Annotated in this window: 55 protein-coding genes (2 of these 55 running past the window's edge); 34 read left to right on the top strand and 21 right to left on the bottom strand. The window is 64.5% G+C overall.

Going from position 1 to position 55,485, the window contains the following annotated elements; genetic code table 11:
* On the top strand, positions 1-669 hold the 3' portion of the coding sequence (locus ACYQ2U_RS10135) for an EAL and HDOD domain-containing protein (RefSeq protein WP_459950246.1). 567 nt of this gene lie to the left of the window's left edge; 669 of the gene's 1,236 nt are visible here — the last part of the coding sequence; the start codon falls outside the window, past its left edge; it ends in the stop codon at positions 667-669.
* Between the two features lie 12 nt (positions 670-681).
* Here ACYQ2U_RS10135 and ACYQ2U_RS10130 read toward each other — a convergent pair whose 3' ends face one another.
* Positions 682-1,284 carry a helix-turn-helix domain-containing protein gene (locus ACYQ2U_RS10130; protein ID WP_459950245.1) on the bottom strand — a complete coding sequence of 201 codons (603 nt, stop codon included), beginning with the start codon at positions 1,282-1,284 and terminating at the stop codon, positions 682-684.
* A gap of 191 nt (positions 1,285-1,475) precedes the next feature.
* Here ACYQ2U_RS10130 and purU point away from each other — a divergent pair, with 191 nt between their 5' ends.
* From purU to ACYQ2U_RS10060, 14 genes are all read left to right on the top strand, one after another.
* A complete protein-coding gene (gene purU, locus ACYQ2U_RS10125; RefSeq protein ID WP_459950244.1) occupies positions 1,476-2,336 on the top strand; it encodes a formyltetrahydrofolate deformylase in 861 nt (286 codons plus the stop codon).
* A gap of 31 nt (positions 2,337-2,367) precedes the next feature.
* Positions 2,368-3,609, top strand: coding sequence for an FAD-dependent oxidoreductase (locus ACYQ2U_RS10120; protein WP_459950243.1), 1,242 nt, complete (start codon positions 2,368-2,370; stop codon positions 3,607-3,609).
* Positions 3,610-3,623: 14 nt separating this feature from the next.
* A complete protein-coding gene (locus ACYQ2U_RS10115; RefSeq protein ID WP_459950242.1) occupies positions 3,624-3,884 on the top strand; it encodes a sarcosine oxidase subunit delta in 261 nt (86 codons plus the stop codon).
* Complete coding sequence (locus tag ACYQ2U_RS10110) at positions 3,881-6,769, top strand: FAD-dependent oxidoreductase (protein WP_459950241.1); 2,889 nt, start codon at positions 3,881-3,883, stop codon at positions 6,767-6,769. Before ACYQ2U_RS10115 ends, ACYQ2U_RS10110 begins: the two co-directional genes overlap by 4 nt.
* Entirely contained in the window at positions 6,766-7,368 is a 603-nt protein-coding gene (locus ACYQ2U_RS10105) for a methylglutamate dehydrogenase (protein ID WP_459950240.1), read from the top strand. Before ACYQ2U_RS10110 ends, ACYQ2U_RS10105 begins: the two co-directional genes overlap by 4 nt.
* 48 nt (positions 7,369-7,416) lie before the next feature.
* Positions 7,417-8,751, top strand: coding sequence for a type III glutamate--ammonia ligase (gene glnT, locus ACYQ2U_RS10100; RefSeq protein WP_459950239.1), 1,335 nt, complete (start codon positions 7,417-7,419; stop codon positions 8,749-8,751).
* A gap of 57 nt (positions 8,752-8,808) precedes the next feature.
* Positions 8,809-9,717: a class II glutamine amidotransferase domain-containing protein gene (locus tag ACYQ2U_RS10095; protein WP_459950238.1), complete on the top strand. Its 909-nt coding sequence runs from the start codon at positions 8,809-8,811 to the stop codon at positions 9,715-9,717.
* Complete coding sequence (locus ACYQ2U_RS10090) at positions 9,705-10,403, top strand: GltB/FmdC/FwdC-like GXGXG domain-containing protein (RefSeq protein ID WP_459950237.1); 699 nt, start codon at positions 9,705-9,707, stop codon at positions 10,401-10,403. The genes ACYQ2U_RS10095 and ACYQ2U_RS10090 overlap by 13 nt, the downstream gene beginning before the upstream one ends.
* Positions 10,404-10,418: 15 nt before the next feature.
* Complete coding sequence (locus ACYQ2U_RS10085) at positions 10,419-11,765, top strand: FMN-binding glutamate synthase family protein (RefSeq protein ID WP_459950236.1); 1,347 nt, start codon at positions 10,419-10,421, stop codon at positions 11,763-11,765.
* Positions 11,766-11,849: 84 nt separating this feature from the next.
* The gene (gene folD / locus ACYQ2U_RS10080) at positions 11,850-12,749 is read left to right on the top strand and encodes a bifunctional methylenetetrahydrofolate dehydrogenase/methenyltetrahydrofolate cyclohydrolase FolD (RefSeq protein WP_459950235.1); all 900 of its coding nucleotides are present in this window, start codon (positions 11,850-11,852) and stop codon (positions 12,747-12,749) included.
* A 127-nt stretch (positions 12,750-12,876) separates the two neighbouring features.
* Positions 12,877-14,673 (top strand): methyl-accepting chemotaxis protein, encoded by a 1,797-nt coding sequence (locus tag ACYQ2U_RS10075; RefSeq protein WP_459950234.1) that lies wholly within the window; start codon positions 12,877-12,879, stop codon positions 14,671-14,673.
* Positions 14,674-14,915: 242 nt separating this feature from the next.
* Positions 14,916-15,254 carry a P-II family nitrogen regulator gene (glnK, locus tag ACYQ2U_RS10070; protein WP_459950233.1) on the top strand — a complete coding sequence of 113 codons (339 nt, stop codon included), beginning with the start codon at positions 14,916-14,918 and terminating at the stop codon, positions 15,252-15,254.
* A 15-nt stretch (positions 15,255-15,269) separates the two neighbouring features.
* Positions 15,270-16,763 (top strand): ammonium transporter, encoded by a 1,494-nt coding sequence (locus ACYQ2U_RS10065; RefSeq protein ID WP_459950232.1) that lies wholly within the window; start codon positions 15,270-15,272, stop codon positions 16,761-16,763.
* 146 nt (positions 16,764-16,909) lie between these two features.
* Entirely contained in the window at positions 16,910-17,818 is a 909-nt protein-coding gene (locus ACYQ2U_RS10060) for a bestrophin family protein (RefSeq protein WP_459950231.1), read from the top strand.
* A 26-nt stretch (positions 17,819-17,844) separates the two neighbouring features.
* On the opposite strand, the gene ACYQ2U_RS10055 is transcribed toward ACYQ2U_RS10060, so the two are convergent.
* Positions 17,845-19,017: a GGDEF domain-containing protein gene (locus tag ACYQ2U_RS10055; protein ID WP_459950230.1), complete on the bottom strand. Its 1,173-nt coding sequence runs from the start codon at positions 19,015-19,017 to the stop codon at positions 17,845-17,847.
* 166 nt (positions 19,018-19,183) lie between these two features.
* Between ACYQ2U_RS10055 and ACYQ2U_RS10050 the strand changes: the two genes are divergently transcribed.
* Complete coding sequence (locus ACYQ2U_RS10050) at positions 19,184-19,429, top strand: DUF2789 domain-containing protein (protein ID WP_459950229.1); 246 nt, start codon at positions 19,184-19,186, stop codon at positions 19,427-19,429.
* Between the two features lie 56 nt (positions 19,430-19,485).
* Here the strand turns inward: ACYQ2U_RS10050 and ACYQ2U_RS10045 are convergent, their stop codons facing one another.
* Genes ACYQ2U_RS10045 through ACYQ2U_RS10030 form a run of 4 tightly spaced genes read right to left on the bottom strand, consistent with a single transcriptional unit; the run spans position 19,486 to position 22,810 of the window.
* Positions 19,486-20,697, bottom strand: a complete 1,212-nt coding sequence (locus ACYQ2U_RS10045; RefSeq protein ID WP_459950228.1) for an ABC transporter permease — start codon at positions 20,695-20,697, stop codon at positions 19,486-19,488.
* A gap of 5 nt (positions 20,698-20,702) precedes the next feature.
* A complete protein-coding gene (locus ACYQ2U_RS10040; RefSeq protein ID WP_459950564.1) occupies positions 20,703-21,377 on the bottom strand; it encodes an ABC transporter ATP-binding protein in 675 nt (224 codons plus the stop codon).
* A 34-nt stretch (positions 21,378-21,411) separates the two neighbouring features.
* The gene (locus ACYQ2U_RS10035) at positions 21,412-22,575 is read right to left on the bottom strand and encodes an efflux RND transporter periplasmic adaptor subunit (protein ID WP_459950227.1); all 1,164 of its coding nucleotides are present in this window, start codon (positions 22,573-22,575) and stop codon (positions 21,412-21,414) included.
* A 25-nt stretch (positions 22,576-22,600) separates the two neighbouring features.
* Positions 22,601-22,810: a YdcH family protein gene (locus tag ACYQ2U_RS10030; protein WP_459950226.1), complete on the bottom strand. Its 210-nt coding sequence runs from the start codon at positions 22,808-22,810 to the stop codon at positions 22,601-22,603.
* A 261-nt stretch (positions 22,811-23,071) separates the two neighbouring features.
* Between ACYQ2U_RS10030 and phaC the strand changes: the two genes are divergently transcribed.
* The 4 genes from phaC to phaR all read left to right on the top strand — a co-directional run bounded on the left by phaC (position 23,072) and on the right by phaR (position 27,050).
* Positions 23,072-24,760: a class I poly(R)-hydroxyalkanoic acid synthase gene (gene phaC, locus ACYQ2U_RS10025; protein WP_459950225.1), complete on the top strand. Its 1,689-nt coding sequence runs from the start codon at positions 23,072-23,074 to the stop codon at positions 24,758-24,760.
* A gap of 87 nt (positions 24,761-24,847) precedes the next feature.
* Positions 24,848-25,588 carry an acetoacetyl-CoA reductase gene (phbB, locus tag ACYQ2U_RS10020; RefSeq protein WP_459950224.1) on the top strand — a complete coding sequence of 247 codons (741 nt, stop codon included), beginning with the start codon at positions 24,848-24,850 and terminating at the stop codon, positions 25,586-25,588.
* A 70-nt stretch (positions 25,589-25,658) separates the two neighbouring features.
* Positions 25,659-26,405, top strand: a complete 747-nt coding sequence (gene phbB, locus ACYQ2U_RS10015) for an acetoacetyl-CoA reductase (RefSeq protein ID WP_459950223.1) — start codon at positions 25,659-25,661, stop codon at positions 26,403-26,405.
* Positions 26,406-26,504: 99 nt separating this feature from the next.
* Positions 26,505-27,050: a polyhydroxyalkanoate synthesis repressor PhaR gene (phaR, locus tag ACYQ2U_RS10010; RefSeq protein ID WP_459950222.1), complete on the top strand. Its 546-nt coding sequence runs from the start codon at positions 26,505-26,507 to the stop codon at positions 27,048-27,050.
* Between the two features lie 63 nt (positions 27,051-27,113).
* On the opposite strand, the gene ureG is transcribed toward phaR, so the two are convergent.
* The 7 genes from ureG to ACYQ2U_RS09975 all read right to left on the bottom strand — a co-directional run bounded on the left by ureG (position 27,114) and on the right by ACYQ2U_RS09975 (position 32,331).
* The gene (gene ureG, locus ACYQ2U_RS10005) at positions 27,114-27,746 is read right to left on the bottom strand and encodes an urease accessory protein UreG (RefSeq protein ID WP_459950221.1); all 633 of its coding nucleotides are present in this window, start codon (positions 27,744-27,746) and stop codon (positions 27,114-27,116) included.
* Entirely contained in the window at positions 27,743-28,420 is a 678-nt protein-coding gene (locus ACYQ2U_RS10000; RefSeq protein WP_459950220.1) for an urease accessory protein UreF, read from the bottom strand. The genes ureG and ACYQ2U_RS10000 overlap by 4 nt, the downstream gene beginning before the upstream one ends.
* The gene (gene ureE / locus ACYQ2U_RS09995) at positions 28,417-28,935 is read right to left on the bottom strand and encodes an urease accessory protein UreE (protein ID WP_459950219.1); all 519 of its coding nucleotides are present in this window, start codon (positions 28,933-28,935) and stop codon (positions 28,417-28,419) included. Before ureE ends, ACYQ2U_RS10000 begins: the two co-directional genes overlap by 4 nt.
* 2 nt (positions 28,936-28,937) lie before the next feature.
* A complete protein-coding gene (gene ureC, locus ACYQ2U_RS09990) occupies positions 28,938-30,644 on the bottom strand; it encodes an urease subunit alpha (RefSeq protein ID WP_459950218.1) in 1,707 nt (568 codons plus the stop codon).
* A 78-nt stretch (positions 30,645-30,722) separates the two neighbouring features.
* The gene (locus ACYQ2U_RS09985) at positions 30,723-31,046 is read right to left on the bottom strand and encodes an urease subunit beta (protein WP_459950217.1); all 324 of its coding nucleotides are present in this window, start codon (positions 31,044-31,046) and stop codon (positions 30,723-30,725) included.
* 12 nt (positions 31,047-31,058) lie between these two features.
* Positions 31,059-31,361, bottom strand: a complete 303-nt coding sequence (locus ACYQ2U_RS09980) for an urease subunit gamma (protein WP_459950216.1) — start codon at positions 31,359-31,361, stop codon at positions 31,059-31,061.
* 106 nt (positions 31,362-31,467) lie between these two features.
* Positions 31,468-32,331: an urease accessory protein UreD gene (locus ACYQ2U_RS09975; RefSeq protein ID WP_459950215.1), complete on the bottom strand. Its 864-nt coding sequence runs from the start codon at positions 32,329-32,331 to the stop codon at positions 31,468-31,470.
* A gap of 356 nt (positions 32,332-32,687) precedes the next feature.
* Here ACYQ2U_RS09975 and ACYQ2U_RS09970 point away from each other — a divergent pair, with 356 nt between their 5' ends.
* The 4 genes from ACYQ2U_RS09970 to ACYQ2U_RS09955 all read left to right on the top strand — a co-directional run bounded on the left by ACYQ2U_RS09970 (position 32,688) and on the right by ACYQ2U_RS09955 (position 36,007).
* Positions 32,688-33,737, top strand: a complete 1,050-nt coding sequence (locus ACYQ2U_RS09970) for an ABC transporter substrate-binding protein (protein ID WP_459950214.1) — start codon at positions 32,688-32,690, stop codon at positions 33,735-33,737.
* Positions 33,738-33,790: 53 nt separating this feature from the next.
* Positions 33,791-34,570: an ABC transporter ATP-binding protein gene (locus ACYQ2U_RS09965; RefSeq protein ID WP_459950213.1), complete on the top strand. Its 780-nt coding sequence runs from the start codon at positions 33,791-33,793 to the stop codon at positions 34,568-34,570.
* Positions 34,571-34,579: 9 nt separating this feature from the next.
* Entirely contained in the window at positions 34,580-35,356 is a 777-nt protein-coding gene (locus ACYQ2U_RS09960) for an ABC transporter permease (protein WP_459950212.1), read from the top strand.
* 99 nt (positions 35,357-35,455) lie between these two features.
* Positions 35,456-36,007, top strand: a complete 552-nt coding sequence (locus tag ACYQ2U_RS09955; protein WP_459950211.1) for an NADPH-dependent FMN reductase — start codon at positions 35,456-35,458, stop codon at positions 36,005-36,007.
* 181 nt (positions 36,008-36,188) lie between these two features.
* On the opposite strand, the gene ACYQ2U_RS09950 is transcribed toward ACYQ2U_RS09955, so the two are convergent.
* The 8 genes from ACYQ2U_RS09950 to ACYQ2U_RS09915 form a co-directional block, all read right to left on the bottom strand.
* Complete coding sequence (locus tag ACYQ2U_RS09950) at positions 36,189-36,668, bottom strand: nucleoside deaminase (RefSeq protein WP_459950210.1); 480 nt, start codon at positions 36,666-36,668, stop codon at positions 36,189-36,191.
* A gap of 9 nt (positions 36,669-36,677) precedes the next feature.
* Entirely contained in the window at positions 36,678-38,087 is a 1,410-nt protein-coding gene (locus tag ACYQ2U_RS09945) for an 8-oxoguanine deaminase (RefSeq protein WP_459950209.1), read from the bottom strand.
* A gap of 10 nt (positions 38,088-38,097) precedes the next feature.
* Positions 38,098-39,114 carry a Rieske 2Fe-2S domain-containing protein gene (locus ACYQ2U_RS09940; protein WP_459950208.1) on the bottom strand — a complete coding sequence of 339 codons (1,017 nt, stop codon included), beginning with the start codon at positions 39,112-39,114 and terminating at the stop codon, positions 38,098-38,100.
* A 2-nt stretch (positions 39,115-39,116) separates the two neighbouring features.
* Positions 39,117-40,133 (bottom strand): adenosine deaminase, encoded by a 1,017-nt coding sequence (locus ACYQ2U_RS09935; RefSeq protein ID WP_459950207.1) that lies wholly within the window; start codon positions 40,131-40,133, stop codon positions 39,117-39,119.
* Positions 40,134-40,323: 190 nt separating this feature from the next.
* Positions 40,324-41,406, bottom strand: a complete 1,083-nt coding sequence (locus tag ACYQ2U_RS09930; protein WP_459950206.1) for a BMP family ABC transporter substrate-binding protein — start codon at positions 41,404-41,406, stop codon at positions 40,324-40,326.
* A gap of 61 nt (positions 41,407-41,467) precedes the next feature.
* The gene (locus ACYQ2U_RS09925) at positions 41,468-42,298 is read right to left on the bottom strand and encodes a hypothetical protein (RefSeq protein ID WP_459950205.1); all 831 of its coding nucleotides are present in this window, start codon (positions 42,296-42,298) and stop codon (positions 41,468-41,470) included.
* A gap of 394 nt (positions 42,299-42,692) precedes the next feature.
* Positions 42,693-43,619, bottom strand: coding sequence for an allantoinase PuuE (gene puuE, locus ACYQ2U_RS09920; RefSeq protein ID WP_459950204.1), 927 nt, complete (start codon positions 43,617-43,619; stop codon positions 42,693-42,695).
* Positions 43,620-43,635: 16 nt separating this feature from the next.
* Positions 43,636-44,382, bottom strand: coding sequence for a GntR family transcriptional regulator (locus ACYQ2U_RS09915; RefSeq protein WP_459950203.1), 747 nt, complete (start codon positions 44,380-44,382; stop codon positions 43,636-43,638).
* Between the two features lie 339 nt (positions 44,383-44,721).
* Here ACYQ2U_RS09915 and xdhA point away from each other — a divergent pair, with 339 nt between their 5' ends.
* The 10 genes in view from xdhA to ACYQ2U_RS09865 are tightly spaced (at most 49 nt apart) and all read left to right on the top strand, a layout consistent with a single transcriptional unit that may run on beyond the window.
* The gene (xdhA, locus tag ACYQ2U_RS09910; protein WP_459950202.1) at positions 44,722-46,185 is read left to right on the top strand and encodes a xanthine dehydrogenase small subunit; all 1,464 of its coding nucleotides are present in this window, start codon (positions 44,722-44,724) and stop codon (positions 46,183-46,185) included.
* Positions 46,182-48,512 carry a xanthine dehydrogenase molybdopterin binding subunit gene (gene xdhB / locus ACYQ2U_RS09905; RefSeq protein ID WP_459950201.1) on the top strand — a complete coding sequence of 777 codons (2,331 nt, stop codon included), beginning with the start codon at positions 46,182-46,184 and terminating at the stop codon, positions 48,510-48,512. Before xdhA ends, xdhB begins: the two co-directional genes overlap by 4 nt.
* Positions 48,509-49,555 (top strand): xanthine dehydrogenase accessory protein XdhC, encoded by a 1,047-nt coding sequence (gene xdhC, locus ACYQ2U_RS09900; RefSeq protein ID WP_459950200.1) that lies wholly within the window; start codon positions 48,509-48,511, stop codon positions 49,553-49,555. Before xdhB ends, xdhC begins: the two co-directional genes overlap by 4 nt.
* Entirely contained in the window at positions 49,552-51,144 is a 1,593-nt protein-coding gene (locus ACYQ2U_RS09895; protein WP_459950199.1) for an ABC transporter ATP-binding protein, read from the top strand. The genes xdhC and ACYQ2U_RS09895 overlap by 4 nt, the downstream gene beginning before the upstream one ends.
* Positions 51,131-52,219: an ABC transporter permease gene (locus ACYQ2U_RS09890; RefSeq protein ID WP_459950198.1), complete on the top strand. Its 1,089-nt coding sequence runs from the start codon at positions 51,131-51,133 to the stop codon at positions 52,217-52,219. Before ACYQ2U_RS09895 ends, ACYQ2U_RS09890 begins: the two co-directional genes overlap by 14 nt.
* Positions 52,216-53,142, top strand: a complete 927-nt coding sequence (locus tag ACYQ2U_RS09885) for an ABC transporter permease (RefSeq protein WP_459950197.1) — start codon at positions 52,216-52,218, stop codon at positions 53,140-53,142. The genes ACYQ2U_RS09890 and ACYQ2U_RS09885 overlap by 4 nt, the downstream gene beginning before the upstream one ends.
* Entirely contained in the window at positions 53,142-54,461 is a 1,320-nt protein-coding gene (gene guaD, locus ACYQ2U_RS09880; protein WP_459950196.1) for a guanine deaminase, read from the top strand. Before ACYQ2U_RS09885 ends, guaD begins: the two co-directional genes overlap by 1 nt.
* Before the next feature lie 10 nt (positions 54,462-54,471).
* On the top strand, positions 54,472-54,993 hold the full coding sequence (gene uraD / locus ACYQ2U_RS09875; RefSeq protein WP_459950195.1) for a 2-oxo-4-hydroxy-4-carboxy-5-ureidoimidazoline decarboxylase: 522 nt from the start codon (positions 54,472-54,474) through the stop codon (positions 54,991-54,993).
* 49 nt (positions 54,994-55,042) lie between these two features.
* Positions 55,043-55,396 (top strand): hydroxyisourate hydrolase, encoded by a 354-nt coding sequence (gene uraH / locus ACYQ2U_RS09870; protein ID WP_459950194.1) that lies wholly within the window; start codon positions 55,043-55,045, stop codon positions 55,394-55,396.
* A 43-nt stretch (positions 55,397-55,439) separates the two neighbouring features.
* Positions 55,440-55,485 carry the beginning of a urate hydroxylase PuuD gene (locus ACYQ2U_RS09865; protein ID WP_459950193.1) on the top strand. It continues 1,139 nt past the right edge of the window, so the window shows 46 of its 1,185 coding nt (coding positions 1-46); it begins with the start codon at positions 55,440-55,442; the stop codon falls past the right edge of the window.

Below are 55,485 nucleotides of genomic sequence, written 5' to 3'. Positions count from 1 at the left end.
GGCTATTACTTTGCCCGTCCGCAGGTGCTGCTGGGCAAATCCGTGCCACATTCAGACATCCTCCTCCTCAAGTTGTTGAAGCTGGTTTTTGCCGATAGCGAACTGCCGGAACTGGAAAACGTCTTCAAGCAGGACCCCAAGCTCACCTACAACCTGCTGCGCCTGGTGAATTCGGTGGCCATGGGCCTGCGCATGCCCATTTCCTCGGTGGCCCAGGCCATCGTGATGCTGGGCCGGCGCCAGTTGCAAAGCTGGCTGGTGCTGCTGTCCTTCGCCCACAAGGCCCAGGGCAAGTTTCCCAATCCCCTGGTCACCCTGGCGGCCTGCCGGGGCAAGTCCATGGAATTCCTGGCCCGGGAAAACGGCAAGTCCGCGGAGATCCAGGACCAGGCCTACATGACCGGCATGATGTCCTTGATGGAAGTGCTGCTGGAGATTCCCCTGGCCCAGGTGGCCCAGGAGTTGAACCTTTCCGCCGAGATCAGCGAGGCCATCCTGCACCGCGAGGGTTATCTGGGCCGTCTGCTGTTGCTCAACGAGGCCGTGGAGAAGTACGAGTCCGCCAGGATCAATCCCCTGCTGGCGGAGCTGTCCCTGAGCCTGGACCAACTGGCCGCCGTCGAGGTCCAGGCCATGGCCTGGGCCAACAACATCGGCAAGCCCGTTTAACGCCGGGGGCGTTCAGGCCTGGGGTGTTGCCGAGGCGTAGATCAGCACCGAGAGGAACTTGATCGGGCACTCGGCCAGCTTTTCCGGGCCGTGGGGCACGTCGCCGCGGAAAGTGAGTGAATCGCCCGGTCGCAGCGCGTAGGTGTTCTGGCCGTGGCGGTATTCCATCTGGCCTTCCAGCATGTAGATGAACTCCGTGCCCGGATGCTCGAAGGTGGGGAACACTTCCGACTCGTGGTCGATGGTGATCAGGAAGGGTTCGAACTGCTTGGTCGGCCCCTGATCGTAGGACAGCAGGTGATAAGTGTGGCCGCGCTTGGTGCCGCGCCGGACCACCTCCATGCCTTCGCCGTCCTTCACCAATTGGGCACCGCCGCCGGGCACGTCGTAATGGCGGAACAGGGTGGCCAGCGACACGCCCAGGGCGTGGGCCAGGCGCGACAGGGTTTCCAGGCTGGTGGCCGTCTGCGCGTTTTCAATCTTGGACAGCATGCCGCGACTGATGTCGGCCCGGTCCGCCACCTCGGCGATGGTGAGGCCGTGCTGTTGCCGCAATTCCCTGATGGTGTTGCCCAGGTAGCGCTCCAAGCTGCCCTGTTCGTCCTGTCCTGCCATGGGATTCCCCTGATTTCAACGACTTGCGGATTATCGCATATCCGGTGGTTTCCTTTTGTGAAAAAAACATTGACACAGGGAAACTGCGCGATGCACAATACTCACAAATGTTTCGTTGTGTGAATCTCTTGGGGTACCAAGAGCACCGCGCGAAACCCTGGAAAAACCTACAGAGAGCCTCGTCGTCGATCATGTCTCCTTCCCGTCGCTACACCTTGTCCCTTTCCTGTCCCGACCGCGTCGGCATCGTCGCCGCCGTCAGTTCCTTCATGGCAGAACACAAGGGCTGGATCACCGAGGCCAGCCACCACGCCGATGAAATCGCCCAGCGCTTCTTCATGCGTCAGGAGTTGCTGGCGGACTCCCTGTCCGTGGACCTGGACACCCTGAAGGCTAAATTCGCCCCCATCGCCGCCGAGTTCCAGATGGACTGGCGTATCAGCGACAGCGCCCGCAAAAAACGGGTGGTGGTGATGGTGAGCAAGCAGGAACATTGCCTTTACGACCTGCTGGCCCGCTGGCAGAGCAAGGAACTGGACATCGAGATTCCCTGTGTCATCTCCAATCACGACACCTTCAAAGGGTTCGTCGAATGGCATGGCATCCCCTTCCATCACGTGCCCGTGACCCCGGAAAACAAAGCCGAGGCCTACGCCAAGGTGATGTCCCTGTTCGAGGAAGCCCAGGGTGACGTGATGGTGCTGGCCCGCTACATGCAAATCCTCTCGCCCCAGATGTGCGAGAAGTATCCGGGCCAGATCATCAACATCCACCACAGCTTCCTGCCCAGCTTCGTCGGCGCCAAGCCCTACCACCAGGCCTACGCCCGGGGCGTCAAGCTGATCGGCGCCACCTGTCACTACGTCACCTCGGAGTTGGATCAGGGGCCTATCATCGAACAGGACGTGATCCGCATCGACCACTCCGACGCGCCGGAAGACATGGTGCGCTACGGCAAGGACATCGAGAAGACCGTGCTTGCCCGTGGCCTGCGCTACCACCTGGAAGACCGCGTGATTACCCACGGCAACAAGACCGTGGTGTTCCGTTAAGCGCCCCGCCGAACACCCATAGGAGCAAGCAATGCCCTGGAGACTTCTCAAGTTCGCCTTGTCCAAGGAACACCCGGAACCCCGGATGTTCACCGCTCACGACAAGCTCAAGCCTACCTACGACGCGGTGATCATCGGTGCCGGCGGTCATGGCCTGTCTTCCGCTTATTACCTGGCGCGGGACCACGGCATCCGTAACGTGGCGGTGCTGGAAAAGGGTTACATCGGCGGCGGCAACACCGGCCGCAACACCACCATCATCCGTTCCAACTACCTGACGCCGGAAGGCGTGCAGTTCTACGATGAGTCCGTGCGCCTTTGGCAGGACCTGTCCCAGGACTTCGACCTCAACCTGTTCTACGCCAACCGGGGCCACTTCACCCTGGCCCACACCGACGCGGCCATGCGCACCAGCCGCTGGCGGGCCGAGGTGAACAAGCACTACGGCGTGGCCTCGGAAGTGGTGGGTCCCGACTTCGTCAAGAAGCTGGTGCCTCAGATCGACCTTTCCTGCGGCGGTCACGCCCCCATCATGGGCGCCCTGTATCACGCGCCTGGCTCCGTGGCCCGTCACGATGCCGTGGCCTGGGGCTACGGACGTGGCGCCGACATGCGCGGCGTCGAGATCCATCAGCAGACCGAAGTGCTGTCCATCGACGTCCAGGGCGGCAAGGTGAAGGGCGTGCAAACCAGCCGTGGCTACATCGCCACCAACAAGGTGCTCTGCGCCGTGGCCGGGTCCACTCCGCGCATCCTCAAGATGGTGGATATCGACACACCTCTTTACATCCACCCGCTGCAAGCCATGGTCAGTGAGCCGGTCAAGCCCTGGCTCGACCCCATCCTGGTCTCCGGCAGTCTGCACATCTACATCAGCCAGTCCGCCCGGGGCGAGCTGGTGATGGGCGCCTCCCTCGATCCCTACGAAGTGCAATCCACCCGTTCCACCCTGGATTTCCCCGAGGGCCTCAGCGCCCACATGCTGGACATGTTCCCCTTCCTTTCCAACGTCAAGGTCATGCGCCAATGGGCCGGCATGGCCGACATGACCCCGGACTTCGCACCGATCATGGGCAAGACCCCGGTGGAAGGCTTCTACCTGGACGCCGGCTGGGGCACCTGGGGCTTCAAGGCCACGCCCGTCTGCGGCAAGACCATGTCCTACACCCTGGCCAACGACCAGAACCATCCCCTCATCACCGGCTTCAGTCTCGACCGTTTCCGCAACTACGCGCTGACGGGTGAAAAGGGCGCCGCGTCCGTGGGTCACTGAGGAGATCGCCGACCATGAAGATCATGACCTGTCCCATCAACGGTCCCCGTCCCGTCTCCGAGTTTTTCTACTGGGGCGCGGTGAAGGAAATGCCCGATCCCGCTACCTGTAGCGACGACCAGTGGGCCGCCTACGTTTTCAACAAGAGCGGTGCTCCCGGCGTGAAAAAGGAATGGTGGTGCCACACCGCCAGCAACACCTGGTTCATCGCCGAGCGGGACACCGAAAAGGACATCGTGTTGCGTACCTATCTCTACGGGGAGGGCGAGCAATGAGCCGTCTTCCCGCACACAGCGGCGAGTGGATCGACCGCAGCAAGCCCGTGGCCTTCACCTTCGAGGGCAAGTCCTTCACGGGCTACGCCGGCGACACCATTTCCAGCGCCCTCTACGGCGCCGGACAGAAGGTCATGGCCCGCAGCTTCAAGTACCACCGGCCGCGTTCGGTGCTGTCCTTGGCTAACCACGACGCCAACCTGATCATGCAGAACGACGCGGGGGCCTACTCGACGCCCAACGTCCGCGCCGATGCCGTCGCCGTGGCGGAAGGCATGGTGCTGTCCGCGGTGAATACCTTCGGCGGCCTGGCCGGCGACAAGGCCAGCGTGCTGGGCAAGTTCTCCCGTTTCCTGCCGGTGGGCTTCTACTACAAGGCCTTCCACAGCAAGCGTCTGTTCCCCCTCTGGGAGCGCATGTTCCGTCGCCTGACCGGCCTGGGCAAGGTGGATTTCGCCACGCCCCATCTGCGCACGCCCAAGCAATACGACTTTTGCGATGTACTGGTGATCGGTGCCGGTGCTTCCGGCCTGTCCGCTGCCTTGGCGGCGGCGGAGCAGGGCGCCAACGTGGTGGTGGTGGATGAAAACGCCCGAGCCGGCGGCAGCCTCAGCTATCAACCTGGTACGGATTGCGATCTGCTGGCCAAGGTGGTGTGCCACGCCAACATCCGCCTGCTTACCGGCACCTATGCCGCCGGTTGCTACGCCGACCATTGGGTCCCACTGGTGGACGGCGACAAGATGACCAAGATGCGGGCCAAGGCCGTGGTGGTCGCCGCCGGTGCTTTCGAGCAGCCCGCCGTGTTCCGCAACAACGACCTGCCCGGCATCATGTTGGCCGGTGCCGCCCAGCGCCTGATCCACCGCTACCGCATCAAGCCCATGGGCCGCGCCGTGGTGCTGGCGGCCAATGCCGACGGCTACCGGGCTGCCCTCGACCTGGCCGCCCAGGGCGTGACGGTGGCCGCCTTGGTGGACTTGCGTGCCTCCCATCAAGCCGGTGAATTGGAAGTGGCGGTGAAGGCCAAGGGCATCCAGGTCTTCAGCGGCGCCTGCATCCAAGAAGCCCTGCCGGCCGGCGACGGCCAAGGCGTGGCCGCGGTGCGCGTGGCGACCTTCAGCGACGGCGTGGCAGGCAGCAGCCAGCAGGACATCCCCTGCGACGGCGTGGTGGTCAGCGTCGGCTACGCGCCCGCCGCCAATCTTCTCTATCAGGCCGGCACCCGCATGCGCTTCGACCGGGACATCCAGCAGTTCGTCCCCGAGGTGCTGCCCTACGGCGTCTTTGCCTGCGGTCGGGTCAATGGCGTGCACACCTTCGCCAACCGCCTGCTGGACGGTCAGCGGGCCGGTGCCGCCGCCGCCGCCCATGCCGGTTTCGGCCAGGGGCCCAATCTGGTGGTGCCGGCGGAGAGCGAATCTCCCAGCCACGCCTGGCCCATTGTCGATCATCCCGAGGGCAAGAACTTCGTCGATTTCGACGAAGACCTGCAACTCAAGGATTTCAAGAACGCCGTGCAGGAAGGCTTCGACAACATCGAGTTGCTCAAGCGCTACTCCACCAACGGCATGGGCCCCAGCCAGGGCAAGCACTCCAACATGAACGGCCTGCGCATCCTGGCCCGCCTTACCGGCAAGGAACCGCAACAGGTGGGCACCACCACGGCGCGGCCCTTCTACCATCCGGTACCCATGTCGCACCTGGCTGGTCGTGGCTTCAGCCCCGAGCGCCTGACCCCCATGCACAGCCGCCACGAAAAGCTGGGGGCGGTGTGGATGTCCGCCGGCGTCTGGCAACGGCCCGAGTACTACGCCCAGGCCGGCGTCGCCCGTATCGACAGCATCCGCGCCGAGGCCATGAACGTGCGCCAGGGCGTGGGCATCATCGACGTGGGTACCCTGGGCAAATTGGAAGTCATCGGCCCCGACGCCGCCGAATTCCTGGAGCGGGTGTACATCTCCAAGTACGCCGGCCTCAAGGTGGGCATGACCCGTTACGCGGTGATGTGCGACGAATCCGGCGTGGTGATCGACGACGGCGTGGTGGCGCGGCTGGCCGACGACCACTTCTACTTCACCACCACCACTTCCGGCGCCGCCACCATCTACCGCGAGCTGTCCCGTCTCAACACGATGTGGAAGCTCAACTGCGGCATCGTCAATCACACCGGCGCCTTCGCCGCGGTGAATGTGGCTGGTCCCAAGGCCCGCCAGGTACTGGCCGGCCTGACCGACATCGACCTGTCCGGCAGCGCCTTCCCTTACCTGGGCTTGCGGGAAGGCACCGTGGCCGGCATTCCCGCCCGGCTGATGCGGGTCGGCTTCGTCGGCGAGTGGGGCTATGAAATCCACGTCCCCGCCAACCTGGGCGGTGCCCTCTGGGATGCCCTCATGGACGCCGGCAAGGCCGAGGGTATCCGTCCCTTCGGCGTCGAGGCCCAGCGTCTGCTGCGGCTGGAGAAGGGCCACATCATCATCGGCCAAGACACCGACGGCCTGACCACCCCCAGCGAAGCCGGTCTGGATTGGGCGGTGAAGATGGACAAGCCCTTCTTCGTCGGTCAGCGCAGCTTGCAGATCGTCGCCAAGAAGCCCCTGCGCCAGACCCTGGTGGGCTTCATGCTCCCCGCCGGTTTCACCGGCACGGCGCCCAAGGAATGCCACCTGGTGATCCAGGGCGGCCAGATCGCCGGCCGCATCACCAGCATCGCCTGGAGCCCCAGCCTGCAACGGCACATCGGCCTGGCCTTCGTCGCGCCGGCCCTGGCCGCCGTGGGTACGCCCCTGCAATTCCGCCTCAGCGGCGGCGATATGGTGGATGCCAAGGTGGTACCGACGCCCTTCTACGATCCCGACAACCTCAAGCAGAAGGAGGGCGCATGATGGCCGCCGCTTTCACTCCCCTGGCCGTGTCCCCCCTGGCGGACGATCTGGCGACAGCCCGCTTCGTCGGCGCCGACAAGGCCGCCCTGCTGGCCGTGGCCGACCTCTCCCAGCAGCCCCGCTTCGGCTGCAAGGGACCGGGGGCGGCCCAGTGGCTGGCCGCCCAGGGCGTGCCCATCCCCGCCGTGCCCAACAGCGCCTGCCCGCTGGGCAATCAAGGCCATGTGCTGCGCCTCGGTGTCACCGAGTTCCTCATCGAAGGCGATGCCGCGCTGGTGGCGACCTTGAGTGCCGCTCCCCGTGCCGCCGGCGTCTATCCGGTGTTGCGCCAGGACGCCTGCCTGTTGCTGTCGGGCAGCGCCCTGCCAAAGCTGTTGCTGCAAACCTGCAATGTGAACTTCGCCGCCCTCGACCTGAATCTCTCGCCGGTGGTGCTCACGTCCATGGTGGGCGTGGGCGTCACCGTCCTGCCCGACAACAAAAACGGCAGCCCTTGCTATCGCGTCTGGTGCGACGGCAGTTACGGCCGCTACCTGTGGCAGACCCTCTGCGCCATTGCCGAAGAACTGGGCGGCGGCGCGGTGGCGGACGTTGCCTAGGCCCAATCCTTTTAACCTGACCCCAATTACCCAAACCCGGAGGCTTCCATGACTGCTGATGAAGCGAAAAAGCTGCTCAAAGACAACGACGTGAAATACGTCCTCGCCCAGTTCGTGGACATCCACGGCACGGCCAAGACCAAGGCCGTGCCCGCCGACCACCTGGACGACGTGCTCACCGCCGGCGCCGGCTTTGCCGGTTTCGCCGTGTGGGGCCTGGGCATCGAGCCCAACGGTCCCGACTTCATGGCCGTGGGCGACCTGGATACCGTCTCCCTGGTGCCCTGGCAGCCCGGCTATGCGCGCATCGCCTGCGACGGCCACGTGCATGGCAAGCCCTGGGATTACGACACCCGCGTCGTGCTGAAGAAGCAGATCGCCCGCCTCAAGGACAAGGGCTACACCTTCTACACCGGCCTGGAGCCCGAGTTCTCCCTGCTGAAGAAGGACGCCAACGGCAAGATCATGCCCTGCGATCCCACCGACACCCTGACCAAGCCCTGCTACGACTACAAGGGCCTGTCCCGGGTACGCGGCTACCTGGAAGACCTGGTGGACTCCATGAAGGCCGTCGGTGTGGACGTCTATCAGATCGACCACGAGGACGCCAATGGCCAGTTCGAGATCAACTACACCTTCGCCGATTGCCTGACCTCCGCCGACCATTACGTGTTCTTCAAAATGGCCGCCTCGGAGATCGCCAACGACCACGGCCTGATTTGCTCCTTCATGCCCAAGCCCTTCGCCAACCGGCCCGGCAACGGCATGCACATGCACATGTCCCTCGGTCCCGCCAACGGCAAGGGCAACCTGTTCGAGGACAAGAGCGACCCCAACGGTCTCAAGCTGTCCAAGCTGGCCTACCAGTTCCTCGGCGGCATCCTCAAGCACGCTCCGGCCCTGGCCGCCATCTGCGCGCCCACAGTGAATTCCTACAAGCGCCTGGTAGTGGGGCGTTCCCTCACCGGCGCCACCTGGGCCCCGGCCTACATCAGCTACGGCGACAACAACCGCTCCACCATGGTCCGCATTCCCGGCGGTCGCCTGGAGCTGCGTCTGCCCGACGGTGCCAGCAACCCCTACCTGGCCACGGCGGCCGTCATCGCCGCCGGCCTGGACGGCATCGAGAACAACATCGATCCCGGTGCGCCCAAGAACGAAAACCTCTACGACTACTCGCCAGAGCGGCTCAAGGAGGAGGGCATCCAGATCCTGCCCCAGAACCTGCACGAAGCCTTGCTGGCCCTGGAGAGGGACGAGGTGCTGCGGGCAGCCCTGGGCCCCGTCGCTGACGAGTTCCTCAAGCTCAAGCACATGGAGTGGGTGGAGTACATGCGCCATGTGTCCGATTGGGAAATCAACTCCTATCTCGAATTTTTCTGAACCCTGGATTCCCGCCCGTGCGGGAGTGACTGAATTTGTTTTTGTGAGGTAAGCACCATGTGTGGAATTGTTGGATTACTGGTGAAAAAGCCCGCCCTGCGGGAAAAATTGGGCGAGCTGATGGTGCCCATGCTGATCGGCATGACCGAGCGCGGCCCCGACTCCGCCGGTCTGGCCGTGTTCACCGACAGCCTGAGCGATAGCAGCCGCAAGATCAGCGTCTATTCCGGCCTGACGGAAGACGGCGCCGACTTCAACTGGCAGGCCCTGGGCCACGGCATCAAGACCCATCTGGGGGTCGAGGCCGCCGTGGAGGCCAAGGGCAACCATGCGGTGATCACCGTCAAGGGCGCGGCCGAGCCGGTCAAGCACTGGATCAAGGAACAGCATCCCAAGCTGCACCTGCTCTCCACCGGTCGCAGCATCGACCTGTACAAGGACATCGGTACCCCCGCCGAAGTGGCCGATCGCTACGACTTCAAAAACCTGAAGGGCAGCCACCTGGTGGGCCATACCCGGATGGCCACCGAGTCCGCCGTGACGCCCGACCGGGCCCACCCCTTCACCGCCGGCGAGGACTTCTGCCTGGTGCACAACGGCTCCCTGTCCAACCCCAACGGCATTCGCCGCATGCTGGAACCCCGGGGCATCAGCTTCGAGACCGACAACGACACCGAAGCCGCCTGCCGTTTCCTGGAATGGCGTCTGCGCGAAGGCGATGAGCTGGAAGTGGCCCTGCAAAAGGGTTTCGAGGAACTGGACGGTTTCTACACCTTCCTCATGGGCACGCCGGACCGGCTGGCCCTGATCCGCGACCCCTTCGCCTGCAAGCCGGCGGTGGTGGCCGAGACCGACGACTACGTGGCCATCGCCTCCGAGTTCCGTTCCCTAGCCCACCTGCCCGGCGTGAAGCACGCCAATGTGTTCGAGCCCGCTCCCGAGGAGATGTACGTATGGAAAGCCTGACCTTCGATCTGGCGCAGCAACCCCTGCGCGACCTGAACCAGTACCTGCACCGTGAAGCCAAGACGGCCAGCGTCAAGAAGGTGGTGGTGACCAATCCCGACGGCGCCCACAACATTGCCGTGGGCCTGGATGCTCCCGTGGAAGTGGAAGTGATCGGCCACGCCGGTTACTACGCCGGCGGCATGAACAAGACCGCCACCGTGGTCATCAACGGTAGCGCCGGCACCGGCGTGGCCGAGAACATGATGTCCGGCAAGGTGCACGTCAAGGGCTTCGCCTCCAACGGCGCCGGCGCCTCCGCCCATGGCGGCCTGCTGGTGATCGACGGCGACGCCGGCCTGCGTTGCGGCATTTCGCTGAAGGGCGGCGACATCGTGGTGGGCGGTTCCGTCGGCAGCTTCTCCGCCTTCATGGCCCAGGCCGGGCGCATGGTGATCTGCGGCGACGCGGGTGATGCCCTGGGTGACTCCCTCTACGAGGCCGTGCTCTACGTCAAGGGCAACATCAAGTCCCTCGGCGCCGATGCCCAGATCGAGCCCCTGGGTGAGAGCGACATCGCCGCCCTGAAGGAACTGCTGAGCGCCGCCGGCCCCGAGTTCGCCAAGCTCGATCCCAAGTCGTTCAAGCGCGTGGCCTCCGCCCGCAGCCTGTACCACTGGAACGCCGACGCCAACCAAGAATACTGATTGAGGACTTTCATCATGACTACCAAGCACATCGCCAAGGAAGAGTCCTACGGCTACGACCGCAAGACCCTGGACTACATCCGCAACGCGGCGGCCCACGGTCTGTACGAAATTCGCGGCATGGGCGCCAAGCGCAAGCTGCCCAACTTCGACGACCTGGTGTTCCTCGGTGCCTCCCTCTCCCGCTATCCCCTCGAAGGCTACCGCGAGAAGTGCGTGACCAAGACCATCCTCGGCACCCGCTTCGCGAAGAAGCCCATCGAGCTGGAAATTCCCATCACCATCGCCGGCATGAGCTTCGGCTCCCTGTCCGCCAACGTGAAGGAAGCCCTGGGCCGCGCCGCGACGGAAGTGGGCACATCCACCACCACCGGCGACGGCGGCATGACGCCCGAAGAGCGTCTGTCCTCCAAGACCCTGGTTTATCAGTGCCTGCCCTCCCGCTACGGCTTCAACCCCGACGACGTGCGCAAGGCCGACGCGATTGAAGTGGTGATCGGCCAGGGCGCCAAGCCCGGCGGCGGCGGCATGCTGCTGGGGCAGAAGGTGTCTGCCCGCGTGGCCGGCATGCGTACCCTGCCGGAAGGCATCGACCAGCGTTCCGCCTGCCGTCACCCGGACTGGACCGGTCCCGATGACTTGGCGATCAAGATCCAGGAACTGCGGGAAATGACCGACTGGGAAAAGCCCATCTACGTCAAAGTGGGCGCCACCCGTACCTTCAACGACGTCAAGCTGGCGGTGCACGCTGGCGCCGACGTGGTGGTGGTGGATGGCATGCAAGGCGGTACCGCCGCCACCCAGACCTGCTTCATCGAACACATTGGCATCCCCACTCTGGCTGCGGTGCGCCAGGCGGTGAATGCGCTTGAAGACCTGGACATGAAGGGCAAGGTGCAGCTGATCGTTTCCGGCGGCGTGCGTACCGGTCCCGACGTGGCCAAGGCCCTGGCCATGGGCGCGGATGCCGTGGCCATCGGTCAAGGCGTGTTGATCGGCCTCGGTTGTAACGGCGAGACCTACTTCAAGGATGGTGCTCACCACGACGCCACGGCCGACTACGCTGCCCTGGGTACGGCCCCCGGCTTCTGCCACCACTGCCACACCGGCAAGTGCCCCGTGGGCATCACCACCCAGGACGCCATCCTGGAACAACGCCTGCAACCGGAGATCGGCGCCAAGCATCTGAAGAACTATCTGAAGACGCTGAACATGGAACTGACCACCATCGCCCGCGCCTGCGGCAAGCAGAACGTGCATCACCTGGAGCGGGAAGACCTGGTGGCGCTGACGGTGGAAGCCGCAGCCATGGCCGGTCTGCCTCTCGCCGGCACCAGCTGGGTTCCCGGTCAGGGCTATTGATGATGTGCCGCCGCTCTCGGCCCCGTGACACGGGGCCGGGGCGGCGATTTTCTTTGGTTACAGCAAGTGGGATAGCGGTGCGAGATGACGGCGCAAATCATTGACGGCAAGGCCCTGGCCAAGTCTCTGCGGGTACAGTTCCGCGAGCGGGTGGCCCAGCTCAAGACCCAGGGGGTGACCCCCGGCCTGGCCGTGATCCTGGTGGGTGAGAATCCGGCCTCCAAGGTCTATGTGGGCAACAAGGTGAAGGCCTGCGAGGAATGCGGCGTCCAGTCCTTCCATCACGCCGTCCCCGCCGATACCCCCGAAAAGGACGTGCTGGCCCTGATCGCCCGCCTCAACGCGGACCCCACGGTGCACGGCATCCTGGTGCAACTGCCCCTGCCGCCCCATATCGATGTGCGCCGGGTGCTGGAGGCCATCGCCGTGGACAAGGACGTGGACGGCTTTCACCTCTACAACGTGGGCGGCCTGGTGGTGGGCAACACCATCTTCCCGCCCTGTACCCCCTACGGTGTGCAACTGCTGCTGGAAACCACGGGTATTGATGTGGCCGGCAAGAACGCGGTGATCGTCGGCGCCTCCAACATCGTCGGCAAGCCCATGGCCCTGATGCTGTTGCAGAAGGAGGCGACGGTCACCGTCTGCCACGCCAAGACCCGCGACCTGGCCCAGCACTCCATCCTCGCCGACATCCTGATCGTGGCGGCGGGCAAGCCGGGGCTGATCGTGCCGCAGATGGTCAAGCAGGGGGCCATCGTCATCGACGTGGGCATCAACCGCCTGGCGGACAACCGCATCGTCGGCGACGTGGATTTCGAGGGGGTGAAGGAAAAGGCTAGCTGGATCACCCCGGTGCCCGGCGGCGTCGGCCCCATGACCGTCACCATGTTGATCGAGAACACCCTGCGCTCGGCGGAATTGCGCCTGGGCCGGGGCCAGGGTATCGGTCACGAAGGTTGGGATGCCGCTGTCGCGACGTGAGTGTGCTGGCGACAGGGCGTGAAGCAATGCGAGGGGAGGCGAAGATTTCCCCCGTCAAAAGTTAGGCAACTGATCGATCGTTAAGAAGTTCCACCACCGTGCATGGCCGTTACCTTCATGAAAGAGGATGTCTATGCTCGACTGGTTCAGAAAACCGCAGTTTCAGCGCGAGGAAATCGAGGCTGAAGGAATCTTGCCGCCCGTGGCACCGCCGCCGCCGCGCCGTTTCGGCTGGCGCCTGGCGGCCTTGGGCCAGCGCCTGGTCTATCTGGCCGGCCATGCCCTGAACGCCGAGAAGGCATTCTCGGCGAGCCTGGTGGAGGTGGAAGCCCGTACCGGCGCCATGTCCACCGAGATCGCCGACACCAAGGCCCACATGCTGGCCGCCATCGGCGATGCCGAGACCCTGCGCCAGCGAGCCATCGACGACATGAGCGCCGCCAGCGGCGAGTTGAGCCAGGGCCTGGACAGCCTGCAACAAAGCCTGGACGGCAAGGTGGGCAGCATCGGCGAGGTGGTGTCGGTGCTGGAACGCATCGGCAAGGAACTCGAACTGCTCGCCCTCAACGCCGCCATCCAGGCCGCCGGGGCAGGGGAGGCGGGGCGTTCCTTCATCGTCGTTTCCGACCACATCCGCAAGCTGGCGCAGGACACGGTGGCCAATTCGAAGCGGGCTTCCCAGTTGTTGGACTTCGGCGAGCTGTCGGCGCGCCTGGGGCATTTCCGCGCCGCCAGCTTGCAACGGGTGGAGGACGCGAACCAGGTCACTGTCGCTGCCTTCGGCACCATCGGCAATGCCTTCAGCGACATCCGCCGCGCCCTCGACAATCTCGACGAGCATGGCCGGGTGGTGGGCGCCATGCACCAGGCCAACCAATCCATTTTCGACCGCCAGCGACTGAAGATCGAATGGATGGCCGAGGCCAGCCAGCAATTGGCAACGGTGGCCGAGAACGACGACGATGGCGTTGATCGGACGCTGGAACGACTGGCCCAGGCCGAGGGTCTCCAGACCGATCCCCGCTACGACCGCCTTGCCGACATCCGCCGCCGGGGCGTGCTGCGGGTGGCCATCGAACCGGCCTTCAAGGGCCTGTCCTTCCGTATGAAGCCCGGCGAGCCGCTGCGCGGCCTGGACGTGGACTACGCCACCGCCTTCGCCCGCCACCTGGGCGTCAAGGTGGAGTTCGTCGAACATCCCTGGGACCAGTGCACCGAATTGCTCCATGCCGGCCAGCGCCGGGGCAACGCCGAGGCCGACCTGGTCTGGAGCGCCCTGCCGCCCAACGCCGCTTGGCGCGGCGTGGCTTTTTCCGACACCTACACCTGGCTGCGCTACGTGCTGGCCCGGCGCAAGGGCGACAGCCGCATCGACGGGGTGAAAAGCCTCGAAGGCAAGGTGCTGGGCTGCATCAACGACCCCGCCGCCCTGGCCACCCTGGAGGCGGCGGGCCTGCGCTGGGGCAAGCACGGCAAGGCCGAGCCGGGCACGGTGCGGCTCGCCAACCTGATCAGCTACTCGGACCAGAGCGTGATCCACGATGCCCTGGCCGACGGCATCGTCGACGCCTTCGCCGTGGACCAGCCCATCTTTGCCTGGGCCTGCTACGGCCAGGACAGCCCCTGGCGCGGTCGCATCGAAATCCTGCCCGACAACCTGGCGGCGGCGCCCTGGTACTACGCCGTGGGCGTGGCCGACAGCCCGGCCTCGGCCGGCTTGCTGGCGGAAGTGAATCGCTTCCTGGCCGCCTTCAAGGCAGGCCGCGAGCGTCAGGAAATCGAACGGCGCTGGCAGTTCGAGCCGGTGCAGGGCAATGGCAGTTACCGCGACGAGCCGGGCAATCTGCGCGGCGAGGCCGAACTGGCCGAAGCCTGGCAGCGACTTCAAGCCACCTTTTCCGACGGCGTTGCAGAAAAATATTAACTACCAATAGGAATTTTTATTGACCAATGGGAAATATATATGCACAATACTAAACAAAGATTCTTTTTATGAATCTCTCATGAACCCGCACCCGGAATCGTCGGCAAACGGCGGTCGGGATGGTGCGGGTCGTGCGGACGGTCGCCATGGCCGTCCTTGTCTGACGATCTGGTCTCCTGCTTGCCGCGCCGGCATTGCCCGCGCCCGTGATGTGAATTCGCATTACCAACCAAGGAGCCAACATGAAGCTTGTCACTGCCATCATCAAGCCGTTCAAGCTTGACGAAGTGCGGGAAGCCCTGGCCGCCGTCGGCGTGCAGGGCATCACCGTTACCGAGGTCAAGGGATTCGGTCGCCAGAAGGGCCACACCGAGCTGTATCGGGGCGCGGAATACGTGGTCGACTTCCTGCCCAAGGTCAAACTCGAAGCCGCCGTCAGCGACGAACTGCTCGACCAGGTCCTCGAGGCCATCGAGAAGGCCGCCAGCACCGGCAAGATCGGTGACGGCAAGATCTTCGTCTTCGACGTGGAACAGGTCATCCGCATCCGCACCGGCGAGTCCGGCAACGACGCTCTCTAAGCAAAGGAACCCGACATGAAGCGCTTGATTGCACTCCTGGCCCTGTTCGGGGCCTTTACCCTGGCCACGCCCGCGCTGGCCGACGACAAGCCCGCAGCCCCCGTGGCCGCCAGCACCGAGGCAGCGGCACCCGCCGCCGCGCCGGCCGCGGCCCCTGCGGCTGCTCCCGCGGCTGCCCCGGCCGAAGCCGCGCCGGCGCCCGTGCCCAACAAGGGCGACACCACCTGGATGATCGTCGCCACCCTGCTGGTGATCATGATGGCGGTGCCCGGCCTGCCCCTGTTCTACGGCGGCATGGTGCGCTCCAAGAACATGCTCTCCGTGGCCATGCAGGTGTTCGTCACCTTCTCGCTGCTGGGCGTGCTCTGGTGCATCTACGGCTACAGCCTGGCCTTCACCGAGGGCAATGCCTTCTTCGGCGGCTTCGACAAGCTGTTCCTCAAGGGGGTGACGCCGGATAGCGTGACCGGCACCTTCAGCAAGGGCGTGGTCGTGCCGGAACTGATCTACATCGCCTTCCAGATGACCTTCGCCGCGATTACGCCCACCCTGATCATCGGCTCCTTCGCCGAACGGGTGAAGTTCTCCGCCGTGCTGGTCTTCATGGTGCTGTGGTTCACCTTCAGCTACCTGCCCCTGGCCCACATGGTCTGGTTCTGGGCCGGTCCCGACGCCTACACCGACGCTGCTGCTGCTGATGCCGCCACCGCCACCGCAGGCTTCCTGTTCCAGAAGGGTGCCATCGACTTCGCCGGCGGTACCGTGGTGCACATCAACGCCGCCGTTGCCGGCCTGGTGGGTGCCTATATGGTGGGCAAGCGCGTGGGCTTCGGCAAGGAAGCCATGGCGCCCCATAGCCTGACCATGACCATGATCGGCGCTTCCCTGCTGTGGGTGGGCTGGTTCGGCTTCAACGTGGGTTCCAACATGGAAGCCAACGGTTCCGCCAGCCTGGCCTTCCTCACCACCTTCCTCGCCACCTGCGCCGCCACCGTGTCCTGGACCATCGGCGAGTGGATCTTCAAGGGCAAGCCCTCCATGCTGGGTGCCGCTTCCGGCGCCATCGCCGGCCTGGTGGCCATCACCCCGGCCTGCGGCTTCGTCGGCCCGATGGGTGCCCTGGTGATCGGCCTCGCTGCCGGCGCGCTGTGCCTGTGGGGTGTCAACGGCCTGAAGAAGCTGCTGGGCGCCGACGATAGCCTGGACGTGTTCGGTGTGCACGGCGTGGGCGGCATCCTGGGTGCCATCCTCACCGGCGTCTTCGCTTCCCCCGACTTGGGCGGTGCCGGCGTCTACGACTACGTGGCCAACAAGGTGGGCGATTTCGACATGACCGCCCAAGTGATCAGCCAATTGTGGGGCGTGGGTACGGCCATCGTCTGGTCCGGCGTGGTTTCCGTGATCTCCTACTTCATCGTGGACAAGACCATCGGCCTGCGCGTCAGCGAGGAAGAGGAGCGGGAAGGTCTCGACACCACCGCCCACGGCGAGTCCGCCTATCACCTGTAAGTTTCTTTTGTAGTGGTGTTACCAGTTTGCGGGCGCTTCGGCGCCCGCTTTTTTCTTGGCTGGCCCGACGGCCTCATCCTTCAAACATGGAGGATCGCCGGCGCCGGTAACATGGCCGCGTCTGTCACGCGCCACCTCCATCCATCATGATCGTTCGTCCCCGTCTGCCCTGGCTGCGCATGCTGTTCGTCCGGCGAGGCTCCATCGTCAACAAGGTCTTGCCGCAGCAGGGCTTCATCTTCCTGCTGTCGTGCGTCGTGGTGTTTTTTCGCGACGACCTGGCTCGGCTGCACCTGAACCTCACCTCGGCGCCGTTCTCCCTGATGGGCGTCGCCCTGGCCATCTTTCTCGGTTTTCGCATCAACGCCAGCTACGACCGCTATTGGGAAGCCCGCAAGCTGTGGGGCGCGCTCCTGATCGACACGCGCAACCTGGCCCGGCAGGCGCTGACTTTTGCGCCGCAAACGACGTCGGTACGCAACCTGGTTCTCGGCCTGGGGGCCTTCGCCGCCGCCATGCGCAACCACCTGCGCGGCCAGGCCGCCGAGCGGGATCTGGCGCCCCTGTTGCCCGCGCCGGTACTGGCGTCGGTGCAGGACAAACAGAACGTGCCCCTGGCACTGCTACTTTGGCTGGGGCAGGAAATCCGTAAGCTGAGGGACGCGGGACTGGACCCCGTCCTCGCCCATCACATGGAGGAAACCCTGGACCGGCTATCCCAGTGCTGGGGCGGCTGCGAGCGCATCGCCGCGACGCCCTTGCCCTTCGCCTACACGGTCATCCTCCATCGCAGCGCCTATCTGTACTGCATCCTGCTGCCCTTCGGCCTGGAACAGACGGTGGGCATCATGATGCCCCTGGTGGTGGCCTTTGTTTCCTACACCTTCTTCACCCTGGAAGAGCTGAGCCACGAAATCGAGGAACCCTTCGGCCTCCAGGACAACGACCTGCCTCTCGACGCCCTGGTGACGGGCATCGAAGCGAGTTTGCGCGAGTTGCTGGGAGAAACCCCGCCGCCGCCCCGCCAGCCGGACCAGAATTGCGTCCTGAGCTGACTGCTGCGTCCTCGCGGCGGGGGATGTTAGGTGGTTGCTTCGTCGGTACAGACTATGCGGTTGCGTCCCGCCCGTTTGGCGGCGTACATGCGGGCGTCGGCGGTTTCCACCAGGGTCTTGTCGTCGCGGCAGGCGTCGGCCAGGCGTTCGGCGATGCCGATGCTGGCCGTGACCGGGGTGCCGTCGGGGCGCAGGCCGAGGCCGGTGGCGATGGCACGGTGGAGGGCGATTTCAGCCTGATGCCGATCGGTGTCGGGCATGACCAGAAGAAATTCCTCGCCGCCCCAGCGCACCAGCACGTCGCCGTGTCGCAGCGATTGCCACAGCGCCAGGCCGACGCCGGACAGGAGGCGGTCGCCGGCCTCATGGCCGAAGACGTCGTTGACCTGCTTGAAGTGGTCGATGTCGATGAAGGCGGCCGTCAAGGCTTGTCCCTGGCGGACGGCCTGGGCGAACTGTTGCTGGAGCAGTTCCTCGCCGCTGCCCCGGGAGAAACAGCCGGTCAAGCGGTCCCGGGCGGCTTCGCGCACCAGCACGATCATGAAGGCCAGTTGGGAAATGCCGGCCAGGGTGGAAACCGCCGTGATCAGTAGAAGCAGCCAGAAGGACGCGGCGAAGGTGGGCCAGGACAGGACCTGCAAGTTGAGATAGGCGGCCAGGATCTGGCTGAGCAGCATCGGCGTGGCGAAGATGGCGCTTTCCAGCAGGGTGAGGGGGAAGATCGAGAGGCCGGCCAGCATGACGAAGGGCAGGTAGGCGTAGCCGACGGCGAAGGCTTCGCCCAGCCCTTGCAGCTTGAACTGGGCCATGTGCAGGTAGCTGTAGATGAAAAAGGCGGTGGGGATCGCCAGCAGCAGCACCAGGGCGCGATAGGCGTCGAACAATCTGTATTGCTGGAAAGGGATGAGGAAAAGGCCGGCGAAGGCCACGGTGGCGGCGATGCGGCAATACATGAGGCCGTGCCAGATCTCCGCCGGGAAGGCCAGGATGTCCAGCACCAGCCAGAGGGGAGTGAGGAGGGCAAACAGGGCGGCCACCAGCTTGACCCGGGAGATGATCATGGCGGCGCGGCGGCTGTCGAGCAGGGAAAGATGGTCCCCGGGCGTCAGCAACCAGGCGATTTCCTGCCGGCTCAAGGCGATCAGGATCGAGGACCAGGCTTGGGCGCGCAGTCGTCCGAGGAATGTTTCTGGCTTCATGGAGGCGTCTATCCCTTCGTCGAGAGGGGGCATGTTAGTCAAAATTTCTCCCTTGCTCCGGTCCTCTTTTTCGCGGTGAGGATTCTTCACGGCCCGTGAATTGTGCTGTCATGGACAGTCCACGACGGCTGGTATAGGCTCGTGCCAATTCGGAAAGGAGAGGGATATGGAATATTCGCAACACTCCATGAATCAGTTGTTCGCCCAACTGGGTTTGCCTTCGGACGATACCTCCATCGACGCCTTCATCGCCGCCCACGCGCCCCTGCCCGACGACATCGCCCTGGCGGACGGGCCCTTCTGGTCGCCGGCCCAGGCCGCGTTTTTGCAAGTGGAAATCCTGGAGGATGCCGACTGGGCGGCGGTGGTTGACCTCTTGAACCTGCGCTTGCGGGGACAAGCCAAGGGCTGAGGCTGTTTCTGCCGCCAACGCGGCTTTGGTTCCTGACCTGAGCGGTTGCGGGCGGGCTATTTGCGCGCCGAGAGGGCCAGCACCGGGTCCAGCCGCGCCGCCTGGCGGGCCGGTGCCACGGAAAACAGCACGGCGGTGACGATGGCGGTGAAGGGCGCCGCGATCACGGCCCACCAGGGCGCCGTGACGGGAATGCTGGGCACCGCCTGGGCGACCAGGAGCTGCCCCAGCTTGCCCAAGGCCAGGCCGGCCACGGCCCCCGCCAGGGCCAGCAGCAGCGCCTCGGTGAAGAACAGCAGGCGGATCTGGCCGCCGGTGGCGCCCAGGGCCTTGAGCAGGCCGATCTCGCGCTTGCGCTGGGTCACCGAAATCAACATCACGTTCATGATCAGGATGCCCGCCACCGACAGGCTGATGGCGGCGATGCCGCCCACGGCCAGGGTCAGGGCGCCGAGGATGCGGTCGAAGGTGGACAGCACCGCGTCCTGGGTGATGACGGTGACGTCCCGTTCTCCCTCGTGGCGCAGGCGGATGATTTCCTCCACGTCCTGCTGGGCCTGGGGGACCGCGCTGCGGGACTTGGCCTCGATCATGACGCGGAACAGGGATTCGCTGTTGAACAGGGCCTGGGCCGCGGCCAGGGGCACCACCACCACCTCGTCGGTATTGAAGCCGAGGGACTGGCCCTGGGGGGCGATGACGCCGATCACGCGGAAACGCCGGTCGCCGATGCGCAGCCATTCGCCCACGGCCTGGCTGCCGGCGAACAGTTCGCGCCGCACCTTGGCACCGATCACGCACACCGGTTGGCTGTGGTGGGGATCGCCCTCGGGCAGGAACACGCCCTGGCCCATGTCCATCTGGCGTACGCTGATGAATTCCGCCGTGGTGCCGAGGATGGGGGCCTCCCGGGTGCGGGCGTTCCAATGCACGTCGCCGGCGCCGACGATCAGCGGGGCGATGCGGCGCACCGCCGGGCTGCGGGCCAGGGCCAGGGCGTCGTCGGTGGTGAGCAGGCGCGGCGTCTTGCCGATGATGAAGCCGGGAATGCCGCCGGCGGTTTCGGCCCGGCCCGGCAGGACGATCACCAGGTTGGCGCCCAGGCCCGCGAACTGGTTGAGCACATAGCGCCGCGCCCCTTCGCCGATGGAGGTGACCACCACCACCGCGGCGACGCCGATGCCCATGGCGAGCAGGATCAGCAGGGTCCGGTTGCGGTTGCCCCGCACCACCTGCCAGGCGAAGTCGAGGAGGTCGGCGGCACGCATGGCGGTCAGCCGCGTTCGTCGGACACCAATTGGCCGTCCACCATGCGCAGGCGGCGATGGGCACGGGCGCCCAGTTCCACGTCGTGGGTGACCATGATCAGGGTGCCGCCGGCGTCGTGTAGGCCTTCCAGCAGGGCCATGACCTCCTGGCCGGTGTGGCGGTCCAGGTTGCCCGTGGGTTCGTCGGCCAGGATCACGGGCGCCGCCATGGCCATGGCCCGGGCGATAGCCACCCGCTGGCACTGGCCGCCGGAAAGCTGGTCGGGACGATGGCCGGCGCGGGCTTCGAGACCGTATTGGTCGAGCAGCACGGCCAGACGTCGCTGCCGCTCGGCGGGGTCGATGCCGGCCAGCACCATGGGCAGGGCGATGTTCTCGGCGGCGGTGAGGCGGGGCACCAGGTGGAAGAACTGAAAGACGAAGCCAATCTTTTCCCGCCGTACCCGGGCCAGTTCGTCATCGGACAGGCCGGTGACATCGCGGCTGTCCAGTCGGTAGTCGCCGCTATTGGGCCGGTCCAACAGGCCGAGGATGTTGAGCAGGCTGGACTTGCCGGAACCGGAAGGCCCCATGATGGAAACGTATTCGCCGGCGCGGATGGTGAGGTCGATGCCGCGCAGGGCGTGTACCGTCTCGTCCCCCACCCGGTAGCTGCGCTGGATGCCGTGGAGTTCGATCATGGCGGGGCCGTCGCCCGCGATGGCGCTTGCCATCTCAGGGCTGCTTGGCATCCACCACCGCCCGGGCGCCGGCCTTGACGCCCTCCCGGTCAAGGGAGGTCACCACCCGCTCGCCCTGGCCGAGGCCGCTTTTGATTTCGGTGTATTCCCAGTTGGCGAGGCCCGGCTCGATCTTGCGCTCCTCCAATACCCCTTCGCCGGTCAGCACCAAAACCTTGTTGCCCGGCATCAGCGCGGCGGTGGGAATGCGCAAGGCTTCGGCGCGGGTTTCCGTCACTACCTCGATGTCGGCGGAGTAGCCCACCAGCAACTGGCCTTCCTTCTGCACGGCGGCGGGGTCGTCGAATTCCACTTCCACTTCCACGGTGCGGGCCTGTTTTTCCAGGGCCAGCACGTAGGGGGCGATGCGCCGCACCTTGCCGTCGAAATGCTTGCCGCGCCAGGCGTCCAGGGTGATGCGGCCCTTCATGCCCACCGCCAGCTTGGCGGCATCCACCTCGTCGATGGGGGCGGAGACGTAGAGGCAACTGTCGTCGATCAGGTCTACCGCCGGCAGGGTGGGGATGCCCGGCGGCGAAGGTGTCAGGTATTCGCCCAGTTCACCGTTGATCTCGGCGACGATGCCGGCAAACGGCGCCCGCAGCACGGTGCGGGCGGTATCGGCACGGGAAGCGGCGATGCGGGCCTCGGCCTCCTTGACGCCGGCCTTGGCCGAGTCGCAGGTGGCCTGGCTGGAACGGGACTGGGCCTCGGCGCGGACCACGCGTTCCTCGGAGACGAAGCCCTTGTCCCGCAGGCTGCGCGCCTGGCGGGCCTCGGATTGGGCGGCCAGGGCCAGTTGGCAAGTTTCCACCACCCGGGACTTGGCCGTTTCCAGTTGCTCCCGGGACAGGCGCTCCCGGGCCAGCAGGTCGTCGTTCCACAGTTCCAGCAAGAGTTCGCCGGTCTTGACCCGTTGTCCTTTTTTCACCGGCAGGCTGGCAATGCGGCCGGCGGCCGGCGGCGCCACCTTGGCCCGGCGGCAGGCGGTGACGGAGCCGGCCCGGGTATTGGCCACGGTGGTTTCCACCGGACCGGCAGCCACGGCGGCTACCAGCACGGCCACGGGCTTGGGCCGGGTCAGCAGCTTGAAGCCGCCCGCCAGCAGGGCGATGATCAGCAGCCCGGGCAGCAGGCGTTTCAACAGGAGGTTTTTCATGGCAGGAAGGGACCGTCCGCGACGGTCAAGCCAGATCGTCGGGGGCCAGCAGGCGTTCCACCAGGCTGATGCGGTCCTTGAGCTGGAGCTTGCGCTTCTTCAGGCGGCGCAGCATCAGTTCATCCTGGGCAGGGGCTTCCACCAGCCGGGAGATGGCGTCGTCGAGGTCCCGATGCTCCACTCGCAGTTCGTGGAGGCGGGCGCGGAGGGTTTCCGGGGTGTCGTGAAGGTCCATGGCGCCATGTTATGACGGCGCGGCGCCCCTTGGCAACGATATTCCCTTGCCCGTTCATGGGATTGGGATGGGCGCGTTTATTTCACTTTGACTTCATTTCTGGTTTAAATGAATTTCCTTGACAGGGTTTTTTGTGCATTGCAAAATTCCCCGCACTCGGCTTGCACTGGGTAATGCCGAGGCCAGACAGGACGCCCCATGCCGGATTCTTCTGCCCCATTCCCTCCCGCCGCCGATTTTGCTGCCGCAATGCAGCAGTTCATGCAGCAGATGCAATCCGCTTTTCCCGGGCTGGGGACGCAACCCTTCGCGGCCGGGGCGGCGCCCCAGGGCATGCCTTTCCCGCCCATCCCGGCGGAACTCAGCGGTTTGCAACGGGATTGGCTGGGCCATCACGCCCACCTGTGGCAAACCTTTGTTGAGCGTTCCCGGGCCGAGGCGGCCAAGGACGGCGCCCAGGCGGTGCCGCCGGTGGAGCCCGTCGCCGACAAGCGTTTCGCCCATCCGGCCTGGGAAGGCAGTCCGATCTACGACTATCTGCGCCGAGCCTATCTGCTCAATGCCGACTATCTGCGCCAGATGGCGGAAAAGCTGCCGGTGGACGACGAGAAAAAACGTCAGCGCCTGCGCTACCTGGTGGGCCAGTGCGTGGACGCCCTGGCGCCCTCCAATTACGCCGCCACCAATCCGGAAGTGATCCAGACTGCCCTGGAAACCGGCGGTGAAAGCATTCGCCAGGGCATCCAGAACCTGCTGGCAGACCTGGACAAGGGCCGCATCTCCATGACCGACGATGCCGCCTTCAGCGTGGGCGGCAACCTGGCGACCACGCCCGGAGCGGTGGTGTTCGAGAACGAGGTCTTCCAACTGCTCCAGTACTCGCCCCTGACCGACAAGGTGGGGCAGCGGCCCCTGCTGATCGTGCCACCCTGCATCAACAAGTACTACATCCTGGATTTGCAGGCGAAAAACTCCTTCGTCCGCTACGCGGTGGAACAGGGCAATACGGTGTTCCTGGTGTCCTGGCGCAATGTACGCGCCGAGCAAGGCCATTTCACTTGGGACGACTACGTCGAGGACGGCGTGCTCAAGGCCGTGGCCGTGACCCAGGCCATCGCCAAGGTCAAGCAGATCAATGTCCTGGGCTTTTGCGTCGGTGGCACGCTGCTGACCACGGCCCTGGCCGTGGCCCGGGGACGGGGGCAGGACCCAGTCAAGTCCCTGACCCTGCTCACCACTTTCCTCGATTTCGCCGATCCGGGCGAAATCGGCATGTTCGTGGACGAAACCAGCGTCCAGGCCCGGGAGGCGACTCTGGGTAAGGGCGGCGTCTTCCCCGGCAAGGAACTGTCCTCGGTGTTTTCCAGCCTGCGGCCCAACGACCTGATCTGGCAGTACGTGGTGGGCAACTACCTCAAGGGCGGCAAGCCGATGGCCTTCGACCTGCTCTACTGGAACTGCGACCCCACCAATCTGCCCGGTCCCTTCTTCGCCTGGTATCTGCGCAACACCTACCTGGAAAACAACCTCAAGGTGCCTGGCAAAACGCCGGTCTGCGGGGTCAAGGTGGATTTCGGCAAGGTAGACATGCCGGCCTTCATCCTCGCCGCCCGCGAGGACCATATCGTGCCCTGGCGCTCTGCCTACGATTCCGCCAAGTGCCTGGGCGGCGAGACGGTGTTCGTCCTCGGCGCCTCGGGCCACATCGCCGGCGTGATCAACCCGCCCGCCGGCGGCAAGCGCAGCCATTGGCTTGGCGGCACGCGGGACGACGCGGCGGACCGCTGGCTGGACTCCGCCACGGAAGTCAAGGGCAGCTGGTGGCCGGCCTGGTCCGAGTGGCTGGCCGGCTTTGCCGGCCGCAAGATGGCCGCCCGGGGCCGCCTGGGCAATGATCAGTTTCCTCCCCTGGAGCCCGCTCCGGGCCGATACGTCAAGGAAAGAGCATAATGACGACAGGTGCATTCAAATGTGCTGATGCTGTCACGGTCGCCTTGGATGCATCGTATCGGCTGACAAAAACTGAGGAGATGAATCATGCAAAGAGTTGCACTGGTCACAGGAGGTATGGGAGGACTCGGCGAGGCGATCTGCATCAAGCTGGCGGCGCTGGGATACAAGGTGGTGACCACTCACAGCCCCGGCAATACCAAGGCTCAGGATTGGCTGCGCACCATGAATGACATGGGCTATGGTTTCAAGGCCTATCCCTGTGACGTGGCCGACTACGCTTCGTGCGAGGCCTGCGTCAAGCAGATCGAGCAGGACCTTGGCCCGGTGGACGTGCTGGTGAACAACGCCGGCATCACCCGGGACATGACGTTCAAGAAAATGACCAAGGCGGATTGGGATGCGGTGATCAGCACCAACCTGGATTCCGTGTTCAACATGGCCAAGCAGGTGGTGGACGGCATGACCGAACGCGGTTGGGGACGGGTGATCAACATCTCTTCCGTCAATGGCCAGAAGGGTGCCTTCGGCCAGACCAACTATTCCGCCGCCAAGGCCGGCATGCACGGCTTCACCAAGGCCCTGGCGCTGGAAGTGGCGAAGAAGGGCGTGACCGTGAACACCATTTCCCCGGGGTATATCGGGACCAAGATGGTCACCGCCATTCCCAAGGAAGTGCTCGATTCCAAGATCCTGCCCCAGATCCCCATGAGCCGGCTGGGCAAGCCCGAGGAAATCGCCGGTCTGGTGGCCTATCTGTCCTCCGACGAAGCGGCTTTCGTCACCGGGGCCAACATCTCCATCAACGGCGGCCAGCATATGTTCTGACCGCCACGCGGGCCGCCTGTCTTGTGGGGGCGGCCCGCGGCGTTTTCACCACAATCAAAGGGAGTTAACAATGAGTCAGAAAGTCGCGTTGGTCACGGGGGCCCTGGGTGGTCTGGGCACCGCCATCAGCCAAGCCTTGGCAAAAGAGGGTTGCAAGGTGGTTGCCGCCTATCACCCCGAATTCGACAAGCCCGACGAATGGAAGGCCGAACAGGAAGCTGCCGGGTTCAAGGATTTCATCCTGGTGGCCGGCGACGTGTCCGACTTCGCTTCCTGTGAAAAGCTCGTGGCCGAGGCCGAAGCCAAGGCCGGCGGCACCATCGACATCCTTGTTAACAACGCCGGCATCACCCGCGACAAGATGTTCGCCAAGATGGAACAGGGCCAGTGGGAGGCCGTGATCGACACCAACCTTTCCAGCCTGTTCAACATGACCAAGCAGGTCTCCGCCAAGATGGTGGAAAAGGGCTGGGGTCGCATCATCAACATTTCTTCCGTCAACGGCGTCAAGGGCCAGGCCGGCCAGACCAACTACTCCGCCGCCAAGGCCGGCGTGATCGGCTTCACCAAGGCCCTGGCCCAGGAACTGGCTGCCAAGGGCGTGACCGTGAACGCCATCGCACCCGGCTACGTGGCGACCAAGATGGTCATGGCGATCAAGCCCGAAATCCTCGCCACCATTGTCGATTCCGTGCCCATGAAGCGCCTGGCCAAGCCCGAGGAAATCGGCGGCGCCGTGGTCTATCTGGCTTCCGAAATCGCCGGCTTCGTCACCGGCGCCACGCTGAACATCAACGGCGGCCTGTACTACCAGTAATCCCCGCCGTCGCCGCGCTCCGCCACGGCGGGGCGCGCGGCGACGACATGACAACCATACCGGCCAGCGGCACAAGGGCCGGCACCGAGGAGCAGGGCAGTGTCCGATTTACGCTTGATCAAGAAGTATCCCAATCGTCGTCTCTACGATACGCAGACCAGCAGCTACATCACCCTGGCGGACGTTAAGGAGCTGGTCCTGAAGCAGGAGGAGTTTCAGGTGGTGGATGCCAAGTCGGGCGAGGACCTGACCCGCAGCATCCTGCTCCAGATCATCCTGGAGGAAGAGGCCTGCGGCACGCCCATGTTCAGCTCCGACATCCTGGCCCAGATGATCCGTTTCTACGGCAACGCCATGCAGGGCATGATGGGCAAGTACCTGGAAACCAACGTCAAGGCCTTCACCGAGATGCAGGCCAAGCTCCAGGACCAGGCCCGTACCATTTACGGCGACAACCCCGCCGCCAACAAGGAGTTGTGGAGCCAGTTCCTCAGCTTCCAGGGGCCCGCCATGCAGAACATGATGGGCACCTACGTCGAACAGTCGCGCAAGATGTTCCAGCAGATGCAGGACAACATGCAGGAGCAGTCGCGCAAGATGTTCACCGGTTTTCCTTTCCCCGGCACCGGCAGCGAGAAGAAGTAATCCGCCACGCTGGACCAAGGGGCCGAAGCCCCGCCCAGGGCGACCAGGGCCGTCAGGCAGGGACTAGGCCAGCATCAGTCCCTGCTGTTCGATGAAGCGGATGATCTTGTCCAATCCTTCTTCTGTCTTCATGTTGGAGAACAGGAAGGGACGTTCCCCCCGCATCTTGCGGGCATCCCGGTCCATGACTTCCAACGACGCACCCACATAAGGGGCCAGATCGATCTTGTTGATCACCAACAGGTCGCTCTTGGTGATGCCCGGTCCGCCCTTGCGCGGGATCTTGTCTCCGGCGGAGACGTCGATCACATACAGCGTCAGGTCCGACAACTCGGGACTGAAGGTGGCTGCCAGATTGTCGCCGCCACTTTCAATGAAGACGATCTGTAGGCCGGGAAAGCGGGCGTTGAGCCGGTCCACCGCCTCCAGATTGATGCTGGCATCCTCGCGGATGGCCGTGTGGGGGCAGCCGCCGGTTTCCACGCCGATGATGCGCTCCGGCGGCAATGCCGCATGCTTGACCAGGAATTGGGCGTCTTCTTCCGTATAAATATCGTTGGTGACGGCGGCGATGTTGTACTTGTCGCGCAGGGCACGGCACAGCGCCAGGGTCAGGGCGGTTTTGCCGGAACCGACGGGGCCGCCGATGCCGACGCGCAGGGCCGGGCGGGTGCTGGGGGAAGTGGAAGTCGTCATGAGCGAAAGAGTCGTGAATATTGGGTTTCATGTCGGGCGCAGGCAATGGCGAACCCGGGGGCGAAGTTGCTGCACGCCGCCGGGTCCATCGTCAGCGCCTGTTGCGCCAGGGAAGGAATGAGCCGACCCAGGTGGGCCAGCAGGCGCTGACCGGCGGTCTGGCCGAGGGGGACGGTTTTCAAGGCAGCCATGACCTGGTTTTCGGCCCAGGCCCAGAGATAGGCGGTGACGGCCTCCGCCGTGGGGATCGCCCAGGCTGCTGCGGCGCCGCTCCAGACCAGGGGGAAGCTCACCTCTTGCTGTTGCGGCATGGGGGCCATGAAGTCGAGGGGAAAGTCCGGCAGATCTGCCAGCAGGCGTTTCAGGGAATGGCCCATTTGCAGGGTTTCCGCCCGCAGTTCGGCGCTTTCCCGGCTGGCGATGAAATCTGCATCCAAGGCGGCCAGACGGGCATTGTCGCCCGCCTGCCAGGCTGCCATGAAAGCTGCCAGCCAGGGGGCCTCAAAGCGGGCCAGATTCCATTGCAGCAAGTCTTCGATCCAGACCCGGGCATCGGCCTCATCGCGGATGGCGCCTTGTTCCACCGCCCACTCCAGCCCCTGGGAATAGGTGTAGGCACCGACCGGCAGAGTCGGGCTGGAAAGTTGCAGCAGGCGGGTCAGGGCGAGGCTCATGGGCGCGAACCGTGGCCCTGGAAGTGATCGTGGATACGGGGGCCACGGCCTTCGCCATCGGCGCTATGACCGTGGGGATGACTATGGCCGCCATGGGCACCATAGGCGCCGTTTTCCGGCTCGAAGGGACCGTCGATTTCCATCACCGGCAAACCCAGGCCGCGCACCATGTCTCCCAGCACGTGGTCCTTGAGAAAGCGGATCCGGCCCGGTGCCAGGGCCACGGCCACATGGCGATTCCCCAGGTGGTAGGCGGCCTTGGCTAGCAGCAGCGGGTCGTCGCTGAGGCCCTCCATCAGGGGTTCGGCGGCGGCGCTCACCGCCACCACGCGGCCATCGTTGGCCAGCAGCTTGTCCCCCTGGCGGAGGACGGTTCCCCGCGCCAGGAAAAGGCCGCATTCCTCGCCGCTGACCAGACGGGTGCGCAAGCGGCTTTTGCAGCGGGTGTCAAAGGGCAGCCGCAGTTCTTCGCTGGCGGCGGCGTCGGACGAGGCGAATTGTTCAATGACCAGCATGTTCAAAACAGAAAGTAACGTTGTGCCAGGGGCAACACGCTGGCGGGTTCGCAGACCAGCAGCTCCCCGTCGGCGCGTACTTGATAGGTTTCGGGATGCACGTCGATCTTGGGCATGGCGCCGTTGTGGACCATGTCTTTCTTGCCCACTTGACGGCAGTTCTTGACGGCTTCCAAGGGCTTGCGCAATCCCAGGCCGGCGACCGCCGGATTGTCCAGGGCGGCTTGGGAGACAAAGGTCAGCGAGGTGCGCAGGCCGCCAGCGAAGGCGCCGAACATGGGACGGTAGTGAACCGGTTGAGGCGTGGGGATGGAGGCATTGGGGTCGCCCATGGCCGCCGCCGCGATCATGCCGCCCTTGAGGATCAGACTGGGTTTGACGCCGAAGAAGGCGGGGCGCCACAGCACCAGATCGGCCAGCTTGCCGGGTTCCACCGAGCCCACGACATGGGCAATGCCATGGGAGAGGGCAGGGTTGATGGTGTATTTGGCGATGTAGCGCTTGACACGGAAATTATCGCTACCGGCCTTGTCCTCCGCCAGGCTGCCGCGCTGTACCTTCATCTTGTGGGCGGCTTGCCAGGTGCGGATGATGACTTCGCCGACCCGGCCCATGGCCTGGGAGTCGGAACTCATCATGGAGAACGCCCCCATGTCGTGGAGGATGTCTTCCGCCGCGATGGTTTCGCGCCGGATGCGCGATTCGGCGAAGGCGATGTCTTCGGCAATGGCTGGGTCCAAGTGGTGGCAAACCATCAGCATGTCCAGATGCTCATCGATGGTGTTCACCGTGTACGGCATGGTGGGGTTGGTGGAGGAAGGCAGTACGTTGGGCATCATCGCAGCGCGGATGATGTCCGGCGCATGACCGCCGCCCGCCCCTTCGGTATGGAAGGTATGGATGGTGCGCCCCTTGAACGCCGCCAGGGTGGATTCGACAAAGCCGGATTCGTTGAGGGTGTCGGTGTGAATCGCCACCTGGACGTCCAGCTCATCGGCCACCGTCAGGCAGTTATCGATGGCCGCCGGAGTGGTGCCCCAATCCTCGTGCAGCTTGAGACCGATGGCACCGGCCTGGACCTGCTCCCGTAGCGGTGCCGGTAACGATGCGTTGCCCTTGCCGAGAAATCCCAGGTTCATGGGGAAGGCATCGGCGGCCGACAGCATGGAATGGATATGCCAGGGCCCCGGCGTACAGGTGGTGGCGAAGGTGCCGGTAGCCGGGCCGGTGCCGCCACCGATCATGGTGGTGACGCCCGACATCAGCGCATCGTCGATCTGCTGTGGACAGATGAAGTGGATGTGGGTGTCGATACCGCCTGCCGTGACGATCATGCCTTCACCGGCAATGACCTCCGTGCCCGCGCCGACGGGAATGGTGACGCCGGGTTGCACGTCCGGATTGCCCGCCTTGCCGATGGTCTGAATGCGGCCGTGCTTGATGCCAATGTCGGCTTTGACGATGCCCAGCACCGCGTCCACGATCAGGGCATTGGTAATCACCGTATCCGCTACTTCGGCCGATACCTGCTGGCTTTGGCCCATGCCATCGCGGATCACCTTGCCGCCGCCGAATTTCACTTCCTCGCCATAGATCGTGTAATCCTTCTCCACCTCGATCCATAACTCGGTATCCGCCAGTCGCAGGCGGTCTCCCACCGTGGGGCCGAACATCTCGGCATAGGCTTGTCGGGAAATTTTCGTGCTCACGTTGCCTCCGAAAAATTGCGTTGCGGGGTGCCCCGATACGGTCCCCGTGCGGGGCAGGGAACAGGGCGCACCTTGTCTTTACTTGCTCGGGCTTGTCGTCAGACTGCCCATGACCTTGCCTTGAAAGCCATACACGCGTCGTAGTCCGGCGTAATCCACCAATTGCACGGTGCGGGATTGTCCCGGTTCGAATCGCACGGCCGTTCCGGCGGCGATATCCAGCCGCATGCCCCGGGCGGTAGCCCGGTCAAAGGCCAGCGCTTCATTGGTCTCGGCAAAGTGGTAATGGGAGCCCACCTGGATCGGCCGGTCGCCGGTGTTGGCTACCTCCAGCGTCAGGGTGCGGCGGCCGACATTGAGTTCGATGTCGCCGGGGGCGGCTTGCAGTTCACCTGGAATCATGACGGGCTCCGATCAGATAATGGGGTGATGGACCGTGACCAGCTTGGTGCCGTCCGGAAAGGTGGCTTCCACCTGGATCTCGGGAATCATTTCCGCCACGCCCGGCATGACTTGGTCGCGGCTCAGCAAGGTCGTGCCATAGCTCATCAATTCGGCGACGGTCTTGCCATCCCGGGCGCCTTCCAGAATCCCGGCCGTTATCAGGGCCACCGCTTCGGGATAGTTGAGTTTGAGACCGCGGCCAAGGCGTCTTTCCGCCAGCAATGCGGCGGTAAAGATGAGCAACTTGTCCTTTTCGCGGGGGGAGAGTTCCATGGTCGATCCTCAGTTCAAACAAAGGGGCGGGTAAATAAAGGGCGGCCTTGCCGTTGGTCAAGGCTGGCTATTGTCCGTGCGGCGGTCAGAGCGGGCCATCGCATTTTTACGTATTCCAAATCCGCGGGGGCTGGGCTTCCTTACCGGCAACTGTCGGCCGTAGTTGCTGCCACAGGGCCGTCAGCCATAGTCGTGCGCTTTCGGCGGAATGGCCCAGGTAGCGCGCCACCAGCAGGGAAGGGAGACGGGTAACCCCGGTTTGTGCATCGCTTTCCCTGGGCGACAGGGCGCGGCAGCGGTCGATCAGCTCGGCATCCAGATCAAGACCGGCAGCCAACAGGGTTGCGCAAACGCTGCGGCCTGCCATGCCGACGGGGGAGTCCAACAGCGGATCGCCGCCGGAAATGCGCCCTTGTTCCAGCCAGAGCGGGCCGTTGGGGCCGGTCAGGCGGGTGCAGAGCTGCAACTGGCCGCTACGAAATTGTTCGCCAGCGGCGCGCCGCCCCAGGCAGAAGACATCCCAGCCGACGAAGCGGCTACCCGGTTCCATCTCGACCAATAGCTCGCTGCGGGCCAGTGCCTGATCGAAAAAGATGTTCTCCTGGGGCAGCCATTCCAGCAAGCTGTCCGCCCGTAGGCGAAACGCGATGGACTGACGGGCTTCCGGCCCCAGGGAGCGGTACCACTTGCCCGCACCCGGGGTGGTCAGCAGCGCATGGCTGTGGCCGCCCAATTCGGCATGAATCGTCAGGTGATCGCCACCGGCAATGCCGGAGGGGGGATGCAGCAGAATGACGTGGCAGCAGCCGGGGCCTTCCGGATAAAGGGCTTTTTGTACCCGCAGGGGGCCCTGGTGTTCCCGTCGCGTCAGCACCGTGGCGTCGTTCCGGCGCTGGAACGCCAGGTCGAGGTTGGCCTGCCAGGGTTCGGCCTGGGGGACGGTGTAGGAAAGTGCGGCGGGTGCGGGCATGGTACCGGCGGGCGTAATGGACATCGTTCAAAAGCATACCCTATGCCTGTCTTGCGCTTGGCCTAGTGTTGCATTGTAAACAAAAGTGTATACGAAAATATGGGCGCATTTCCCTCAACGAGGGCCGGGCAAAGCGGCGCCGCTTGCATGGTCAATGCCTTTCTTTGGTGCGGTTTGATGCGGTTGCGCACAGAGTTGGGCGTTATCGTCTGGGCTGGATGTCCTTGCGGGACGGTGTGACTGGCGGCGAGGCCGTGCCGATCCTTGCTTTTAAATGTGTATACAAAATTTATTGCAAAGTGAGCACGGTGCTTGCTAAGGAGAGGATGTCCGTTTTGTTTTCAAGGGAAATCACCATGACGCAATCGACTCACCCTGTTTCCAAGTTCCGTCGCGGCCTGCTCGGCGCCCTGTTGGGTATTGGCCTGGCCGCGATGTTGCCCGTCGCCCAGGCTGCCGACCCGGTCAAGATCCGTTTCACTTTGGACTGGCGCTTTGAAGGTCCGGCCGCACCCTTCCTGTTGGCCAAGGCCAAGGGTTATTTCGCCGCCGAGGGCCTGGATGTGGCCATCGATGCCGGGGCCGGTTCCGCCGGTGCCATCACCCGCGTGGTGACCGGGGCCTACGACATGGGCTTCGCCGATTTCAACGCCTTGGTCGAGTATGACGCCAAGACCCCGGGCTCCAAGGTGCAGGCCATCTACATGGTGTACGGGGCGACCCCCGCCGCCGTGTTCTCCTTGAAGAAGTCCGGCATCAACAAGCCCGCCGACCTGGTGGGCAAGACCCTGGCCGCGCCGGTGTTCGATGGTGGTCGCAAGGCCTGGCCGGCTTTCGCCAAGTCCAACAAGCTCGACCCCGCCAGCGTCAAGTGGCAGACGGTGGATCCCACCCTGCGGGAAACCCTCTTGGCCCGCGGCGAAGTGGACGGCATCACCGGGTTTTACTTCACCAGCCTGCTGAACCTGGAAGCCCGCGGCGTCAAGCCAGAGGACATCGCCGTGATGCGCTATCCAGACTACGGCGTCGAGCTTTACGGCAACGCCGTGATCGCCAGCCCCAAGTTGATGGCGGAAAATCCCAAGGCGGTGGAAGGCTTCCTGCGCGCCTTTAACAAGGCCCTCAAGGAAGTGATCGCCAATCCCGATGCCTCCATCGCCGCCGTCAAGGAGCGCGATCCCCTGATCGACGTGGCCCTGGAAACCCGTCGCCTCAAGTTGGCCCTGACCACCAGCGTGGTCACGCCTGAAGCCAAGCAACTGGGACTGGGCGCCGTGTCGCCCGATCGTCTGCAACGCTCCATCGCCGAGACGGCCGAGGCCTACAGCTTGCCCAAGGTGCCCGCCGGCAATGAGTTGTTCAACCCTGCCTTCCTGCCCGCCAAGGCCGACCGTCTGATCAAGTAACGGCATCGATCGCGCGCCGGCATGGTCCGGCGCGCGATGGTGCGGAGAATTCCATGTCTTTCGTCCAATTCGAGAACGTCAGCCTGTCCTATGCCGAGGGTGGGCCCATGGCCATCGAGAACATCGACCTGCACGTGCGGGAAGGTGAGTTCGTCGCCGTGGTCGGCCCTTCCGGCTGCGGCAAGTCCACCCTGATGAAGCTGATTTCCGGCCTGCGGCCGCCGTCCTCCGGCTACGTTTACGTGGACGGCCGCGAGGTGGGTGGTCCCCTCAAGATCGTCGGCATGGCCTTCCAGAACGCCAACATGCTGCCCTGGCGCACCACCTTGCAGAACGTGATGCTGCCCCTGGAAATCGTCCAGCCCCATCGCGCCGCCCTGAAAAAGGAAAAAGCGGCCTACGAGGAACGGGCCCGGGCCCTGCTGGCCAAGGTGGGACTGGCCGGCTTCGAGGACAAGTTCCCCTGGGAACTCTCCGGCGGCATGCAGCAGCGGGCTTCCATCTGCCGCGCCCTGATCCATCAGCCCCGCCTGCTGATGCTGGACGAACCGTTCGGCGCCCTCGATGCCTTCACCCGCGAGGAGCTCTGGTGCATGTTGCGCGACTTGTGGCAGCAGCAACCCTTCACCGTGATCCTGGTGACCCATGATCTGCGCGAGGCGGTTTTCCTGGCGGACACGGTCTACGTCATGAGCAAGCGTCCCGGCCGCATTCTGGTGCGGCGGGAAATCGACCTGCCCCGGCCCCGGGACATCGAAGTGACCTACACCGAGCCCTTCGCCCACTACGTGCATGAATTGCGGGACCACATCGGTCGCATCCGCACAGCCTGAGGAACCGTCATGGCCCTTTCCCGCTCCACCACCATCAAACTCGCCCCCTGGGTCGTCGTTGCCGCCCTGCTGTTGGTCTGGGAGGCGATTTGCATCGGTTTTTCCATTCCCCAGTACCTGTTGCCTTCGCCATCGGATACCTGGTCGGCAGGCGTCGAGCAGTTCGGCCCGATCATGATGCACGCCTGGCAGACCTTCTTCACCACCTTGCTCGGCTTCGCCCTGGCGGTGGTGGTGGGGCTGACCCTGGGCCTCGTGGTGGGTTGGTCGCCCCTGGTGTTCAAGGCCCTTTATCCCGTGCTGGTCGGGTTCAACAGCATTCCCAAGGTGGCCTTCGTTCCCGTCCTGGTGGTCTGGTTCGGTATCGGCACCGTGCCGGCCATCCTCACCGCTTTCCTGATCTCCTTCTTCCCCGTGGTGGTGAACGTCGCCACCGGCCTTGCCACCCTGGAGCCGGAGTTGGAGGACGTGTTGCGTTCCCTTGGCGCCACCCGTTTCGACATCCTGATCAAGGTGGGCCTGCCCCGATCCCTGCCTTATTTCTTCGCCTCCCTCAAAGTGGCGATCACCCTTGCCTTCGTCGGCACGGTCGTTTCGGAAACCGTCGCTTCCAACCTGGGCATCGGCTATCTGATGATGTCGGCGAGCTCCTCCATGAACATGCCCCTGGTTTTTGCCGGGCTGATCGTCATCGGCGTCATGGGCGTGGCCATGTACGAACTCTTCGCCCTGGTGGAACACCGCATGACCCGCTGGGCCCATCGCAGTCCCAACGCCGCGGTCTAAGGCGGGTGTCTGCGGCCGATTAGGGTTGGCCGTTTCCGATCGGGACACAAGGGATTATCCTGTGGTGCTGGAATATTTCCAGCACCACAAGGAGAGATCATGGCCCCCCTCAAGTTCCTCGGCTTATGCGGCAGCCTGCGCCGCCAATCCACCAATCTGGGCTTGCTCCGCGCCGCGCGGGCGGGCTTGCCCGAGCAGTGCGAAATGGCCATTGCCGATCTCGGCGACGTGCCTTTCTACAACGCCGACCTGGGGCAGAAGCCTGCGGCCGTATCCCGGGTGCTGACCCAGATCGCCGCCGCCGATGCCTTGGTGCTGGCCTGTCCCGAGTACAACTACTCCCTGGCACCGGCTTTGAAGAACATCCTGGACTGGGCTTCCCGGGAACCGGACAATGCCCTCTTGGCGGGCAAGCCGGCGGCCATTCTCGGCGCTGGCGGGGGCATGGGGACATCCCGCGCCCAGTACCACCTGCGGCAGGTCTGCGTGTTCTTGGATCTGCATCCCCTCAACAAACCTGAGGTCTTTGCCAACGCCTTTGCCGGCGCTTTTGACGGCGAGGGCAACCTGGTGGATGGGGCCTTGCAGCAGAAGGTCGGCGAACAAATGGCCGCCCTGGCGGCCTGGACCCGTCGGCTGCAAGCCGCTTAGTCGCCGCTTAGTCCGCCGGTCGAGGGCAGCCCTCCTCGCCGGGAGGGCTGCGCGCAAACGCAGGTTTTCTCGGGGCGAGGCTGATCGTCGCGGCGGGGATGCAAACCGCGACGGTCAGGGCGGATGGTTTGCCGCGCCCTTCAATCCTTCCTGGTGCCGAGACGCCGGGGCGACTAGGCGACTAGTGCTGCCAGAAGCCCTCGTGGGCTCGTCGTGCCTCGTCTTCCAGGACCGGTCCGATGACTTCCACCGGGCGTTGTCCGCGGGCAAAAACGTCGCGGCAGGGCAACGAGAGTGTGGGGTTTTCCGGAGCGCTGCCGGTGAGCGCCAGCAGGCTGGTTTCCGCCAGGGCATAGACCACCCGGCCCACCCCCACCCAGTAGGCACCCCCGGCACACATGGCGCAGGGTTCGGCGCTGCTGTAAAGGGTGGCCGTGGCCAACTCAGCCGGACTGTGGCGGGCAGAGGCCGCTCGCAGGGCATTCATTTCCGCGTGGGCGGTACGGTCGCTGGCGGAGGCGTTCATGGCGCTGGCGATGACGTGTCCCTGGGCATCCACCACCAGGGCGGCAAAGGGATGGTGGCTCGCTGCACGGGACTGTTCCGCCAGGGCCAATACCTGACGCAGGAAGTGTTCGTCTCGAGGGGAAAGGGGATTCATGGCGAGGGTTCAGGCCAGACCGGCCTTGACGAGAAGTTGATGGCTGAGCTGGTTGTGTCGCTCAACCAAGGGCCCCAGATCCAGGCCGGGAATGTGGCCGTCTTCCACCACCACCTTGCCGTTGATGACCGAGAGCCAGGCATTGGCCGGGGCGCAGGTGAGCAGGGCCGCCACCGGGTCGCCCTGGGCGCCGGCGTGGGCCAGTCCATCGATGCGGAATGCCACGAAATCCGCCGCCTGTCCCGGGGCCAGACTGCCCAGTTCCGGTCGGGCCAGAGTGCGGGCGCCGCCCCGGGTGGCCAGGGCCAGGGCTTCCCGGGCGGAGAAGCGGTCCGCATGGGATTCAAAGCCCGGCCAGCCCACCCGTTGCAGCAGCATGGCCTGACGGGCCTCTCCCAGCATGTGGTTGCCGTCGTTGCTGGCGGAGCCGTCCACCCCCAGGCCGACGCGGACCCCGGCGTCCACCATGGTCCGTATCGGCGCGATGCCGGAAGCCAGAATCATGTTGCTGCTGGGGCAATGGCAGACGCCGGAGCAACTGTGGGCGAGGCGGCCGATGTCCTGTTGATCGGGATGCACCATGTGGGCAAACCACACGTCCGGCCCCAGCCATTCCACCGACTCGGCGTAGTCGATGGGGCGCTTGCCGAATTTCTCCAGGCAGTAGCGTTCTTCATCCAGGGTTTCCGCCAGATGGGTGTGCAGACCCACGTGCTGGTAGCTGCGCGCCAGACGGGCCGATTGGCGCATCAGGTCACCGCTGACGCTGAAGGGGGAGCAGGGGGCCAGGCCCATCCGCACCATGGCGTAGGGCTCGGGGTCGTGCCAAGTGTCGATCAGGCGCTGGGAGTCGGCCAGGATGGCGGGTTCTTTTTCCACCAGGCTGTCCGGGGGCAACCCGCCGGCGGATTCGCCCACGCTCATGCTGCCCCGGGTGGGATGGAAACGCACCCCCATGGCGGTGGCGGCGTCGATACTGTCGTCCAGGCGACAGCCGTTGGGGTAGAGGTACAAATGGTCGGCCACGGTGGTGGCGCCGGAGAGCAGTAGCTCGGCCAGGGCGATCTGGGTGCTGACGTGCACCGCTTCCGGCGTCAGTCCCGACCAGACCCGGTAGAGCAGCTTCAGCCAATCGAACAGGGCCAGCCCCTTGGCGGTGCCGATGCTGCGGGTCAGGGTCTGGTACATGTGGTGGTGACAATTCACCAATCCCGGGGTGACGACGCAACCCCGGGCGTTGATCGTCCGGCTGGGGGCGGACGCAGGATGGTCGGCCAGCCAGGCGTCCAGTTCGGCGGTGGTGCCGACGCGGAGGATGCGGCCATCCTCCGTCAGCAGGGCGCCGTCGCGGATTTCCCGCTGGTCGTCGTCTACTGTTGCGAGGACGTCGGCGTGGCGTAGATACAGGCGTTGGTGCATGGCGCGGTGGTTATTCGGCGCTGACGGTGCCGTAGCGCAGTCCACGATCCTTGAGGTAGCGGCGGTAGGCCAGGGACATGCGGTCGCAAACCACGGAGACCTCGGCGCCGGGCACCAGGGGCAGGCGCAGGGGATTCTGGTTTTCGACGATGGGTTTGTCCTGAAGGAAGATGGTGTCCTGGAACTGACGCAGTTCCTCGTCGCTCTGCTGGAAATTGGTCATGGCCAGGATGATCCAGGCGCGGGTGGTGGTTTCCGTCAGGGGTTGCAGGTGCAGGCTGATGGCCTCGCGGAAGCCGTCCTGGGCAGCGGGTTCCTTGGTCAGAATGGCGGTCAGGGGGCGCACCACGCGGTAGGTGTATTCCACGTCGCTGCCGCCGGTGGCCAGGCTGTTGGAGCGGGGCTGCCAGGCGAAGCACTGTTTGGCCCAGATACCTTGGCCGTAGGCGGGATCGTCGAAGGTTTCCACGGTGTAGTCGCGGATGGCGGCCCGGTCTTTCTCACCGAGGATGTCGGTATGCACATAGGCGAAGTGGGCCATGTCGAGGAAGTTCTCGATGATGCGGGGGCCACTGCTGGCCACGTCGTAGGGGCCGCACCAGACCTTGCGCAGGCGCTCGTCGGCCACTTCGGGGAAGGCCAGCACGTCCTGGGCAGGAGTGCCGAGGCAGACCCAGACCAGACCGTGGGCCTCCTTCACCGCGTAGGTGGTCACCTTGGCCTTGAGTTGGTCGCCGCCGAGTTCCGGCAGGGCGGGAATGTGCTTGCACTTGGCGTCCTTGCCGAAAATCCAGCCGTGGTAGGGACAAACCAGGCCATCGTCCTGCAAGGGGCCCATGGACAGCTTCATGCCGCGATGGGGGCAGCGGTCTTCCCAGGCGTGGAGCGCGCCTTCGCTGTCGCGCCAGACCACCAGGGGCGTATCGAGCAGTTGGGTGGGCAACTGGGTGCCGGCGGCGAGTTGCTTGCCGATGGCGACGGGATGCCAGTCGTTGAGAAGTACCGGGTCTTGCAGGGTTGCGTTCATGGTTACACCTTGATGTGATCGAGTTGTTGCAGCCATCGCTCCTTGTCCGCGGCGGGCAGGAAGGAGGCGGTAATGGAATTGCGCGCCAGGCGCACCAGGTCGGCGCGGGAAAGGTTCAGGGCCTCGGCGCTGGCGCGGTAGTTGTCCGCCAGGTAGCCGCCGAAATAGGCGGGGTCATCCGAATTGAGGGTGATGCAAAGGCCGGAGGCCAGCATGCGGCCCAGGTTGTGTTGGGATAGGTCCTTGAACACCGCCAGTTTGACGTTGGACAAGGGGCAGACCGTGAGGGGGATTTGTTCCCGGCTCAGGCGTTGGCACAGGGCCGGGTCTTCTTCCGCCCGTACGCCGTGATCAATGCGGGCGACCTTGAGCAGATCCAGGGCCTCGTGGATGTAGGCCGGCGGGCCTTCCTCGCCGGCGTGGGCGACGGGGATGAAACCCTCGGCCCTGGCCCGGTCGAACACCGCCTGGAACTTGACCGGCGGGTGGCCTACTTCGGAGGAATCCAGGCCCACGCCGATGATGTGCTCGCGCCAGGGCAGGGCGGCCTCTAGAGTGCGCATGGCATCGTCGGCGTCCAGGTGGCGCAGGAAGCAGAGGATCAGGTAGGCACTGATGCCGTACTGCTCGCGGCCCTCGCGCAGGCTGGCGAGCAGCCCGTTCATCACCGTGGCGAAGGGAATGCCTCGGCTGGTATGGCTCTGGGGGTCGAAAAAGAGTTCGCAATGGACGACGCCGTCGGCATGGGCGCGGGCCAAGTAGGCCAGGGTCAGGTCGCGGAAGTCCTCCTCGTCGCGCAGGACGTCAACGCCCGCGTAATAGAGGTCGAGGAAGGATTGCAGGTTATGAAAGTCGTAGGCGGCGCGCAGGGCGGCCACCGAAGGATAGGGCAGGGTGATGCCGTGCTTGGCTGCCTTGGCGAACACCATCTCCGGCTCAAGGGAACCCTCGATGTGGATGTGCAGTTCGGCCTTGGGCAGGGCGGTGATGAAAGCGGGCAGTGATTGGGTGGTCGGCATCGGTGTGGTCCTCAGGAGCGGCGGGACTGTCATTGAATCACGGCAGGGGCAAAAAAATGCCGGCCCGGGGATGCCGGTGCCGGCGAAGCTTCCGCTTTTGAAACGATGCAAAAGAAACGAATGGAACGCACTTGCCTTGTCTCGATCAGTGCCCCGGTCCTTGCCACGTACAAGGACCGGGGCAAGGGACTTACTTGGGAACGCTGCCTTCCACGCCTTGGACGTAATAGTTCATGGAGAGCAGTTCCTTCAGGGGCATCACCGCACCGGCGGCCACCTTGACGGCGCCGCTTTGGTCCTTGATGGGACCCTGGAAGGGATGGAACTTGCCTTCGCTGATGGCCTTCTTCTTCTCTTCGAAGAGCTTGGCCGCCTCGGCGGGAACCGCCGCATTCAGCGGCGACATCTTGACCATGCCCTCCTTGAGGCCGCCGCGCACTTCCTCGGGCTTCCAGGTGCCAGCCAACACGGCCTTGGCGGTGTCGATGTAGAAGCCGCCCCAGTTGTTGGTGTTGGCGGTCAAGTGGGCCTTGGGCGCGAACTTCACCATGTCGGAGTCCCAGCCGAAGGCGTACACGCCCTTCTCCTGGGCTACTTGCAGGGTGGCGGGGGAGTCGGTGTTCTGGCTCATCACGTCGGCGCCTTGGGCTACCAGGGTTTCGGCGGCCTGGCGTTCCTTGGCGGGGTCGTACCAGCTATTGACCCAGATCACCTTGGTTTTGACGGCGGGGTTGACGCTTTGGGCGCCCAGGGTGAAGGCGTTGATGTTGCGCACCACTTCCGGGATGGGGAAGGAGGCGACCACGCCCAGGGTGTTGCTCTTGGTCATCTTGCCGGCCACCACGCCCAGCAGATAGGCGCCTTCATAGAAGCGGGTCTCGTAGGTGCCCAGGTTCTTGCCGGTCTTGTAACCGGTGGCGTGTTCGAAGATTACGTTGGGAAAGGCTTTGGCGACTTTCTCCGTCGGGTTCATGTAACCGAAGGAGGTGGTGAAGATCAACTTGTTGCCTTCGGTGGCCAGCTTGCGGATCACCCGCTCGGCATCGGCGCCTTCCGGCACGTTTTCCACGTAGGTGGTCTTGACCTTGTCACCCAGGGCTTTTTCCAGTGCCAGGCGGCCTTGGTCGTGGGCGTAGGTCCAGCCGGCATCACCCACCGGGCCGACGTAAACAAAACCGACCTTGAGGGGCTCCTCGGCAATTGCGGGAGCGTTGAGGGCCAGCAGCGTGGACGCAGCCAGGCTGGCCAGGGCGAAGAACTTGCGACGATTCATGAATCAATCTCCTTGAAGGGGCGGCCAGGCCGCCCCGGTCGGTGAATGGAAAGGGCGCCGATTAGAAGTGGTACTCGGCGCGGATCATGGGGGTCTTGGCGAAGGCGCCGCTACCCGCACCGGTGGTGTAGTCGTTGCCGAACTTGTTCTTCCAGTATTGGTACTCCACACCCACCTTAAAGGTGTTCTTGCTGGCACCGACGTGGGCGCTGGCGTCGTACATCACCTGCATGTCGATGTTGGTTTCGGCAGCGGTACTACCGCCGAATTCATTCTTGCCCTTGGAGGAGATGAAGTTGGCGAAGCCCTCGAAGGACAGGGGCAGGGAACCGACGGAGAAGGGGATGCCCCAGACCAGGTTCAGCATGGGGTGGGGGTCGTAGGAGTAGCGTTGGGGATGGGTTGCGGGTGCATTGCTTTCCCACAGGCCAAGCAGGCTGACGTTGAGGAAACCGGGAACGTCCATCATCAGGGTGGGGCCGGCAACGAGCATGTGCTTCTTGGACTGATAGCTATCACCCGTCTTCGTATTGAAATCAAAGCCGGCGGTCAGGCCAAAACCGCGCACCGGGCCGAATTTGATGTCCTGGCCACGAACCTTGCCGATATCCAGGGTGTGGCGATAGACGACATACACTTCCTGGGCGTTGGTGTCCTTGGCGTCGGACATCAGCAAGTCGGCATTGAAAAAGTTGCTGCCGTACTTGTAACCGCTGACGTGGCTTAAATTCACAATACTTTTGGTGATCCCGTTGCCGCGGAACGGCTCGCCATAGTTGGTGCCATAGCGGTAGCCGATGGAGGTATCGCTCCAGTCGGCGGCTTGGGCTGCTACGCCACAGGTGGCGAGGGCAGCGAATACGGCGGCGCGTTTGAAAGTCACTTGCATCATCACAACTCCTTCTTAGTTTGAAAAATCCTGGCAACGTCGCCGCATGGGCAATGCGGCCTCCCTAATTGGTCAATTTGAAATTTCGAATCCAATTTGTATGCAAGATTGGATTCATTCAAATTTCAGTCGGTGTACAGCAATTAGCGGACCAGGTTTCGGAAAAAAGGCGATGTGGTGCTTGGTTGAGCAGAAAGCCTTTCGTTATTCCCTTGTAGGGAGAGGGATTTCTGTCTTTCGGGATAGTTCGTCGGGCACCATGCTGGTGAGTGTGACAAAAATATTACCCGTGATGGTGCGAAGCACCATGGCGAAAATTTGTGTGGGAAGGGACAAAAACGAAGGGGTGTCATTTTGTATTTGTATACAAAATGACACCCCTTGCTCTGGGCGCGGATCAGGCCGGGTGGTGTTCGATCCAGTGGCGGGCGATTTCGTCGCGGCGGCAGATCCAGACCTTGTCGTGTCCCTGGATGTAGTCGAGGAAGCGGGCCAGGCTGGCAATACGGCCGGGGCGGCCGATGAGGCGGCAGTGCAGGCCGATCGACAGCATCTTGGGTGAGGTTTCGCCTTCGGCGTAGAGCACGTCGAAGGCGTCCTTGAGGTAACTGAAGAATTGCTCGCCGGCGTGGAAGCCCTGGGCCTGGACGAAGCGCATGTCGTTGGTGTCCAGGGTGTAGGGCACCACCAGCAGCGGCTTGCCATCGGTGCTCTGCCAGTAGGGCAGGTCGTCGGCGTAGCTGTCGGACTCGTAAAGGAATCCGCCATGCTCCACCACCAGGCGTCGGGTGTTTTCGCCGGTGCGGCCGGTGTACCAGCCTGCCGGAGGCGCACCGGTGATGCGGTGGATGGCTTCCACCGCCAGGGCGATGTGTTCCCGTTCCACGGCTTCCGGCACGTTGCGATAGTCGATCCAGCGCCAGCCATGGGCGGCGATCTCGTGGCCGGCCTCAACGAAGGCCTGGGCGACTTCCGGGTGACGCAGCAAGGCCATGCCTACGCCGAAGACGGTGAGTGGCAGCTTGCGTTCGGCAAACAGTTTGAGGACGCGCCAGACGCCGACGCGGCTGCCGTATTCGTAGAGGGATTCCATGCTCATGTGGCGCTGGCCGCCATAGGGCGCGGCGCTCACCATCTCCGAGAGAAACGCCTCGGAAGCCGGGTCGCCGTGGAGGATGTTGTTTTCTCCGCCCTCTTCGTAATTGAGCACGAACTGGACGGCGATGCGGGCGCCGCCGGGCCAGCGGGCCTGGGGCGTGGCCCTGCCGTAGCCGATCAAGTCTCGGGGGTAGGGGTCTTTGAGTAGTGTGTCGAGGCGATTCATAAATGTGCCGGGTGGGTTAATAGCCTGAGAGAGCCTCCGCCAGGCTGACCTTCTTTTCGGGTTCATTCAGGCGCAAGCGGTCCTGGATCTCTCGCAAGTGTTGTTCCATCAGCTCGACCGCTTCGGCGGACTTGCCTTTTTCGATCAGGGTCATCAGCCGCTTGTGTTCGTCGTCCTCGCACATGGGGGTGCCGGGGCTCTCGTAGAGGGCGATGATCAGGGAGCAGCGGGAGACCAGTTCGGTCATGACCCGCAGCAGTACCCGGTTGCCCGCGAGTTCGGCGAGGAGGATGTGGAACTCGCCGCCGAGGCGGATCCAGTTGGTGCGGTCGCCGTCGTGTAGGGCCTGGTGTTCCGCGTCGATGGCTTCGCGCAGGCGGGCCATCGATGCGGGGGTGGCGTTGCGGATCACCATGGGGACGATTTCCCTTTCGATGGCGCAGCGGGCCGTGAAGATTTCCTGGGCTTCTTCCGGCGAGGGCGAGGCCACCACCGCGCCACGGTTGGGGCGCAGCTCGATGATGTGGTCGTGGGCCAGTCGTTGCAGGGCCTTGCGCACCGTGGTGCGGCTGACTTGGTAGAGCTCGCAGAACTCCGCTTCGCCGAGGCGGGTGCCGGGCGGCAGGCGGTGGCTCATGACGGCGTTGAACACGGCTTTGTAGATGCGCAAATCCACGGCGGTCGTGCCGCGCTTGGGCGCGTCGCTGCGGGGTGCCGCGACCTTGTCGGCGCGCTTGCGTTTGTTGGTGTTGCGGGTTGCCATGATGACTTTTCCTCTAGCGGTCAGTGGATATCCATACAGACGACATAGTGGCACATGAATTGCATGGAGTGTAAAGCACAATCCATGCTAAATATTGTGTACGAATTTTTAATTAAACGTTTCTTGTGGTGGCCGTGCTTGATGGGGCTTGTCTCGGTATCGCATGCTCCGTTTCTCCTTGAGATACGATGAAAAGCGGCCCAGAATGGTGCGCGGCGATCCAAATCGGGGCGTGCCGCGGGAGGCGGAAGACGTAAAAAGGTTTATTGATATGTATACAACTTGTTCCCTTCTGATGTCCTTGGCGAGGGTGTTCCGATGATCGGGGCCGAGGCTGGAGTGCGTTTCGTCCTGGATGGCGAGTTGGTCGATGCGGACGATGTCTCCGCCACGACCACCCTGCTCGACTATTTGCGCGAGCATCGTGGTTGCCATGGCGTCAAGGAAGGATGCGCCGAGGGGGATTGCGGTGCTTGCACCGTGGCCGTGGGAGAGTTGGAAGGCGATGCCGTGGCCTGGCGGTCGGTGAATGCCTGTTTGCGCTTCGTGCCGACCCTGGACGGCAAGGAGATCGTCACGGCCCAGGGCTTGGCGGATGAGGACGGCAGCCTGCATCCGGTGCAGCAGGCCATGGTGGATTGCCATGGCTCTCAGTGCGGCTTTTGCACCCCGGGCTTCGTGATGTCCCTGTTTGCCCACTACATTGAATCCGATGGCGGCAAGACCGATCGCGAGCAATTACTGACCGCCCTGTCGGGCAATCTTTGTCGCTGCACCGGCTATCGCCCCATCATCGATGCCGGGTTACGCATGGCGGACTATCCCGTGCCCGGATACTGGAGCGTCGGCAACGCCAAGCGCGATCCTGCCCGGGTATTGCGCCTCAAGACCCTGCAACGGGAAGCGGGGTTGGCCCTGCCCGGGTTCACCGCGCCGCGCAGCGTGGACGAGTTTGCCCGCCTCTATGCGGCCGCGCCGGAATCCCTGATCCTGGCTGGTGGCACCGATGTGGGGCTGTGGGTCACCAAGCAGTTGCGCGAATTGCCGCCGCTTTTGTATGTGGGCGAGGTTGCCGAGTTGAAGCAGGTCCGCGAGGACCATGGTTTTCTGGAAATCGGCGCCGCGGTGAATCTGGAGCGGGCCTTCGCCGCCATCAAGGGACACTATCCCCAACTGGAAGAGCTTTCCCGCCGTTTTGCTTCCCGCCCCATACGTAATTCCGGCACTCTGTGTGGCAACGTCGCCAATGGTTCCCCCATCGGCGACGCCATGCCCGCCTTGATCGCCCTGGGCGCGACGGTTTGTTTGCGCCGGGGCGATGTCCGTCGCGAACTGCCCCTGGAAAATTTCTACCTGGGGTATCAGCGCAAGGACATGGCGCCCGGCGAGTTCGTCGAGATGGTGCGTCTGCCCCTGCCGGATCCGGCCTTGCGTTTTGCCCTGTACAAAGTGTCCAAGCGTCAGGACCAGGATATTTCCGCCGTATGCGCCGGCATCGGTCTGGTCGTCGAGGCGGGGCGGGTCATCGCCGCCCGTCTGGCCTACGGCGGCATGGCAGCGGTCCCCAAGCGGGCGGCCCGGGCCGAACAGGCGCTGCTGGGCCAGGCCTGGGGGCTGCCCGCCATCGAGGCGGCCATCGCCGCCCTGGCCGAGGACTTCTCTCCCCTGACCGACATGCGCGCCACCGATACCTACCGCCGCACCGTGGCGGCCAACCTGCTGCGCCGTTTCTGGTTGGAGCAGGAGGGGAGTGGCCAATATCGTCTGGCAGCCCTGGCACCCGTGGAAGGAGTTACCCCGTGACGGCATCCCATTCCTTTTCGACCGCCAGTCCCGTTTCCGGTCAATCGATCAAGCATGAAAGCGCGACCCTGCACGTCACCGGGCAGGCCCGTTACGCCGACGACATCCCGCTGCCGGCCAATGCCCTGCATGCCGCCCTGGGCCAAAGCACCGTGGCCCATGGCCGCCTGCGCAAGCTGGACCTGGCGGCGGTGCGCGCCGCGCCGGGCGTGGTGGCCGTGTTGACGGCGGACGACGTACCGGGGGAAAACAATTACGGCGCGGTGCTCAAGGACGATCCCATCTTCGCCTGGGACGAAGTGCAATGCGTCGGCCAACCCTTGTTCGCCGTCCTGGCTACTTCCTTCGACACTGCGCGCCGGGCGGCGCGCCTGGCTGTCGTCGAGTATGAGGAACTTCCCGCCATCCTGAACATACGTCAGGCGCTGGCCGAGGACAGCCATGTCCTGCCCACGGTGCGCATGGCCCGGGGCGATGCCGAAGGCGCCCTGGCCCGCAGTCCCCACCGGCTTTCCGGCAGTTTCTCCATGGGCGGCCAGGAGCACTTCTACCTGGAGGGCAATGTGGCCCTGGCGCTGCCCCAGGACGACGGCACCCTGTTGATCCATAGCTCCACCCAGAACCCCACCGAGGTGCAGCATGTGGTGGCCCATGCCCTCGGGGTTGCCGCCCATGCCGTGACCATCCAGTGCCGGCGCATGGGTGGCGGTTTCGGCGGCAAGGAAAGCCAGCCCGCCCTGTTCGCCGCCATCGCCGCCATCGCCGCACGCAAGTTTGGTCGGGCCGTGAAGCTGCGCCTGGACCGGGATACCGACATGGTGGTGACGGGCAAGCGCCATGATTTCGAAGTGGATTACGAAGTCGGCTTCGATGACCATGGCCGCATCCTCGGCCTGGATCTGATGCTGGCTTCCCGTTGCGGCTATTCGGCCGACCTGTCGGCGCCGGTAAACGACCGGGCCATGTTCCATGTGGACAACTGCTATTACCTGGAAAACGTCCGCATCGTTTCCCACCGTTGCAAAACCCACACGGTGTCCAACACCGCGTTCCGTGGCTTCGGCGGGCCCCAGGGCATGCTGGCGATCGAGGCGGTGATCGACGCCATCGCCCGCCACCTGGGCAAGGATCCGCTGGAAGTCCGGCGTAGCAATTTCTACGGGGTGAATGAACGCAACACCACCCACTACCAGATGACGGTGGAAGACAACATCATCCCCGAGCTGGTGGATCAGTTGCTGCAAAGTAGCCAGTACCAAGCCCGGCGCCGTGCCATTGCCGAGGCCAATGCGGCCAGTCCGGTGATCAAGCGGGGCATCGCCCTGACGCCGGTCAAGTTTGGTATTTCCTTCACGGCCACCCACTTCAACCAGGCCGGTGCCCTGGTCCACGTCTATTCCGATGGCAGCGTGTTGCTCAACCACGGCGGCCTTGAAATGGGGCAGGGGCTGCACACCAAGGTGGCCCAGGTGGTGGCGGACGAATTCGGTCTGTCCCTGGAGGCGATCAAGGTCACCGCCACCGACACCGCCAAGGTGCCCAACACCTCGGCCACGGCGGCCTCTTCCGGCACCGACCTGAACGGCAAGGCGGCCCAGGCGGCTTGTCAGACCATACGCGGCCGCATGGTGGACTTTCTCGCCGCCAAGTATCAGGTGGCGAAGGAAACGATCCGTTTCGCCCAGGGCTTGGTGCATCTGGGCCAGGAGGCCATCACCTTCGCCGACGCGGCGCGGCAGACCTGGTTCGCCCGGGTGTCCCTGTCCTCGACGGGCTTTTACGCAACCCCCAAGATTCACTACGACCCCAAGACCATGTTGGGGCGTCCCTTCTTCTATTTCGCCTATGGCGCGGCCGTGGCGGAAGTGGCGGTGGATACCCTGACCGGCGAACACAAATTGCTACGGGTGGACATCCTGCACGACGTGGGGCGTTCCCTTAATCCGGCCATCGACATCGGTCAGGTGGAAGGGGGCTTTCTGCAAGGCGTGGGCTGGCTCACCAGTGAGGAACTGTGGTGGGATGGCAAGGGCCAATTGAAAACCCATGCCCCCTCCACCTACAAGATTCCTGCCGTCAGCGACTGGCCCGAGGTGGCCAGCATCCAATTGCTGGAACGGGCCGACAACCGGGAGGACACCATCTTCCGTTCCAAGGCCGTCGGCGAGCCGCCCTTGATGCTGGGCATGGCGGTGTTCCATGCGCTGCGGGACGCCGTGGCGGCGGCGGGCGGGGCCGGGGCGGCCACCCGCCTCATGGCGCCCGCCACCCCCGAGGCGGTGCTGCGGGCCCTGGGCGACTGGTCCTCGGCGGAAAGCACGCTATGAGCGACTGGCTGCCTCTACTTGCCGCCAAGCTCGCTGCCGGCATTCCGGTGGTGCGCATGGCCGTGGCCTCGGTGCGGGGTTCCGCGCCCCGGGAGCCGGGGGCGACCCTGCTCTACTGGGTGGATGAGGTGGGGCGCACCCGCAGCCACGGCACCATCGGCGGCGGCCACCTGGAGGCGCGCGCCCTGGAAATCGCCGACCATCTGCTGCGGGCGGGCGATCCCACGCGCCGGGTCGAGCGCTTCTCCCTGGGGGCTTCCCTCGGCCAATGTTGCGGTGGCGTGGTGGAACTGTATTGGGAACACTTCCTGCCCACCGCCCAGGCCCTTTGTCAGGACCTGGCGGCACAGCGGGACGGCCTGCGCTATTGCGCCATGGACGGTAGCGGCCGGGAATGGCTGCTCAGCGAGACGGCCGCCCGGGAGGCGGGTTTGCCGGGTCTCGCGGCGGCTGATCGGGCCGGTTTGGTGCAAGGGAATGGCCTGCGCTATTTCGTCGAGCGCCTGCGCGACGACGCCACGGAACTGTGGCTGTACGGCGCCGGGCATGTGGGCAAGGCCCTGGTGCAGGTGCTGGCCGATCTGCCCTTCCGCATCACCTGGGTGGATAGCCGTCCCGAGATGTTGACGGAGGCCCTGGCCCAATGGCCGGACCGCCATATTCGCGCCTTGGCCCCGGAATATCCCGACGAGGTTGTCGCCGAGGCCCCGGCCGGGGCATGGCACCTGGTCATGACCCATAGCCACGAGCTGGACCTGCGCTTGTGCGAGGCACTGCTCAAGATCGACAACTTCGGTTTTTTCGGTGTCATCGGTTCCGCCACCAAGGAGGCCCGCTTCCGTCATCGCCTGTTGCAAAAGGGATGCTCGCGGCAGGCGCTGGCGCGCATGGTGTGCCCCATCGGGGTGGCCGGCATTCGATCCAAGCTGCCCGCCGCCATCGCCGTGGGCGTGGCGGCCCAACTGCTGCAACAACGGGAGGTGGCGCTGCGGCAGAATCGTCCCGATCCTCTCTCCTCACTTCAGGGAGCCCTTGCCCCATGAGTCAAGATTCCGATCGCCCGAGCGGGGTGCGCATCGAGCCCCGGCTGCAATTGCTCGGCATTTCCAAGATCTATCCCGCCGTGGTGGCCAATGACCGGGTCGACCTCACCGTCATGCCCGGCGAAATCCACGCCGTGCTGGGGGAAAACGGCGCCGGCAAGAGCACCCTGATGAAAATCATCTACGGCGTCACCAAGCCCGACGCCGGGGAGATGATGTGGGAAGGCCGTCAGGTGCACATCGCCTCGCCCTCGGCGGCGCGCAAGCTGGGCATCGGCATGGTGTTCCAGCACTTTTCCCTGTTCGAAACCCTGACCGTGGCGGAGAACATCTCCCTGGCCCTGGACGAGCGGATTTCCCCCGCCGCCCTGGCGCCGCGCATTCGTCAGGTGTCGGAGGACTACGGCCTGCCGGTGGATCCGCAACGCCGCATACACAGCATGTCGGTGGGGGAACGGCAGCGGGTGGAGATCGTGCGCTGTCTGCTGCAAAACCCCCGGCTGCTGATCATGGACGAACCCACCTCGGTGCTGACGCCCCAGGCCGTGCTCAAACTGTTCGAATCCCTGCGCCGACTGGCGGCGGAAGGGTGCAGCATCCTCTACATCAGCCACAAGCTGGATGAGATCCAGGCCCTGTGCGACAAGGCCACCGTGCTGCGCGGCGGCAAAGTCACCGGCACGGCGGTGCCCCGGGAGGAGACGCCCCGTTCCCTGGCCGAGTTGATGATCGGCAAGGAGTTGCCCTCCTGTCGCCTCGATCCCCGCACACCGGGGGAGGTGGGGCTGGCCATTCGTCAGCTGTCCCTGCCCAGCGACGATCCCTTCGGCACCGCCTTGGAAAACATCAACCTGGAAGTGCGCGCCGGGGAAATCGTCGGCATCGCGGGGATTTCCGGCAACGGCCAGCAGGAATTGCTGAAAGCCATTTCCGGCGAAACCCTGCTGGCCGATGGCGCCGCCTTGTGTTTGTCCGGACAGGCGGTGGGCCAGCTGGACCCCGGTCAGCGCCGCGCCCTCGGCCTGGGCTTCGTGCCCGAGGAAAGGTTGGGGCGGGGTGCCGTGCCCGATCTTTCCCTGGCGGCTAACGCCCTGCTGACGGGCTATGTGGCCGGTCAGGGGCCGGACATGGTGCGCCATGGACTGGTGCAATCCGGTACCGTGGCCGCCTTCGCTCGACAGGTGATCGCCCGTTTCAACGTCAAGTGCGGCAGCGAGACTTCCGCCGCCGCCAGTCTGTCCGGCGGCAACTTGCAAAAGTACATCGTCGGCCGCGAGACCCTGCTTGCCCCCAAGGTGATGGTGGTGGCCCAGCCCACCTGGGGCGTGGACATCGGCGCTTCCATGCTGATCCGGCAGGCCATCATCGACCTGCGCAACCAGGGCGTGGCCATCCTGGTGGTGTCCGAAGAACTCGACGAGCTGTTCATGATGTGCGACCGCATCGCCGTGCTGGCGGATGGTCGGCTTTCCCAAACCGTGCCCCTGGCCAGCACCAGCGTGGATCAGATCGGTATCTGGATGAGCGGCCAGTTCGACGATCAGGTCATTCCCGCCCCACAAGGAGTCCCCGCCCATGCCCCGGCTTGAAGCCCGTCCCGAACCTTCCCGCGTCATGATGTTCGCCTCGCCGCTGATCGCGGCGGTGGCGATGCTGCTGACGGGCTCCGTGCTGTTCAGTTTTCTCGGCCAGGAGCCTTTCCATGCCTTCTACGTGTATTTCATCAAGCCCGCCAGTACCGCCTACGGCGTCGGGGAATTGCTGCTCAAGGCCACGCCCCTGACCCTGTGCGGTGTCGGCTTGGCCATGGGCTTTCGCGCCAGCGTCTGGAACATCGGCGCCGATGGCCAACTCACCATGGGGGCCATTGCGGGCGGTTGCGTGGCCCTGTATTTCCACGACGTGGAAGCGGGCTGGGTGCTGCCCCTGATGATCGTGGCCGGTGCCCTCGGGGGCATGGCCTGGGCGGCGATTCCCGCCCTGCTGCGCACCCGCTTCAATACCAGCGAAATCCTGGTCAGCCTGATGCTGGTCTATGTGGCCTATCTGTTCCTCAGCTATCTGGTGCATGGGCCCCTGCGGGACCCGGAGGGGTTCAATTTTCCCCAGTCGAAAATGTTCCAGGATGCCGCCATGCTGCCCCTGCTGGTGGAGGGCCTGCGCACCAATGGCGCATTTCTGCTGTCCTTGCTGGCGGTGGCGGGGGCCTGGTTCTTTTGCAGCCGGACCTTTGCCGGTTATCGCATGCAGGTGAGCGGCATGGCCCCGGCGGCAGCGGCCTACGCCGGGTTCAGCGAGAAGCGCAACGTCTGGCTGGCTTTCCTCATCAGCGGTGCCCTGGCCGGTATCGCCGGGGTGGGGGAGGTGGCCGGTCCCATCGGTCAACTGCAACCTTCCGTCTCCCCCGGCTACGGCTTCGCCGCCATCATCGTGGCCTATGTCGGTCGCCTCCATCCCCTCGGCGTGTTGTTGGCGGCCATGCTGATGTCCCTGCTCTATATCGGCGGCGAATCCGCCCAGATGGAACTGCAACTGCCCTCGGCCATCACCGGCCTGTTCCAGGGGCTGCTGCTGTTCTACCTGCTGGCGGCCGATCTGTTCATCCATTACCGATTCAAGCCACGGCGGCTCGCCGCCCAGACCTTGCCGGGGAGTGCGCAATGACTTTTGAACATCTGATTCCCTTTCTCGCCAGCACCGCCGGTGCCGCCACGCCCCTGATCCTGGCCGCCATCGGCGAGCTGGTGGTGGAACGCTCCGGGGTGCTCAACCTGGGGGTGGAAGGCATGATGCTGGTGGGGGCGGTGGTGGGCTTTGCCGTCACCCTCAACAGCGGCTTTGCCACCCTGGGCCTGTTGGCCGCCATGGGGGCCGCCATGGCGACGGCCTTGATCTTTGCCTTCCTGGTGCTGACCCTGCAAACCAACCAGGCCGCCACCGGTCTGGCCCTGACCCTGTTCGGCGTCGGCCTGTCGGCCTTCATCGGCCGGGGCTATGCCGGGCAGACGGTAGATCCCTTGCCCCACCTGAACTTTCCCCTGCTGTCGGACATTCCCTTCTTCGGTCCGCTGCTGTTCCGCTTCGACGTGCTGGTGTACGGCTCCTTGGTCCTGGTGCTGCTGGTGGGCTGGGTGTTGTCCCGCACCCGCCTCGGCCTGATCATCCGGGCCATCGGCGAATCCCCCGCCAGCGCCCACGCCATCGGCTATCCGGTGATTCGCCTGCGCTATGCCATGGTGCTGTTCGGCGGCGCCATGGCGGGCCTGGGCGGCGCCTATCTGTCCATCGCCCTGACCCCCATGTGGGTGGAAGGCATGACCGCCGGACGGGGCTGGATTGCCCTGGCCCTGGTGGTCTTCGCCACCTGGAAGCCCAAGGGGGTGATGTGGGGCGCCTATCTGTTCGGCGGCGTCACGGTGTTGCAATTCCACGGTCAAGGCTTCGGCCTCGCCATTCCTTCCGAGTTTCTTTCCATGCTGCCCTATCTGGCCACCATCGCGGTGCTGGTATTCATCTGTCGCGACCCGCAGACCATTCTGTTGAACAAGCCCATGTCCCTGGGCGTCAGTTTCAAGGCGGACCGTTGATGAGCAAAGCCATGCAACTGATTCGCGGCGACGTGTTGCACTTCCTCGCCGACCCGGGCGAGGATGCCGTGGAAGCGCGCGGCCACGGTTACGAGCACCATGCCGAGGGCGCCCTGCTGCTGGCCGATGGTCGCATCGTCGCCTGCGGCAGCTGGGATGCCGTATCGGCCCAGGCACCGGCCGATACGCCCTGCATCGACCACCGGGGGCGCATGATCCTGCCGGGCTTCGTGGACACCCACATCCACTACCCCCAAACCGATGTCATCGCCTCGCCGGGGCACGGTCTGTTGGACTGGCTGGAGCGCTACACCTTTCCCGCCGAGCGGCACTTCGCCGATCCCCAGTGGGGCAGCGAGGTGGCGGAGTTCTTTTGCGATGAGCTGTTGCGCAACGGCACCACCACCGGCCTGGTGTTCGGCACCGTGCATCCCGAGTCGGTGGACGCCTTTTTCACGGTGGCGGAAAAACGCCGCCTGCGCATGGTGGCGGGCAAGGTCTTGATGGACCGGCATTGCCCCGAGTTCCTGCGCGACACTGCCCAATCCGGCTACGACCAGAGCAAGGCCCTGATCCAGCGCTGGCAGGGCAGGGGCCGTCTGGGTTATGCCATCACGCCGCGCTTCGCCATCACCTCCAGCGAGGCCCAGATGGAGGCCGTGGCCGCCTTGGCCAGGGAATTCCCCGATCTGCCCGTGCATACCCACGTGGCGGAAAACCAGGCCGAAGTGGCCTGGGTGCGGGAGCTTTATCCCTGGAGCCGCAGCTATCTCGACGTCTATGACCACTACGGTCTGCTGCGGCCCGGCGCGGTGTACGCCCACTGCATCTACCTGGACGAGCATGATCGTCGTCGCATGGCGGAAAGCGGCGCCACCGCCGCCTTCAGTCCCACCTCCAATCTGTTCCTCGGCAGCGGTCTGTTCGATCTGCGTCAGGCCCTGGATGACGGCGTCGCCGTCGGCGTCGCCACGGACGTGGGGGGCGGCACCAGCTTCAGCATGTTGCGCACCCTGGCGGCGGCCTATCAGGTCGCCCATCTCAAGGGCCACGTGCTGTCGCCCCTGCGCGCCTTCTATCTGGCCACCCTGGCCGGGGCGCGGGCCCTGGGACTGGGGGCGCAGATCGGCAACTTCCAGCCCGGCAAGGAGGCCGACTTCATTGTCCTCGATCCCGCCGCCACGCCGCTGTTGGCGCGACGCATGGGCCGGGCCGAGACCCTGGAGGAAAAACTGTTCCTCTGGCTCACCCTGGGGGATGATCGGGCCATTTCCCATACCTATGTGCTGGGCCAGCCGGTCTGGCAGCGTTCCGTTTGAACATCGCATCATGAGCACAACATCCCTTTCCATCGACGCCCTCAACCGCCTTGACCAGGCCGCCTTCACCGACCATCTGGCGGCCATCTACGAACATTCGCCCTGGATCCCCCAGCGCGCCTGGTCCCACCGTCCCTTCGCCGACCGGGCCGCCCTGGCCGCCGCCATGGCGCAGGTGCTGGCACAAGCCAGCCGGGACGAGCAACTCGGCCTGATCCGTGCCCACCCGGAGTTGGCGGGCAAGGCGGCCCTGCGCGGCGATTTGACCGACGACTCGAAGCGCGAACAATCCGGTGCCGGGCTGGATCAATGCAGCCCGGAAGAATTCGCCGCCCTGCACCGGGCCAACCGGTCCTATGGCGAAAAGTTCGGCTTTCCCTTCATCATTGCGGTCAAGGGCTTGGGGCGGCGGGAGATCATCGCCGCCATGGAAAGCCGTTTGGCGCGGGACGCGGACACGGAGTTCGCCGAAGCCCTGGCGCAGATTCGTCGTATCGCCGATTTCCGCCTGGCGGACAAGGTGACGGAATGAGGTCCGCTCGGATGACGGCCTCGTGCAAACCCCTATGCAAGGAAAAACCATGGCAAAACTGAGTACCCATGTGCTGGACACCGCCGCCGGCGTACCCGCCGCCGGCATGGCTTTCAGCCTGGAGCGCATCGACGTGGCGGGGCCCACCCTGCTCAAGCGCGGCGTCACCAATGGAGATGGCCGCAACGACGGCCCCTTGCTGACGGCGGAGGAAATGCAGGTGGGGCGTTATGAGCTGCATTTCGACGTGGCGGCCTACTTCAAGGCCCGGGGCGTGCCCCAGAGCGAGCCGCCGTTTCTCGACGTGGTCACCCTGCGCTTCGCCATCGCCGACGTCAATGGCAGTTACCACGTGCCGCTGCTGGTCTCCCCCTGGAGCTACAGCACCTACCGGGGCAGTTGAACCGGACCCATGAATTAAACCCAATGACGAGCAAGGACGTGTCGTGGAAGCATATGTAATCGAATGGGCCAGCATGTTGCTGCGCTGGC

Source organism: Denitratisoma sp. agr-D3 (assembly GCF_054658675.1).
The sequence above is the reverse complement of the archived record's forward strand: the minus strand, read 5'-3'. Positions and strand labels throughout refer to the sequence as shown.

What these genes read in the sequence shown, in the direction of transcription:
- ACYQ2U_RS10130 (WP_459950245.1), bottom strand. Translation starts at nt 1,284, where the DNA reads ATGGCAGGACAGGACGAACAGGGCAGCTTGGAGCGCTACCTGGGCAAC.
- purU (WP_459950244.1), top strand. Translation starts at nt 1,476, where the DNA reads ATGTCTCCTTCCCGTCGCTACACCTTGTCCCTTTCCTGTCCCGACCGC.
- ACYQ2U_RS10120 (WP_459950243.1), top strand. Translation starts at nt 2,368, where the DNA reads ATGCCCTGGAGACTTCTCAAGTTCGCCTTGTCCAAGGAACACCCGGAA.
- ACYQ2U_RS10115 (WP_459950242.1), top strand. Translation starts at nt 3,624, where the DNA reads ATGAAGATCATGACCTGTCCCATCAACGGTCCCCGTCCCGTCTCCGAG.
- ACYQ2U_RS10110 (WP_459950241.1), top strand. Translation starts at nt 3,881, where the DNA reads ATGAGCCGTCTTCCCGCACACAGCGGCGAGTGGATCGACCGCAGCAAG.
- ACYQ2U_RS10105 (WP_459950240.1), top strand. Translation starts at nt 6,766, where the DNA reads ATGATGGCCGCCGCTTTCACTCCCCTGGCCGTGTCCCCCCTGGCGGAC.
- glnT (WP_459950239.1), top strand. Translation starts at nt 7,417, where the DNA reads ATGACTGCTGATGAAGCGAAAAAGCTGCTCAAAGACAACGACGTGAAA.
- ACYQ2U_RS10095 (WP_459950238.1), top strand. Translation starts at nt 8,809, where the DNA reads ATGTGTGGAATTGTTGGATTACTGGTGAAAAAGCCCGCCCTGCGGGAA.
- ACYQ2U_RS10090 (WP_459950237.1), top strand. Translation starts at nt 9,705, where the DNA reads ATGGAAAGCCTGACCTTCGATCTGGCGCAGCAACCCCTGCGCGACCTG.
- ACYQ2U_RS10085 (WP_459950236.1), top strand. Translation starts at nt 10,419, where the DNA reads ATGACTACCAAGCACATCGCCAAGGAAGAGTCCTACGGCTACGACCGC.
- folD (WP_459950235.1), top strand. Translation starts at nt 11,850, where the DNA reads ATGACGGCGCAAATCATTGACGGCAAGGCCCTGGCCAAGTCTCTGCGG.
- ACYQ2U_RS10075 (WP_459950234.1), top strand. Translation starts at nt 12,877, where the DNA reads ATGTCTATGCTCGACTGGTTCAGAAAACCGCAGTTTCAGCGCGAGGAA.
- glnK (WP_459950233.1), top strand. Translation starts at nt 14,916, where the DNA reads ATGAAGCTTGTCACTGCCATCATCAAGCCGTTCAAGCTTGACGAAGTG.
- ACYQ2U_RS10065 (WP_459950232.1), top strand. Translation starts at nt 15,270, where the DNA reads ATGAAGCGCTTGATTGCACTCCTGGCCCTGTTCGGGGCCTTTACCCTG.
- ACYQ2U_RS10060 (WP_459950231.1), top strand. Translation starts at nt 16,910, where the DNA reads ATGATCGTTCGTCCCCGTCTGCCCTGGCTGCGCATGCTGTTCGTCCGG.
- ACYQ2U_RS10055 (WP_459950230.1), bottom strand. Translation starts at nt 19,017, where the DNA reads ATGAAGCCAGAAACATTCCTCGGACGACTGCGCGCCCAAGCCTGGTCC.
- ACYQ2U_RS10050 (WP_459950229.1), top strand. Translation starts at nt 19,184, where the DNA reads ATGGAATATTCGCAACACTCCATGAATCAGTTGTTCGCCCAACTGGGT.
- ACYQ2U_RS10045 (WP_459950228.1), bottom strand. Translation starts at nt 20,697, where the DNA reads ATGCGTGCCGCCGACCTCCTCGACTTCGCCTGGCAGGTGGTGCGGGGC.
- ACYQ2U_RS10040 (WP_459950564.1), bottom strand. Translation starts at nt 21,377, where the DNA reads ATGATCGAACTCCACGGCATCCAGCGCAGCTACCGGGTGGGGGACGAG.
- ACYQ2U_RS10035 (WP_459950227.1), bottom strand. Translation starts at nt 22,575, where the DNA reads ATGAAAAACCTCCTGTTGAAACGCCTGCTGCCCGGGCTGCTGATCATC.
- ACYQ2U_RS10030 (WP_459950226.1), bottom strand. Translation starts at nt 22,810, where the DNA reads ATGGACCTTCACGACACCCCGGAAACCCTCCGCGCCCGCCTCCACGAA.
- phaC (WP_459950225.1), top strand. Translation starts at nt 23,072, where the DNA reads ATGCAGCAGATGCAATCCGCTTTTCCCGGGCTGGGGACGCAACCCTTC.
- phbB (WP_459950224.1), top strand. Translation starts at nt 24,848, where the DNA reads ATGCAAAGAGTTGCACTGGTCACAGGAGGTATGGGAGGACTCGGCGAG.
- phbB (WP_459950223.1), top strand. Translation starts at nt 25,659, where the DNA reads ATGAGTCAGAAAGTCGCGTTGGTCACGGGGGCCCTGGGTGGTCTGGGC.
- ureG (WP_459950221.1), bottom strand. Translation starts at nt 27,746, where the DNA reads ATGACGACTTCCACTTCCCCCAGCACCCGCCCGGCCCTGCGCGTCGGC.
- ACYQ2U_RS10000 (WP_459950220.1), bottom strand. Translation starts at nt 28,420, where the DNA reads ATGAGCCTCGCCCTGACCCGCCTGCTGCAACTTTCCAGCCCGACTCTG.
- ureE (WP_459950219.1), bottom strand. Translation starts at nt 28,935, where the DNA reads ATGCTGGTCATTGAACAATTCGCCTCGTCCGACGCCGCCGCCAGCGAA.
- ACYQ2U_RS09985 (WP_459950217.1), bottom strand. Translation starts at nt 31,046, where the DNA reads ATGATTCCAGGTGAACTGCAAGCCGCCCCCGGCGACATCGAACTCAAT.
- ACYQ2U_RS09980 (WP_459950216.1), bottom strand. Translation starts at nt 31,361, where the DNA reads ATGGAACTCTCCCCCCGCGAAAAGGACAAGTTGCTCATCTTTACCGCC.
- ACYQ2U_RS09975 (WP_459950215.1), bottom strand. Translation starts at nt 32,331, where the DNA reads ATGCCCGCACCCGCCGCACTTTCCTACACCGTCCCCCAGGCCGAACCC.
- ACYQ2U_RS09970 (WP_459950214.1), top strand. Translation starts at nt 32,688, where the DNA reads ATGACGCAATCGACTCACCCTGTTTCCAAGTTCCGTCGCGGCCTGCTC.
- ACYQ2U_RS09965 (WP_459950213.1), top strand. Translation starts at nt 33,791, where the DNA reads ATGTCTTTCGTCCAATTCGAGAACGTCAGCCTGTCCTATGCCGAGGGT.
- ACYQ2U_RS09960 (WP_459950212.1), top strand. Translation starts at nt 34,580, where the DNA reads ATGGCCCTTTCCCGCTCCACCACCATCAAACTCGCCCCCTGGGTCGTC.
- ACYQ2U_RS09955 (WP_459950211.1), top strand. Translation starts at nt 35,456, where the DNA reads ATGGCCCCCCTCAAGTTCCTCGGCTTATGCGGCAGCCTGCGCCGCCAA.
- ACYQ2U_RS09950 (WP_459950210.1), bottom strand. Translation starts at nt 36,668, where the DNA reads ATGAATCCCCTTTCCCCTCGAGACGAACACTTCCTGCGTCAGGTATTG.
- ACYQ2U_RS09945 (WP_459950209.1), bottom strand. Translation starts at nt 38,087, where the DNA reads ATGCACCAACGCCTGTATCTACGCCACGCCGACGTCCTCGCAACAGTA.
- ACYQ2U_RS09940 (WP_459950208.1), bottom strand. Translation starts at nt 39,114, where the DNA reads ATGAACGCAACCCTGCAAGACCCGGTACTTCTCAACGACTGGCATCCC.
- ACYQ2U_RS09935 (WP_459950207.1), bottom strand. Translation starts at nt 40,133, where the DNA reads ATGCCGACCACCCAATCACTGCCCGCTTTCATCACCGCCCTGCCCAAG.
- ACYQ2U_RS09930 (WP_459950206.1), bottom strand. Translation starts at nt 41,406, where the DNA reads ATGAATCGTCGCAAGTTCTTCGCCCTGGCCAGCCTGGCTGCGTCCACG.
- ACYQ2U_RS09925 (WP_459950205.1), bottom strand. Translation starts at nt 42,298, where the DNA reads ATGATGCAAGTGACTTTCAAACGCGCCGCCGTATTCGCTGCCCTCGCC.
- puuE (WP_459950204.1), bottom strand. Translation starts at nt 43,619, where the DNA reads ATGAATCGCCTCGACACACTACTCAAAGACCCCTACCCCCGAGACTTG.
- ACYQ2U_RS09915 (WP_459950203.1), bottom strand. Translation starts at nt 44,382, where the DNA reads ATGGCAACCCGCAACACCAACAAACGCAAGCGCGCCGACAAGGTCGCG.
- xdhC (WP_459950200.1), top strand. Translation starts at nt 48,509, where the DNA reads ATGAGCGACTGGCTGCCTCTACTTGCCGCCAAGCTCGCTGCCGGCATT.
- ACYQ2U_RS09895 (WP_459950199.1), top strand. Translation starts at nt 49,552, where the DNA reads ATGAGTCAAGATTCCGATCGCCCGAGCGGGGTGCGCATCGAGCCCCGG.
- ACYQ2U_RS09890 (WP_459950198.1), top strand. Translation starts at nt 51,131, where the DNA reads ATGCCCCGGCTTGAAGCCCGTCCCGAACCTTCCCGCGTCATGATGTTC.
- ACYQ2U_RS09885 (WP_459950197.1), top strand. Translation starts at nt 52,216, where the DNA reads ATGACTTTTGAACATCTGATTCCCTTTCTCGCCAGCACCGCCGGTGCC.
- guaD (WP_459950196.1), top strand. Translation starts at nt 53,142, where the DNA reads ATGAGCAAAGCCATGCAACTGATTCGCGGCGACGTGTTGCACTTCCTC.
- uraD (WP_459950195.1), top strand. Translation starts at nt 54,472, where the DNA reads ATGAGCACAACATCCCTTTCCATCGACGCCCTCAACCGCCTTGACCAG.
- uraH (WP_459950194.1), top strand. Translation starts at nt 55,043, where the DNA reads ATGGCAAAACTGAGTACCCATGTGCTGGACACCGCCGCCGGCGTACCC.